This is a genomic window from Nonomuraea sp. NPDC003201 (assembly GCF_053590415.1).
In genome coordinates, this window is record NZ_JBSFTC010000026.1 from 1 (window position 1) to 57671 (window position 57671).

A 57671-nucleotide genomic window follows, 5' to 3' on the forward strand; every position below is an offset into this window, starting at 1 on the left:
GGCCACGAACTGTCCGGCGGCCAATGGCAGCGCATCGCCGTCGCCCGCGGCTTCCACCGCGACGCCGACCTGCTCATCTGCGACGAACCCACCGCAGCCCTCGACGCCCGCGCCGAACACGCCCTCTTCGAACGCATCCGCCACCACTCCGACGGCCGCACCGTCCTGCTCATCACCCACCGCCTGGCCAGCGTCCGCTACGCCGACCGGATCTACGTCCTCGACCACGGCAAGATCACCGAACAGGGCGACCACCACACCCTGATGTCCCTCAACGGCCTCTACGCCGACCTCTACACCCTCCAGGCCGCCGCCTACCGCTGACCCTCACTGCAGGGCGGCCGCGATGACCGTGCGGGCGATCGAGGTCACCGCGTCGGCCCGCGCCCCGGGGCGCTCCAGCACGACCCCCACCGCCACCTCGGGCGCGTCCGCGGGCGCGAAGGCGGTGACGAGCGCGTGGTCGTCCGTCCCCGGGATGATCTCCGACAGGACGGCCTCGGCGTCCTTCCTGGCGCCGGCCGCCGCCGACTTCCCGGTGCGCGGCGCCATCGTCATCATCGCCGCCAGGCTCTTGGCCAGCGCCGGCGACACGGCCTTGCGGTAGACGGAGGGGCCGGCGCGGTCGATGACCGAGCCGTCCGCCAGCCGTACCTCCTCCACCAGGTACGGCCGCATCAAGGTCCCGTTGTTGGCCACCGCGGCCGACAGCATGGCGACCATCAGCGGCGTCACCCGGCTGTCGTGGTGCCCGATGGCGGACAGGGCGGTCTGCGCCCGGTCCATGGCCAGCGGATAGCGGCTGGCCGTGGCGACGAGCGGAACCGTCAGGTTCGGCGCGTTGAAGCCGAACGCCTCCGCCTGGTCCCTGAGCAGGTCCTGCCCGAGCTGCAGCCCGATGCCGGCGAACGCGGTGTTGCAGGACACGTGGAACGCGTCCGTGAGCGTCGGCCGCTGCTTCCCGCACCCGCCGCCGCCCGCGTTCTGCAGGATCGTCGGCGTCCCGGGCAGCCGCAGCCGTGCGGGCGCGTTCACCAGCGAGGTCGGGGTGTACTCCCCGGACGCCAGCGCCGCGGCCGCCGTCACCAGCTTGAACGTCGACCCGGGCGGATAGAGCCGGTTCAGCGCCCGGTTCAGCAGGGGCCGCGACGGATCCTGCCGGAGCCCTCGCGAGGTCTCCAGAAGGCGGCCGGCGTCGAACGTGGTGAGGGCGTTCGGGTCGTAGGTCGGATAGGTGGCCAGTGCCAGGATCGCCCCCGTCGCGGGGTTGATGGCCACCACCGCTCCCGGGAGTCCCATCCTCTTGAGCTCCTGGTACGCGGCCCGCTGCACCCGTTCGCTGATCGTCAGCCGGACGTCGGCCCCCTGCACGACACCCTCCCTGACCAGCGAGCGCACCTTGACCTTCGGGTCCTCCCCTGACAGCACCTCGTCCCGCGCCTGCTCGATCCCGGTGGAGCGGTAGAGCGACATGTGACCGGTGACGGCCGCGTACAGCTCCCCGTCCGGGTAGACCCGCCGGTAGAGGTACGGGCCGCCGCCGGTCGGGCGGCTCACGGCGATCGGGGTGCCCTCGTAGGTGAGGATGTCGCCGCGCGGATGGTCGAACCTGGCGATCAGCGGCCGCACGTTCCTGTGGTCGGCGTTGAGCTCCCGCGAACCGAACGCCTGGACGACCGTCACGTGCGCCAGCACCACGAACAGCATCGCCGCGCACAACCTGGCGACACGGCGCAGCGGCTCGTCGATCCGCTCCGCCCTCGATCCGGCCATGGATCTTGGTTTAACAGCCGGACCGCAAAGACAGGGCTAGAGCTGGCTTCGGTAGTAGCCAATCTTGTTGTGGATGTACTTCTGCCGCTCGGCCAGCTTGTCGATCTGCTCCCTGACCTGCCGGTCGTGCTCTTCCAGCAGCCTGATCCGGTCGGGGATCGTGTGGTCGCCGGCGCGTACGAGCTCGGCGAAGCGGAGCATCTTGGCGATGGGCATGCCCGTGTCACGCAGGCAGCGCAGCGTGCCGAGCCAGCCGACGTCCTCCTGGCTGAACCTGCGCTGCCCGGCCGCGTTGCGCCCGACGCGCTCCAGCAGGCCGATCTTCTCGTAGTAGCGCAGGGTGTCGATGCTGAAGCCGGTCTCCTCGACAACTTCCGCCGGCGTGTAGACACTCACGTCTCCAGGATCCCACCTGGAGCGCGCTCCAGGTCAATCGGCTTGACATGGAGTGCGCTCCAGCTCCCAGAGTCGGCCCATGAACATCGCACTCGGCACGATTTCGTTCGGCACGACCGTCGACCTGGAGGACACGTTCGCCATCCTGGACCGGTTCCACGAGGCCGGCGGCACGATGCTCGACACGGCCAACAACTACCCGTTCTGGGTGGAGGGCCGGTCGGGCGATGAGAGCGAGCTGGCCATCGGCGCGTGGCTGGCCGCCCGCGGCAACCGCGATGAGATCTTCATCAGCACGAAGGGCGGCGCCCGCCCCACGGTCCCCGGCGACACCACCCTGGCCTCCGCCGAGGGCCTGTCCGCCTCCACCGTCGCCAGGGCCGCCGAGGGCAGCCTGCGGCGCCTCGGCGTGGACCACATCGACCTGTACTGGTCGCACATCGAAGACCGGTCCGTCCCGCTGGAGGAGACCCTGGGGGCGATGGACGAGCTCGCCCGGGCAGGCAAGATCCGCAGCGCTGGCGCGAGCAACATCGCGACCTGGCGCCTCGAACGGGCCAGGAACCTCTCGGCCGCCCACGGCTGGATCCCCTACACCTACCTCCAGCTCCGCCACACCTACCTGCGACCGCGCCCGCTCGCCAGGCTGGCGGAGTCCGGGCACAGGCTCGCCACGGACGAAACCCTCGACTATCTGGCCGCCGAGCCTGACGTGACGTTGTGGGCGTACAACACGCTGATGTTCGGCAGCTACACGCGCGCCGACCGGCCCATCCCCGAGATCTACGACCACCCGGGGACCACGCGGCGGCTCGCGGTGCTGCGGGAGGTCGCGGACGAGCTGGGCGCCACGGTCAACCAGGTGGTGCTGGCGTGGCTGCTGGCCGACGGCGTGGTCCCGATCGTGGGTGTCTCGACGCGGGCCCAGCTGGAGGAGGCCATCGCCGCCGCCGACCTCAAGCTCGACACGGACCTCCGCACCCGCCTCGACACCACCACCTGACACCCGGCGCCGGAAGGGCGAGCCTCGCGTCATGCGGCCCGGCGGCGGGTCAGGCGAGGTGGTCGGACAGGTAGCGGCGGACGAGGTGTTTGCATTCGGCGATCAGCACCGCATCCCCGCACGGATCCACGCGGAACGCCAGCTTGAGCACCGCGTCCGTCGCCTCCACCGCCACCAGCAGCGCGCGATCCAGCCCCGGCCCCACGGGTGCGTCCAGGAGTTCCAGGGTGAGGGCGCGCAGCCGGTCGGCCACCACCACGTTGTTCTCCTGCGTCCCGTCCAGCGCCGTCCTGCTCCCGCCGATCGCCGGGCCGCCGGGGCCGAGGAGGACCTCGCCGAAGTCCAGCACCGCGAACCCCGGCGTGGTGCGCTTCATGGCGACGAACTCGTCGATGGCCAGGTCCACCAGGTCCGTCCAGTGCCCGAGGTCGGCCTTGGGGATGCGGTCGGCGACACGGGCGAGGAACGCCTCGAGGTTGCGCCGCGCCAGCGCCCGCACCAACCCCTGCTTGTCGTGGAAGAACTGGTAGAAGGTGCCGATCGGGACTTCGGCGCGGCGGGCGACCTCCTTGGTGGTCATCGCCTCGTAGCCGACCTGATCGAGCAGGAGCGCGCACTCGTCGAGCATCCGCTCCACCCGCTCCACGCTCCGGCGCTGGGCGGGACGGCGGCGCAAGGTACTCGTCATGACCCCATCCTGACCTATTACTGACATTAAAGTTCCCATAGACGAAAGGAGCCCGGGATGTTCCTGTGGGGGACGGCCACTGCGGCGTACCAGATCGAGGGCGCGGTCAAGGAGGACGGCAGGGGCGTCTCCGTCTGGGACACCTTCGCCCACGAGCCGGGCCGCACCAGGGACGGGCATACCGGGGACGTCGCCTGCGACCACTATCACCGGTGGCGCGAGGACGTCGAGCTCATGTCCGGGCTCGGGGTGAACGCCTACCGCTTCTCCATAGCCTGGCCGCGCGTGCAGCCGCAGGGGGACGGCGAGGTCAACGTGGCAGGGCTCGACTTCTACGAGCGGCTGGTGGACGCGCTGCTGGAGAAGGGCATCCAGCCGGTGCCGACGCTGTTCCACTGGGATCTGCCGCAGGCGTTACAAGATCGCGGTGGGTGGATTAACCGCGATATTTCGGGAAATTTTGCCGAGTACGCCGCCACCGTCGCCGCCCGCCTGGCCGACCGCGTCCCCCTCTGGATCACCCTGAACGAGCCGTTCGTCCACATGGCCTACGGGTACGCCATGGGCATCCACGCCCCGGGCCAGGCCCTCCTCACCGACGCGCTCCCCGCCGCCCACCACCAGCTCCTGGCCCACGGCCTGGCCGTGCAGGCCCTGCGGGCGGCCGGCGCCGACCAGGTGGCCATCACCAACAACTGCACCCCGGTCTGGCCCGCGTCCCAGGAGGAAGCCGACCTGAAGGCGGCGGAGGCCTACGACATCCTCCACAACCGCCTCTTCAACGACCCCATACTTCTCGGCAAATATCCGGACCTGTCGACGTACACCCCGACCGTCGACTTCGTCCGGGACGGCGACCTCGACATCATCGCCGCCCCGCTGGACGGCCTGGGCATCAACTACTACAACCCCACCCGCATCGCCGCCCCCACCGACGACGGCCTCCCGTTCGCGGACGCGGGCGTCACCGGCTACCCCACCACCGCGTTCGGCTGGCCGGTCGTCCCCGACGGCCTGCGCGAGCTCCTGACCGGCCTCAGGTCCAGGTACGGCAGCGCGCTCCCGCCCATCCACATCACGGAGAACGGCTGCTCGACCGACGACACGCTCGAGGACCACTCCCGCATCGAGTTCCTGGAGGGCCACATCGCGGCGATGCGCCGGGCCATGGCCGAAGGCGTGGACGTACGGGGCTATTTCGTCTGGTCCCTGCTGGACAACTTCGAGTGGGCCGAGGGCTACCACCAGCGTTTCGGCCTCGTACACGTGGACTTCGAGACCCAGCGCCGCACCCCGAAGGCCTCCTACCGGTGGCTGCGGGAGCACATCCGGGCTCAGAACACCGACACGTGAACGTGGTCGTAGTGGTTGGCCGTGACCCCGCCGCGGTCCGACATCGGGTCCCAGCCGCCGCCTGACCGGATGTCGTAGTAGCGCTGCTTCCAGATGATGTACATGACGCCGATGCGGGCGCCGTTCTTGATCAGGTAGTCGGCCAGGGCGTCTCCGCGGGCCTCGTCGGACCCGCTGGCCATGGTGCCGCCACGCGACATCATGAAGTCGCAGGCCCGGCCCTTGCCGTGCTCGCCGGGGTCGCCGGGGCGCAGGCAGCCCACGCCGTACTTCATGGGGAAGTTCCGCATGATGTCGGCCCGCACGTCGATCATGCGCTGGGTCAGGCCCTCGGCGCCGCCGGGCTGCTGGAAGCCGTACCTGGCGAGCAGCTTGTCGATGTCTCGCTGCTTGCTCTGGAGGTTCTTGATCTCCTTGCGCAGCTTCTCGATCCTGTCGTTGGCGGCGATCTTCGCCTCTTTGGACTTGTCGATCAGCTTCTGGACGCCCAGCACGCGCCTGGTGCGCTCGTCGGCCATGTAGTTCATGTTGGCCGCCTGCCCCAGGATCACGGTCGGGTCGGCGTTGGGAGTGAGGAGCCGGAAGGTGTCGAGGGGCCCCACCATGTACGCGGTCTGGGCGATGTCCGCCACGGCCGCCTGCGCGTCCTTCAGCTGGGCCTGAAGGGTGCCGGAAGTGGTGGTCGCCCGTTTCACCTGGAGCTTGATCTCCTCCAGGCTCTGGATCTGGCCCCGGTAGCGCTTTTCGAGCAGCTCGGCCTGTTTGGTGAGTTTGCGCAGGTCACCAGGGCTGGGCTCGGCCACGGCAGGGGATGGCGCGGGAAGGCCGAGCAGCCCGGCGAGGACGGCGACAAGAACGGCGATCCGCCCGGTTCTCACACCCGCCCCCTCCCCTCATAGACGGTCCGAAACTATAGAAGATGATCTTGATGTCTGTCACCCGAACGGCCGAACTGCCGCACCATTGGCGACATTTATGGTGATTTGTCCGAATTAAGGCGAACCTAAAGATTGGGTCTTGTATAGATCGCTCCAACGGTCTGAGATGGCGATCGAACTCGTCTCTGCGAAGGGGCAGATCGTGTCTCGAACATTGACCCTCGCCACCGCCGTCATCCTCGGCTTAGGCACCTCCATCGTGGCCACGACCGCGCAGGCGTCCGTGGACCCGCTACCGCCCCGCGACCGCATCGAGCTCTACCAGCTCGACAGCGCCCCGGGCACCGCGCAGACACTCAGGGAAAAAGGCTTCGACGTCGTCCAGCAGCAGAACAAGGGCGACCAGGAACACATCGAACTCACCGCCGCGCAGACCGACCTGGACGCGCTGCGCAAGCTCGGCCACAAACCCGAGCCCGTACGCAACCCGCGGGGCCAGACCCAGCTCGAGGCCGCCAAGGCGCAGGCGGCCTCCGGCTACACCGTGTGGAAGTCCTATTCCGAGGCGGGCGGCATCGCCGACCAGCTCAAGGCCATCGCGAACGCCAACAAGGACATCGTCAAGCTCCAGTCCATCGGCAAGTCGCTGAAGGGCCAGGACATCCTGGCCGTCAAGGTCACCACGGGCGCCCGGCTGCTGCCCGACGGCATCAAGCCCTCGACGCTCTACTCCGCCACCCAGCACGCCCGCGAGTGGATCGCCACTGAGGTGGACATGCGGCTGCTGAAGTACCTGATCGCGAACAAGGCCGCGCTGAAGGACCTGCTCAACAAGAGCGAGCTGTGGTTCGTGCCGGTGGCCAACCCCGACGGGTACGACTTCACGTTCACCGAGGGCAACCGCCTGTGGCGCAAGAACCTGCGCGACGTCAACGGCGACGGCAAGATCACGATCGGCGACGGCGTCGACCCGAACCGGAACTTCCCGACGAACTTCCACTACGACGAGGAAGGCTCGTCGAGCATCCCGAGCAGCGACACCTACCGCGGCACGGCCCCGGCCAGCGAGCCGGAGACCAGGGCCATGGACGGCCTGCTCAGGCGCATCGGGTTCGAGATGCAGCTCAACTACCACTCCTACGGCCCGCTGCTGCTCTACCCGAGCGGCTTCCAGATCGCCACGGAGACGCCCGACAACCCGATCTACGAGGCCATCACCGGCAACGACGCCAAGCCGGCCGTCCCCGGCTTCGACCCCGACCTCGGGGCCGAGCTGTACACCACGAACGGCGACACCAACGACCATGCCCACCGCCAGTACGGCACGCTGTCGTGGACGCCGGAGCTGGACGAGGGCTGCGACGGCTGCGGGTTCGTCTTCCCCGACGACGAGGCGCTGGTGCAGGGCGAGTTCGAGAAGGGCCTGCCGTTCGCGCTCGACGTGGCCAAGTCCGCGGTCAACCCCGTCGAGCCGGTGAACCACCTGGGCAACACGACCCCGGACTTCGAGATCGACCCGTTCGAGGTCAGCTACGGCAAGGACCAGGTCGTCCAGGTCAACGCCAAGCGCAAGCTCGGCCCGGTCTTCCTGAACTACCAGGTCAACGGCGGCCGTACCAAGACCGTCCTGACGGGCGAATGGAAGGGCGGCGAGCGGTACGGCAGCGGCTACGACCGCTACTACCACCGGCTGCGCGGCAAGATCACCGGCACCAGGCCGGGCGACAAGGTGAAGGTCTGGTTCGCCTCGATCGGCAGGAAGAGCGCCGACTTCACCTACACCGTGGCGACCGACATCGGCGGCAAGGTGCTGATCCTGGCCACGGAGGACGTCACGGGCCTCAGCCCGGCGCAGGGCGTGACCGAGGCCAAGTACGCCGACGAGTACGCCGCGGCGCTCACGGCGGCCGGCTACACCTCGGACGTGTACGACATGGACAGGATGGGCCGCAAGGCCCCGCACCCGCTGGGCGTGCTCAGCCACTACAAGGCCGTGGTGTGGGAGACCGGCGACGACATCATCCCGAGGTCGCCCGGCCAGGTGGGCGGCACGACCTCCAAGGGCGGCGTGGACACCGAACTGGCGGTCCGCGACTACCTGAACGAGGGCGGCAAGCTGCTGCACGCCGGCAAGTACCCGTCGTTCGCGGCCAACAACAACGGCGCCTACTACTACCAGCCCGACCAGCCGGCGCAGTCGGAGTGCACGGTCCCGGACGACCCGCCGTGCATCGCGGTGTTCAACGACTTCCAGCAGTACTGGCTGGGCGCGTACGTCTTCTTCGACGACGCCGGCACCGACCACAACACGGGCCAGCCGTTCGGGCTGACGGGCAACGGCGGCACGTTCGACGGCTTCGGCGCGACGATCGGGCCGAGCCACACCAACTCGTTCGTGGCCACCTCGGCCATCCTGCCCGCGCAGCAGTTCCCGCTGTTCGCGAGCTCGGCGCAGGTCAAGTGGGCACGCCCGGGCGGCCCGTTCGACCCGCACTCCGGGGCCTGGGACGTCTACAGCGGCATCGCCGACGTCTCGTGGAAGCGGCTGACCAAGACGATCGACCTGACCGGCAAGAGCAGCGGCGAGCTGACGTTCTGGACGTCGTACGACACCGAGAGCACCTGGGACTACCTCGCGGTGGAGGCGCACACGGCCGGCGGCGACGACTGGACCATGCTCCCGGACGCCAACGGGCACACCACCCAGGAGACCGGCAGCAGCTGCGACCCGCCCAGCGGCGGTGAAGGCTGGCGGACGATCCACCCGTTCACCCAGCGCTACCAGGGCCCCAACTGCGAGTCCACCGGCACCTCCGGCGCCTGGAACGCCGCCACCGGCAACTCGGCCGGCTGGCAGCAGTGGAAGATCGACCTGACCCCGTACGCGGGCAAGCGGGTCGAGCTGTCGGTCTCCTACATCAGCGACTGGAGCACCCAGGGCGCGGGCGTCTTCCTGGACGACTTCGCGGTCACCCTGGACGGCGCGACGACCGAGCAGACCTCGTTCGAGTCGGACCTGGGCGGCTGGGCCGTCGGGGCGCCTCCCGAGGGCACCTCGCCGTCGATCAACAACTGGTTCAGGACGGACCAGGTCTTCGAGGAGGGTGCCGGAATCGTCACCAAGGACACCGTCTACCTGGGCTTCGGCGCTGAGAGCGTGACCGACCCGGCCAAGCGCGCCGACCTCGTCAAGAGATCCATGAAGCACCTGCTCGGTTAGAGCCGGAGAGGGGTGCGGCAGAGCGTGCCGCACCCCTCTTGCGTGTCCGGACAGAACATGGTTCGGTCACCTTGAGGAAGTCCGGAAACAAGCAAGCATTCGGTCAAACAGGAGGGTCACGACATGCGCCGGCACGACACGCTGTTCATCGGGGGCGAATGGGTGGCCCCCGCGGGCACCGCGACGATAGACATCGTCTCCCCGCACACCGAGGAGGTGGTCGGCCAGGTGCCTGACGGCACGGCCGCGGACATGGACCGCGCGGTCGCGGCCGCCAGGGAGGCGTTCGACCACGGGCCGTGGCCGCGGATGACGTTCGCCGAGCGGGCCGAGGTCATCGGCAGACTGGCCGCGATCTACAACGAGCGGCAGGGCGAGATGGCCCAGCTCATCACGGAGGAGATGGGTTCGCCGATCACGTTCTCGAACCTCGCCCAGGCGCCCCAGCCGCTGGGCATGCTCCAGTACTACGCCGAGCTGGGCAAGACGTTCGAGCAGGAGGAGCAGCGGCCGGGGCTGTTCGGCCCGATCACCGTGCGCAGGGAGCCGGTGGGCGTGGTGGCGGCCGTGGTGCCGTGGAACGTCCCCCAGTTCGTCACGATGACCAAGGTCGCGCCCGCGCTGCTGGCCGGGTGCACCATCGTGCTCAAGCCGGCGCCCGAGACGCCGCTGGACGCGTACCTGCTGGCCGAGTGGGCGATCGAGGCGGGCATCCCGGCCGGTGTGCTCAACATCGTGGCCGCGGGCCGCGACGTCGGCGAGCACCTGATCTCCCACCCCGGCGTGGACAAGGTGGCCTTCACCGGCTCGACGGCGGCCGGCCGGCGCATCGCCGCCATCTGCGGCGAGCAGCTCAAGCGGGTCAGCCTGGAGCTGGGCGGCAAGTCCGCCGCGATCGTCCTGGACGACGCCGACCTGGCCGCCAGCATGGGCTTCCTGTCCATCGCCTCGCTCATGAACAACGGCCAGGCCTGCGTGGCGCAGACCCGCATCCTGGCCTCGCGCAACCGCTACGACGAGGTCGTCGACGCCGTCGCGAACATGGTCAACTCCCAGCCCGTCGGCGACCCCGCCGACCCGGCGACCGGCATCGGCCCGCTGGTGGCCAAGCGGCAGCAGGACCGGGTGGAGGGCTACATCAGGATCGGCATGGACGAGGGCGCCAAGGTCGTCGTCGGCGGTCTCGACCGGCCCTACGACCGCGGCTGGTACGTCTCCCCCACCGTCTTCTCCGGCGTCACCAACGAGATGCGCATCGCCCGCGAGGAGATCTTCGGCCCGGTCCTGACCGTGATCCCGTACGAGGACGAGGCGGACGCCGTACGCATCGCCAACGACAGCGACTACGGCCTGGCCGGCTCGGTGTGGACGGCCGACGCCGAGCACGGCATGGACGTGGCCCGCCAGGTCCGAACCGGCACGTACGGCGTCAACTGCTTCATGCTGGAGACCAACGCGCCCTTCGGCGGCTACAAGGCCAGCGGCATCGGCCGCGAGCTGGGTCCCGAGGGCCTGAGCGGCTACCTGGAGTACAAGACGATCGCGCGGCTCGGCTAGCCCTCCGCGAGAAGGGCCTCGCGGCATGCCGCGAGGCCCTTCGTCGTGCCACGGGACCGTGCACCCAGCGCGCCCCCGCAACGCTAGGTACAGATCCCGCTACCGGAAGTATGTCCCACGGACACCGTGGCGACGGTTTCCTTCCCCAGAGACTTTCTCCCGGCGGTTTCTTTCTTTCCGTCCTAGATAGACGCGTTTAACTCACAAAAGGTTCGAGGAGATCCACTTGCCGATTCTGCGGATGAGTTCGGGGGGTGCGGCGGTCTCCGCGTGGCCGTAGCCGGGCTCGATCCAGAGCTCCTTGGGCTCGCGTGCGCCGGCGTAGAGCTGGTGCGCGTGATCGAGCGGGAAGAACGCGTCCTCGTCGCCGTGCACGATCAGCAGCGGGGTCGGCGAGATGAGCGCGGCGGCCTCGTGCGGCGGCATCGGGATCGGGTTCCAGTCGCCGCGGGCGATCCTCGTCCGCTTGACCACCCTCGCCGCCAGGCGCCCGAACGGCCGCTCGATGGCCCAGTGGACCTGCCGCATCGGCTTGGTGCCGCGGTAGTACCAGCGGGCCGGGCCGCTCACCGCCACCACGGCGTCCACGCCGCCGCGCAGGCCCGCGTGCCGTACGGCCACCGCCGCCCCCATGGAGAAGCCCACGACCGCGATCTTGGAGTAGCCGGCCACGCGGGCGTGCCGGACGGCGGCGTCCAGGTCGAGGATCTCCAGGTCGCCCACCGTGCTCTCACCGCCGGAGCGCCCGTGGCCGCGGAAGTCGAAGGCGACCACGCCGCCGTACCCGCTCAGCACGTGCACGATGCGCCGCGCGGTGCGATCCCGCCACGACCCGGTGAACCCGTGCGCCATCACAATGCCTGTGTTCATGGCCTCCACTCCGTGGAGGCGGGCTCGGTCGCTGGGGAGCCGTCGCCTTCCCTCGTCGCTCTGGCCGCTACGCTCCCGACGCTCCTCAGTCCAGGCGACGGCGCTCCCTCGCCGTGCGAAGGGGGTGTGGGCGGCGTTGAGGCGTACCCCGTCGTCGGTCCTGAGCATGACGGGAAAATGAGGCGCGTAGGGCATGGAGACGAGCTTATGTTCGCTCCGCGTCCACCCCGTGTTCGGCCGCCCAGACCGCGATCCGCGCCCGCGAGTCGAAGCCCAGTTTCTCCATGATGATGGCGACATGCCTGGCCACGGTGGCCTGGCTGACCACCAGTGCCTCGGCCACGCCACGGTTGCTCAGGCCGCGGGCCAGCATGGCGGCGATCTCCCGCTCCCGCTCGCTCAGCCCGTCCCGGTCGAGTACGCGCGGCGGCGGCACGGCCGACCCGGGATCGCCGTCGAGCACCAGCCCGGCCACCACCTCCGGCGGCATCCCCGTCCCCCTGGCCCACAGCAGCTCCACCGGGTCCGCCCCGAGCCGCGCGCGGGCGAGCGCCAGCAGATCCTCGATCCGACCGGACGCGCCGACCTGCCCGATGGACTCGCGCAGCGCGGTGGCGGCCGCGGCCGCGAGCACCGCCCCCTCCAGGTCTTCCCGCGCCTGCGCCAGGGCGGAGACGGCCATGAGCGCGCGGACGATGCCCCTGCGCTGGCCCGTCTGCCTGCTCAGCGCCAGGCTGTCGGCTATGTGCTCCCTGGCCGCGGCGTGGTCGTGCAGCCCGGCCGCCACCCGGCCGATCTGGGCCTGGCAGCGGGCCAGCTCGATCCGGTTGTCCAGGTCCTCCAGCAGCGGCAGCGCGGCGGCGTGGTGTGACCTGGCCGCCTCCAGGTCGCCCGCGGCCTCGGCCACCGCACCCAGGTGGGTCAGCGCCCTGGCCAGCGACCAGTGGTGCCCGGCCTCCGCGGCCAGCGCGAGCGCCTCCTCGCCGTAGCGCCGGGCCTCGTCCGGCCGGCCGTGGAAGAGCGCCAGGTTGAGCTGGGCGATCCTGGCCGTGACCAGGTTGAACAGGTCGTCGTGAGCGCCGGCCGCCGCCTCCAGCTCCGCGGCGTAACGCCGCGCCCGCTCGCTCTGCCCAGTGCGGAAGAGCACGGTCAGCGCCACGCCGTACGTGATGCCCAGCCAGTGGGTGTACGGGTGCCGCTTCTGCTCCTCCAGCCCCCGCACGACCAGCTCTTCCGCCCGGCCCAGCTCGTCGGCGAGCTCCAGCCCGTACGCCAGCCCGCACCTGGCCACCGCGACCAGGTCGGCAGGGGCCCCGGACAGGTCGAGCGCGAGCAGCCGCTCGTGCCAGCCGACGCTCTCGCCCAGGTCGCCCCGGACGGCCATGACGGCCATCGCGGCGCGGGCCAGGCGCAGCCCGAGCACGGGGTCCCGCGACTCCACCGCCCAGTCGACCGCGTTCCTGGAGTCGTCGAGGAGTGCGCGGCCCCTGGTGAAGTGGGCGAACCGCTCCTGCCACGGCATCCTGCGGTCGAGCGAGCCGGCCTCGTGGCAGTGCTCCATCTCCTCGCAGACCGCCTTCAGGTGCCTGTCGCGCAGGTGCGCGGCCTCGCCGGCCTCGGCCAGGCGCTCGGCGGCGTACTGCTTGATGGTCTCCAGCAGGCGGTAGCGGCCGGGGGCGTGGTGGCGCACCAGCGACTTCCCGGCCAGGCCGTCGAGCAGGCCGGGCAGCTCGGCCCTGCGCAGGATGCCGCCGTCGGCGCAGACCCGCTCGGCCAGGTCGAGGTCGAACGGCCCGGCGAACACCGAGAGCCGGCGCAGCAGCACCCGCTCCTTGGGCGGGAGGAGCTCGTGGCTCCACTCGACGATGGCCAGGAGCGTGCGCTGCCTGGCCGGAGCCGTGCGATCGCCGGCGGTGAGCAGGCCGAGCCGCTCGCCGCCGCGACCGGCCAGGCGGTCGGCGATGTGGCCGGGGCTCAACCGGCTCGTACGGGCCGCCGCCAGCTCCAGCGCGAGCGGCAGGCCGTCGAGCGCGTGGCACAGGCGTACGACGTCGTCCATGACGCCCGCCACCCCGCTCGCGCCCGCCGCGAGCGCCCGCTCGACGAACAGCAGCACGGACTCGGCCTCGGGATGCCGCTCGTCGGGCAGCTCCAGCGGCGGCACCCGCCAGACCAGCTCGCCCGGGATGCGCAGCGGCTCCCGGCTGGTGAGCAGGAACCGCAGCTCGGGGCACTCGGCGGTCAGGCCGGCCACCAGCTCGGCGCAGCGCTCGACCAGGTGCTCGCAGTTGTCCAGCACGATCAGCGCTCTGGCCGTGCGCAGGCGCGTGCGCAGGCCGTCCAGCAGCCGCCCGGGCACCTCGTCGCGGACGCCGAGCACCTCGGCCATCTCGTTGACGATCAGCTCGGGGTTGCCGATGCGGGCCAGCTCGACCAGCCACACGCCGTCGGGGAAGCGTCTCAGCTCCTGCGCCGCCACGCGCAGGCCGAGCCGGGTCTTGCCGATGCCGCCCACGCCGCTGAGCGTGACCACGCGTTCTTCGTGGACGAGCACCGCCAGCTCGGCCACGTCGCGGACGCGACCGACGAAGCGGTTGGGCTCGGCGGGGAGATTGTGCGGAACTTGCGCGATCATGTGGGGCCCAGGTGGTCGCGGGGGGATCACATCCGATGCCAAGTCTCCCCTGGTTCAGGGGCTGATGGGGTCACTTTCCGTGCAGAGTTAGCGACTGGTTGGATATGAATGCGGGACGCCGAGCTCGGCGACGCTCATCACGATCCGTACGCGTGATTCGTCCGCGGCGGCGAGCGCCCTCGGCAGCTCGGAGATCATCACGCGGGCGCCGCTCGCGTGGATCCGGTCCCTGAAGGCGCACGCGTCGAGGTCGCACGGCAACGGCCAGGCGACGCCGCCCGCGGCGATCACCGCGTCGGCCGCCACCAGCAGGTCGGCTCCCACGGGCAGGCAGATGAGCACGGCGTCACCCGCGCGCACACCTCGGCGCCGCAGCTGGACGGCCGCGACTGCAGACCTCTCGTCCAGTTGCTCCTCGGTGAGCCTCAGGCCGGTGCCCGAGTCCACCATGACGATGCGCTCATCCATGTGGCCCACGGTAGGGAGGGCCTCTCATGCATACATGGGGCGGAATATGCAGATCCCTATGCAGAACCGCGCGCCACGTTCACCGCGCCACGTTCACCGCGCGACGGTCGGGTGCTCGGCGGTCGGGTGCTCGGCGGCCCAGACCGCGATCTGGGCCCGCGACGTGTAGCCCAGCTTCTCCATGATGTTCGCGATGTGCCGGGCGACCGTGGCGGGACTGATCACCAGCTCCGTCGCGATGGCGCGATTGGACAGCCCCCTGGTGAGCAGGCCCGCGACCTCCTGCTCGCGGGCCGTCAGCAGCGAGTGTCTGACCGGCTTGGTCGCCACCGGCGCCTTCTGCGCGATGCGCTCGCCCTCCAGCACGTGGCGGGCGGCGTCGTCGGGGCTCATGGCCCGGCCCCGTGACCAGATCGAGGTGGCGCGGCCGTCGCCCAGCTTGGTGCGGGCCCGGCCGAGCAGCTCCTCGATCCTGAGCGTGGGAGACTTCTGCCCGATCGACTCGCGCAGCCTGACCGCCGCGCCCGCCGCCAGCACGGCGCCCTCCAGGTCGCCCTCGCACTCCGCCAGCATCGACAGCCCGACCAGGCACAGGGCCACCCCGTGGCGTTGCCCGGTCTCCCTGCCCAGGGCGAGGCTGGCGCCCAGCCACTCCCGCGCGTCGGCGAACTCGTGCAGCATCGCCGTCACCCTGCCGACCCTGGCCAGTGCGCGCGACAGGTCGAGGTCGCTGCCCAGCTCGCGCAGCCACGGGACGACCATCTCGTAGTGGGCCTTGGCGGTCACCAGGTCGCCGCGGAACTCGGCCACCGCGCCGAGCTGGGTGGCGGTCCTGGCCATGATCCACCGGTGGCCGTGCTCGCGGGCCCGGGCGAGCGCCTCCTCGCCGTGCCGCTGCGCCTCGCGCAGCCGCCCGCGGGTCAGCGCCACGGCCGACAGCCCGGCCAGCCCCGCCGCCTGGTTCCACGCGTCTCCCGATCGCAGGGCCAGCGCCAGGCCCTCCTCCGCGTGGTGCACCGCGTCCTCGGGCCTGCCCATGCGCAGCAGCACGACGACGATGAGGCTGTGGATGACGCAGCGCGCGAACGTGTCGTCGGTGGTGAGCGCGGCCAGGCTCTCCTCGGCCAGCGCCAGGGAGCGGCTCAGCTCGTCCCTGGCCTCCAGGCCGTAGGCGAGGTATCCCCTGGCCTGCGCGATCTGCTCGACGGGCACCTCGGTCAGGTCGAGCGACAGCAGCCGCTCGATCCAGGTGACGATCTCCGTCAGGTTTCCGCAGAGCGGCAGCAGCCCGCTGCTGGCGGCGCAGAGGCGCAGGCCCAGCGGCACGTTGCCGGACTCCACGGACCAGTCGAGCGCCATCCGCTGGTCGTCGACGAGGCGCTTGCTCATGGTCAGCGCCTCGAGGCGGCGCGCCCACGGCACGCCCGGCTCGACCATCTCGGTGGTGAAGTGGCGCTCCTGCAGCTCGCAGACCACGTGCAGGTGGCGCTCGCGCAGGACCTCGCGCTCGCCGGCCTTCTGGAGGCACCCCACCGCGTAGCGCTTGATGGTCTCCAGCAGCCAGTAGCGCCTGCGGCTCTCGTCGCACAGCACGAGGGACTTGTCGACCAGCCCGCCGAGCAGATCGACGATCTCCGACTCCGAGATGGGCCGCTCGGCGCAGACGCGCTCGGCCAGGTCGAGGTCGAAGTCCCCGGCGAACACCGACAGCCTGCGCAGCAGCACCTGCTCCTTCGCCGACAGCAGGTCGTAGCTCCACTCGACGGCCGCGACCAGCGTGCGCTGCCTGGCGGGAGCGGTGCGGCCGCCGGTGGTGAGCAGCGAGAACCGGTCGTCGATGCGGTCGGCGATCTGGCCAGGGCTGAGCAGGCTCGTGCGGGCCGCGGCCAGCTCCAGCGCCAGCGGCAGCCCGTCGAGCGCCCGGCACAGCCGCACCACGTCGGGCAGGCTGCCGGGGCCCAGCCTGGTGCCGGCGGCCGTCGCCCGGTCCAGGAAGAGCTGCACGGACTCCGCCTCGGGACCGCCCTGCGCGGGCTCATGCTCGGGACCGCCTTCCCTGGGAGCGCTCTCGTCGGGGAGGTCGAGCGGCGGGACCCGCCAGATCAGCTCGCCAGCGATGCGCAGCGGCTCCCTGCTGGTGGCCAGGACGCTCAGGCGCGGGCAGGCCGCGATCAGGTCCGCGGCGACCTCCGCGCACCTGTCGATGAGATGCTCGCAGTTGTCGAGCAGCAGCAGGCAGTGCAGGTCGCGCAGCCGGTCGAGGACGGTGCCGAACACCGGGCGGCCTGCCTCCTCCCGCACGCCGAGCACCCGGCCGATCTCCTGCTCGACCAGCTCGGGGCGGCGCAGCCTGGCCAGCTCGACCAGCCAGACGCCGTCGGGGTACGCCGGCACCAGACCGGCCGCGACCCGCAGGGCCAGGCGGGTCTTGCCGATGCCGCCCACCCCGCACAACGTGACCACGCGCGTCTCGCGGAACAGCCCGCGCAATTCGTCGAGATCGCGCTCGCGACCAACGAACCGGTTGGGCTCCGCCGGAAGATTGTGCCTGGGGGGCTCTGGCATGTGGTCACCCTGTGTCGCTGAAGGATCACACTCTCCCACAGTGTCGCACTTTTCACAGCCCAAGCGAGCTCACGATCGCCCTTTCGTCGACGACACGCAGGACGGGGTCGCCGAGCAGCCGTCTGGCCAGGTCGTACGGCGCGACGACCATGGTGGCCCGGCGCTCCTGGGCCAGCACGCGGCAGCCCACCAGGCTCGGCTCGTGGGCGATGACGACGTGCGCCCCCACCGTCATCGCCAGATCGATCACCCGCAGCCCCCGGAACGGCTCGCTCACCGCGCTGATCACCACGTCCTCCTTGCCGATCACCAGCCGGCCGGCCAGCCTGCGCAGGTCGCTCGCCAGCGTGTGGTGATCGAACACCCGCCCGCCGTCGACGGTGAGCGCCGGCCCCGCCAGCGGGCCGTACTCGAGGGCGCGCTCGCCGATGAGCGCGGTGAACGGCTTCGCCCCCGGCACGGACTGGAAGGAGAAGACCTGGTCGACCTTCACCGCGGCGGGGTCGTAGCGGCGCTGGGTGATCATGAAGCGCGCCGTCCCCGAGGCCGCGAGCACCGCCACCCCGCCCGCCCAGGCCACGGAGTGGACCGCCAGGGGCAACGACGTGCCGAGCGGGACGTCGACGATCACCTCGTCACCGAAACGCAGGCCCTGGCGCTGCAGACCCGCCGCGGCGCGGGTGACGCGCCTGGTGAAAGCGGAGTACGACAGCACCTCGCCGGTCCTGACTTCGCTGACCGCCGGTTGGTCCCCCTGGGTCGGCGCGGCGGCCATAACCAGCTCTGTCCAGGTCATGCCGATAATCTAAGGACGGCGGCCCGGCTTGCCATGCGCACAATTGTGCAACCGGCTATGTACGTCGGGCTTAACGTCAGCTTGACATCGAGGATCGCGCTTGACATCGGGAATCCCTCGCGTCACGCCTGCCACCTGGGGGACAACCGTATCCACACCCGTCCCCCTCGCGTCGCGCCCGCTCCCGGGGGACCCCATATCCACAACCGCCCCTCTCCTCACGTCGCGCCTGTCATCAGAGGGGATCAACTAGACTTATAAGGCCGCGACTTCGCGCGGCCGCCCCCACGACACAGAGCGAGACGTCATCATGCCTTTGAACAGCCGCGACGACCTGCGGAACATCGCGATCATCGCGCACGTCGACCATGGCAAGACCACGCTTGTCGATGCCATGCTCTGGCAGTCCGGGGCCTTCCGCGCCAACCAGGACGTCGACGACCGCGTCATGGACTCCAACGACCTCGAGCGCGAGAAGGGCATCACCATTCTCGCGAAGAACACCGCGGTCAAGCACGGCGGCATGACCATCAACATCATCGACACTCCCGGCCACGCCGACTTCGGCGGCGAGGTCGAGCGCGGCCTGTCGATGGTCGACGGCGTGGTGCTGCTGGTCGACGCCTCCGAGGGGCCGCTGCCGCAGACCCGCTTCGTGCTGCGCAAGGCGCTGGCCGCGAAGATGCCGGTCATCCTGTGCATCAACAAGGTCGACCGCCCCGACGCCCGCATCAAGGACGTCGTGGACGAGGTCTACGAGCTGTTCATGGACCTCGACGCCACGGAGGAGCAGATCGACTTCCCGATCGTCTACGCCTCCGCCAAGGCCGGCCGGGCCTCCATGGAGCGCCCCGAAGACGGCGGCATGCCCGACTCGACGGACCTCGAGCCGCTGTTCGACATCATCAAGTCGACCATCCCCGCGCCGACGTACGACCCGAGCGCGCCGCTCCAGGCCCACGTCACCAACCTCGACGCCTCCTCCTACCTCGGCCGCATCGCGCTGTGCCGCATCCACCAGGGCGTCATGCGCAAGGGCCAGCAGGTGGCCTGGTGCCGCACCGACGGCACGATCCAGCGCGTCAAGATCACCGAGCTGCTCATGACCGAGGCCCTGGAGCGCAAGCCGGCCGAGGAGGCGGGCCCCGGCGACATCATCGCCATCGCCGGCATCCCCGACATCATGATCGGCGAGACGCTGGCCGACCCCGAGGACCCGCGCCCGCTGCCGCTGATCACGGTGGACGAGCCGGCCATCTCGATGACCATCGGCACCAACACCTCTCCCCTGGTCGGCAAGGTCAAGGGGTCCAAGGTCACCGCCCGCATGGTGAAGGACCGCCTCGAAAAGGAGCTGGTCGGCAACGTGTCGCTGCGCGTGCTGCCCACCGACCGGCCCGACGCCTGGGAGGTGCAGGGCCGCGGCGAGCTGGCGCTGGCCATCCTGGTCGAGCAGATGCGCCGCGAGGGCTACGAGCTGACCGTCGGCAAGCCGCAGGTCGTCACCAAGACCATCGACGGCAAGGTGCACGAGCCGGTCGAGCGCCTGACGGTCGACTGCCCCGAGGAATACCTCGGCGCGGTCACCCAGCTCCTGGCCGTGCGCAAGGGCCGCATGGAGCACATGACCAACCACGGCACCGGCTGGATCCGGATGGAGTTCGTGGTCCCGGCGCGCGGCCTGATCGGCTTCCGCACCGAGTTCCTCACCGAGACGCGCGGCACCGGCCTGGTGCACCACGTGTTCGACTCGTACGAGCCCTGGTTCGGCGAGCTGCGCACCCGCAACAACGGCTCCCTGGTGGCCGACAGGTCCGGCCCGGTGACCGCGTTCGCGATGCTCAACCTGCAGGAGCGCGGCACGCTGTTCGTCTCGCCGACGACCGAGGTCTACGAAGGCATGATCGTCGGCGAGAACTCCCGGTCCGACGACATGGACGTGAACATCACCAAGGAGAAGAAGCTCACCAACATGCGCTCCTCCACCAGCGAGGAGACGGAAAAGGTGATCCCGCCGCGCGTCCTTTCGCTGGAGCAGGCGCTGGAGTTCATCCGCGAGGACGAGTGCGTGGAGATCACTCCGGAGCACGTGCGCATTCGCAAGGTCGTGCTCGACGCCGCCACGCGCGGTCGCGCCGCGGCCCGCGCCAAGCGCGCCTGAGCTTTTCCGTCGCTTTTTTCGGTGTAAGCCCGGCCGGTAAGGCTTCCGGCTTCGCCATGGGCGATGAATGAGCCCGCCGGTCAAGAAAAGGGGTCATGGTGAAAAGCTGTAATCACACCGTGACCCCGTGACATAGAACATTTTGCCATTCCGGAGAATCATCCAATTTGTGGGAACGCTCCGGATGGCAACTGCGTTCGGGCTGGCTCTGGTGTCGTTGGGGGCGATCGTTTGGTGCACCGTCGTAGCCAGACCGGTGGCGGGCCCCGCGCTGCCCAAGAGCACCGCGGCGCCCAACCCGTGGGTGGCGGCCGCCGCCCGCGCCGACCCTCTCGTGGGCTGGGCCCGCAAGGCCACCACCGAGGTGACGCTCACCAGGGCGACTGAGCGCGACCTGGACCCGGTGCCCAAGGGGCGGATCGATCCCCGCCAGCGACAGGTCAAGGTGACCGTCGTCCACCGGCTCCAGATGGCGCCCAAGGACCCGCTCACCGAGGCGCTGCGCCAGGGCAGCGGGTTCCCCGGCACGCTTCAGCAGGTCACCGACGCCGCGTTCGGCGCGATCAAGGTGGGCGGGCCCGGGCTGGCGCCCACGACGCGCCTGGCGCCGATCCTGACCTCCGATTCCACCGGGACCACGGCCAGGTTCGTCGTGACGCTGCTGCGGCAGGTCAGGGCGGACGAGCTGCTGAAGCTCGACTTCACCGCGCCCAGCGCGGTCCCGCTGATCGTCACCTCGCGCTCGATCGCCGTGCTGCCCGGTGAGTGGACGGTGCTGCGGCTGGCGGGGATCACGCCGGAGCGGGAGCAGGAGGAGCGGCTGGAGTTCACCATCGGGGCTTACCCGGTGAGCATGACGCTGGCGCCGGACTCGTTCGGGTTCGCCGACACGGTCGTGGAGGACGACTTCTCGTGGGCCACCGCGCTCGGCGTGCTCACCGCGATCGCTCTCGTCGCCTTCCTGCTGCGCTCGCTCGGGCGCGGGTGGTGGGCGCGGCTGGCCAACAGGGAGCTGTTCGTCGGGCTCGTCCTGGCGGCGCCCACGCTGCTGATCCCGCTGTTCGCCGAGGACTGGTCGGCGGTCGCGTACGTGATCCTCTTCGTCGCGGTGCCCGCGTTCGCGCTGCGGCACGCGGGACGGGTGCTGCCCACCAGCCCGCCGTGGAACACGCGCGACCTGCTGGTCGTGACCGGGCTGGGCGTGGTGGTCGGGCTCGGCATGCTGGCCTGGTCGTGGCTGCACGGGCAGCTGCCGGGGCAGACGCTGCTGGCCGGAGGCGCGGTGGCGGCCGTGGCCGCGGCCGGGTCCGCGGTGGCGTTCAGCGTGGACCTGGGGGTCAGGCCGGTGATCGTACGGCTGGCCGCGCTGTCGGCCGAGGCCGCGATCGGGCTGCTCGCGCTGGCGCTGTGGCTGCGGGCGCTGCTGACCGGGGTGTACCCGCCGGACAGCGTCCGGCTGGTGCTGGCGCTGAGCTGGGCGATGATCCCGGTCGCCGCCATCGCCGTGGCCACCAAGCAGTGGACGCGTGGCGCGGTGGCCGGCGCGGTGATCGTGAGCCTGCTGGTCCAGGGCTGGCCGACCGAATGGCTGGACTCGGGGTCGTGGAGCCTGGCGGTGTCACAACCCGAACCCCGGATCGGCAGCCTGGTGCTCACCCCGCTCGTGCGCGGGGTGCTCGGGCTGCTGCTGCTGGGGTTCCTGATGCTGGTGCTGCGGCTGCGGCGGCTCGGCGACGAGCTCTCCGCGATCGACAACCCGGTCGCCGAGTCGACCATGATCGCCGTACTGATGGTGCTGTACATCACGCCCGGCGGCAGCACGACCCTGGCGGACATCGACGTGCCGCTGCCGCTGCTGGCGATCACCTCGATCGTCGCCTGGGCGAGCGCGCGCTGGCTGCTCTCCGGGCCGCGCCCCGTACTCGCCGAGCCCGCCTCGCAGGAGGAGCACCGCCGGCTCGTCAGGGCCGCCCTGCACAAGCGGCTGCTGCTGGTGGCCGAGCAGGAGCTGTACCGCGTCGGACGGGGCAGCATCGGCTCGGGCGAGATGTCGATGACGGACTTCGACGAGCGGCGGGACGCCCTGGAGGAGGCGCTGCGGCAGCACGGCCGGCACCCGGAGACCGCCTTCGCCACGGCCGCCGGCTGCACGCCCTGGCACAACGGCGTGCACGCCTTCGCCGCGAGCCTGCTGCTGAGCCTGCCTTTCGCGATCGTGTACGGGTGGCCGGACGGGGCCGACCTGACCAGCTTCATCTTCGACGCGCGCTACCTGATCACGCTGCCGGCCTTCGGCTTCCTGTTCGGCTACTTCTACCCGCGCCTGCGCGGCACCCAGCCGATGACCAAGGCCCTCCACCTGATCGCCGCGGCCCTGCTCACGGAGCTGTCGGGCTACCTGTCCACCCTGGTGGAGCCGGACATCGGGGCCTTCGACAAGGTGCAGGTGGTGGGGATCGTGGTGGGTCAGGTGACCATGGTCTGCGTCGGGCTGGGGCTGTACTGGGAGTGGCGCCTCATGCACCTGGCCGGGGAACCGTGGGCCCGGGTCCGCAACCTCCGCAGCATCCGCAGCCTGGCGGCCCCGACCCTGGCCATCGTCGTCGCGGCCGGCACCACCGCCGCCACCTCCGCGGCCGGCCAAACCGTCGACCGCATCCTCAAGGGCGACCAGATCACCACCACCGCCCCCCGCTAACCGCATGACTCCGGGCCCACACCCCGCCGACCCAGCGACCGGCGGGGTGGGCGGGCCGGGGGCGGAAGGGTCAGCGGCGGGGGAGTTCGCTGCCGCGGACGTGGGTGCAGAGCCAGTCGACCAGCGGGCCGTACGCGCGCCACGTACGTGACACGCGCTCGCGCACCTCCGAAGTGTGCACCCACGGCTCCGGCTCCCAGCGCACCCCCGCGTAGAGCGACTTGTGCCGCAGCAGCTCGATCCGCGGATGGTCCTCCGAGAAGCCCCGCGGCTTCGTCTTGAGGCGCTCCCCGCCCAGCTCGTAACCGGCGGACACCAGCTCCCCCGTCATCGACTCCAGGGGCTTGCCGGTCAGGTCCTCGTCCACCGCGGCCCGGTAGCGGGCGACCTGGTCGGGCGCCTGGGTGTAGAAGCCCCCGGCCGTGTAGATCCCGGCCGCGCTCAGCTCCACGTAGAGCCCGATCCCCGGCTGGAGGTCCACGAACGCGCCCTGATGGGTCTTGTACGGCGATTTGTCCTTGGAGAAGCGCACATCACGATAGGGCCGGAAGAGCTGCGCCGCCCCGAACTCGGCGGCCAGCTCGTCCGTGAGCGCGAGCATCGGCTCCCGCACCGCCTCCTCGTAGAGGTGCTTGTGCCGCGTGAAGTAGGTCTTCGAGTTGTCCGCCTCGAGCCCCTCGTAGAACAGGAAAGCCTCATCAGGGAAGCCGCTGAAACCCATGCTCCCAAGGGTGCCACGCCGCACCGACACCTCGGGTCACCGCTCGGTGTACGTCCGGCCCGGCGACGGCGTCCTGCCGTAGAGCTCCGAAACCGTGACGAACGTGAAGCCCTTCCGGTCAAGGATGTCGAGTATGGCGGGCACGGCCTCCACCGTCGTGCGGTGGATGTCGTGCATGAGGACGATCGATCCGGACTTGGCCTCACTGGCCCGCCGGGCCACGGCCGCGGGGACCCGGTGCAGCCAGTCGAGGGTGTCGACGCTCCAGAGGATCTCCGCCAGCCCTTCGCGGCGCGCCTCGGCGGCGACGGCGGCGTTGGTCGACCCGTACGGCGGCCGCATGAGGTGCATCCGCACCCCGGTCAGCTTGAACACGAGGTCGTTGGTGCGCCGGAGCTGCCGCTGCACGTCGTCGTGCGACAGCCCGGCGAGGGCGGGATGGCTCCAGGAATGGTTGCCGAGCTCGTGGCCGTCCTCGACGATGCGCCGGACGAGCCGGCCGCCCTTGTCGGCCGCCACCATCTGCCCGATGACGAAGAACGTGGCCTTGACGTCACGCTTGCGCAGCATGTCGAGCAGCCGCCCGGTGTACTCGCCGGGCCCGTCGTCGAAGGTCAGGGCCACGCACTTGAGCCTCGCGCAGTCGAACTTGCGGCTGCGCGGCCAGCCGGACCCGTACTGCATCGACACCAGCCGCTTGGCGAGCACCGCCGGATCGACGACGGCTGCCTTGTACGGCACGATCGGCGCCTCGGTCTGATGGCGGTTCGCCACCGAGCAGGTGACGCAGACTGCCAGAGCGAGCAGGGCCAGCGGCAAAGCCCATACGCGCATGGTTCCCCCCGAAGCGCCGCGCGCGGGGGCCTATGGATAGTCCTGGACCGGTTTCCCCCGCAATTCCCTGGCCAGGTCGTCCCACCAGAGTGGGATATCGGCCTGCAGTTCCTTGTAGCGGCGCGCCACGCGCATGGCACATCCGACCGGATCCGTACCCAGATGCCGACGTTTCACCGGTCCTTCCTGCCAACGGTAAAAACCATCTCTATACCGAACGACCAGGCCTATCCATACCGAGATAGTCGCTCCGTCCCCTACCTCGTACGCGCTGGTGACGCCCAGAGCGCGAAGCTCCGACTGGAGCTTCTCCGTCGCCGCGAGGGCCTCACTCACACGCCACCCCCTGCCCACATTCCGCCACACCAGGGATGTACCCAACAACGGACATCAGCCGTCCAAAGCATGAGGTAATCGTCAACGACCGCTGGGTGAAGCCGGTGGTCTGCTCCGAGGATCCCGTCCGGCTGTGGGGAGGCCGGTCATCGGACCCGGCCGGCAGGAGGCCACGACCCGGTCACCGGGCGCGCGTCACAGAGCACCGCCATCGCACGCCTCCTGTCACGTCAGCCTCACCGAGCGCAAACATTACTGGCTGTTACCAAGGTTTTCCATGCCGTCCCCGGAAGGAGAAGCAGCGGTTATTGATCCTGGGTGTCGCGTGGCTCCGCGACGACCATCACGAACCTGAGGTCCTCGGTGCCCCGGTTGGCGTAGCGATGGGGCCGGTCGGCCGTGAACAGCACCGCGTCGTCCTTGCCGATCACGTGGCTCTTGCCGTACACGGTGAGTGTCAGCTCCCCGTCGAGGACGGTCAGCATCTCGCGGGTGCCCGGCGGGTGGGCGTCGCCGTCGTGGTGCTCGCCGGGCGGCATCCGCCAGTCCCACAGCTCCAGGATCATCGGCACGTCGGCGCCGACCAGCAGCCGCGCCCGCACGTCCCCCTGGTCGAACGTGACCACGTCGGCCTTGCTCACGATCCGCACCGTCGGCACGTCGGCGACCTCGACGAGCCGGGCCACGGTGACGCCCAGGGCGGAGGCGATCCGGGTGAGGGTGGAGACGCTCGGGTTCGTCCTGCCCTGCTCCACCTGGACCAGCATGCCCCTGCTCACCCCCGACCTGGCGGCGAGGGCGTCGAGCGTCAGCCCCCGGTGCGCCCGCTGGGCCCGGACGTTGCTGGCGATGGCCTGGTTGATCAGGTCGGGATCTTCCACGCAGTGCAGTCTAGTGAATCCGATTTGCAATGGAATGTACTCTGTGTGTTGTACTGACAGTGCAACCTGTTGAACCAAGGGGGGAATACCGGTGACGGTGATCCTGGCGACCGCCTGCGCGGTGGTGTACGGCACGGCCGACTTCTTCGGCGGCCTGGCCACCCGCCGATCCCAGGTGCTGTCGGTCGTCGTGCTGTCGCAGATCGCGGGCCTGGTGCTGATCCTCGCCCTGCTGCCGGTGCTGCCCGGCACGGCCGGCGCCGCCGCCCTGTCGTGGGGCCTGGCGGCGGGCCTGGCGGGCGCGGCCGGGCTGGTGCTGTTCTACCGGGCGCTGGCCACGGGCGTCATGTCGGTGGTCGCCCCGACGACCGCGGTCACCTCGGCGGCGCTGCCGGTGGTGTTCGGGCTGGCGACGGGCGAGCGGCCGGCGTTCTGGGCGCTGGTGGGCATCGCGCTGGCGCTCTGCTCGGTGCTGCTGGTCAGCCAGGACAGGTCCACGGACCGGCAGGGCTCCCTGGCCTCGGTGCTGACCGCGCTGGCGGCCGGGGCCGGGTTCGGCGGGTTCTTCATCCTGCTGGCCATGGCGCCGGACGATGCCGGGCTGTGGCCGCTGGTCGGCGCCAGAGTGTCGTCGATCACGACGGTGGCGCTGCTGGCCCTGGTCACGCGGCGCGCGCTCAGGCCCGGCCCGGGCTCCCTGCACATCATCGTGGCGGCGGGCGTGCTCGACATGGCGGCCAATGTCCTCTACCTGCTGGCCCAGCAGGACGGCCTGCTCAGCCTGGTCGCCGTGCTGGTGTCGCTGTACCCCGCGAGCACCCTGCTGCTGGCCAGACAGGTGCTGGGAGAGCGGCTGCGGGCCATCCAGGTGGCCGGTGTGGCCTGCGCGCTCGGGGCGGTGGCGCTGATAGCCGTTGCGCAGCACCTCTAGCGCTTGCTACGTTTCGCCCGTGCGCCCTGACCGGGCACCTTCGGACGGCGAGTCGCTACGGCACATCGCGGTGCCGCACGACTCGGACGAGACCTTCGTGAGGCTCGCCACCCCGCGCGTGCGTTCCGCCCTCGACGAGGGCAGGCACGTGCTGGTGATCACGTGCGCGGACAAGCTCGCCCTGCTGCACGACGCCCTCGGCCGCGACGCCGGGCGCATCGACAGCAGGGTCTCGACCGGCTGGTACGGCCACCCGTACCGCACCCTGGCCGCCTATCACGAGTACACCCGCGACCGCCGCACCCTCGTCATCGGCGAGCCCGACTGGGAGGGCAGGAGCGAGCGCGACATCAGGGAGCTGATCCGCTACGAGTCGGTGGTCAACGCCGCGCTCCGCCCGGCGGCGGCGATCATGATGTGCCTGTACGACGTGCGCCGCGCCCCCAGGACCGCGTTCGACTTCGGCCCGGTCAGCCACCCGTTCCTGCTGGGCGCGGACGGCGAGGCGGCCAGCACCCGCTTCGTCAAGCCCCACGAGCTGGTCCTGAACGGCGACCGCGCGCCTCTGCCCGCACCGGCCGACGGCGCCGAGAGCATCCCCTTCACGGCCCGGGAGCTGAAGCGGCTGCGCCAGAGCGTGGGCGACTACGCCAGAGCGGCCGGCATGGACCGCAACCTGATCACCTCGCTCGTGATCAGCGTGTCCGAGATCGCCGCGAACAGCATCGAGCACGGCGCCGGGCACGGCATGATCACGATGTGGGTGAGCGACGGGGAGCTGGTCTGCGAGGTCGCCGACCCGGGCGGCGCCCTGGACGACCCGTTACCCGGCTACATACCACCTGAGCCCGAATCCCCTCGGGGATACGGGCTCTGGATCAGCCGGCAGCTCTGCGATCTCGTGCAGCTGCGCAATGAAGGCGGCGTCTTACGCGTCCGCCTTCATCTCATGATGGGGTCGTAGGGGTCTTCACGCGGCGCGCTGGGCGGGGAGCCGTACGGCGCCTTCCTCGCGGGCGTACTCCTCGAGCATGCCGCGCAGCTGGCGGCGGCCCCGGTGGAGGCGGGACATGACCGTGCCGATGGGCGTGCCCATGCGGTCGGCGATCTCCTTGTACGCGAACCCCTCCACGTCGGCCAGGTAGACGGCCACGCGGAAGTCCTCGGGCAGCGAACGCAGGGCGTTCATCACGACGCTGTCGGGCAGCCGGTCGAGCGCCTCGGTCTCGGCCGAGCGCAGGCCCGTCGAGCTGTGCGACTCGGCGGCGTGCAGCTGCCAGTCCTCGATGTCCTCGGCGGCCGACAACTTGGGCGAACGCTGCTTCTTGCGGTAGTCGTTGATGAAGTTGTTGGTGAGGATCCGGTGCAGCCACGCCTTGAGGTTGGTGCCCTCCCGGAACTGGTGGTACGAGGTGTACGCCTTGGCCACCGTCTCCTGCACCAGGTCCTCCGCGTCTGCGGCGTTACGGGTGAGGCGCATGGCGGAGGCGAACAGCTGCGACGTCACGGGCACGACATCGCGCTCGAACCAGTCCTGACGCTGCTCATCGGTCATAGTGATCAATTTATTCCCCCTTGCGCTATCCCCCGTTTCGGCACAAGCCGCCTGCGGGCGGTTTCCATCATGGCAAGTCCCAGGTAAGGGACGCGTTAGAGGTTCCGCCTTGGTCAGAGGGGGTTTCCGTCCATCTGCTCGCGGCGTGTGTCGTCACGTCCACGGCCGGACAAGTCTCAGTATCATAACACTACCCACCCAAATTCGCAGTAATAGTGGCAAGAGTCACATGGGATAGCGTATGGGCATGAGCTTTGTGGACCGTCACGACCTTGCTTCGCGCCACTGGGTGACAGACGCCATACGCAAGGTCGAGGCCGATGCCAACCGTAGCTGCGACACACATCTGCACGTCTTTCCGCTTCCCTCGCGCTGGGGTGTAAACCTCTACTTGAAAGACGAGTCGGTACACCCAACGGGTTCACTCAAACATCGACTTGCTCGGTCCTTGTTCCTCTACGGCCTGGCGAACGGCTGGATCGGGCCCGCCACGACGATCGTGGAGGCGTCGAGCGGATCCACGGCCGTCAGCGAGGCGTACTTCGCCCGGCTGCTGGACCTGCCGTTCATCGCGGTCATGCCGGCGTCCACGTCGCCGGAGAAGTGTCACCTCATCGAGTTCTACGGCGGGAAGTGTCACCTCGTGACCGACCCTCGCGCGATCTATGACGAATCTCACCGTCTGGCCGCCGAAACCGGCGGCCATTTCATGGACCAGTTCACCTACGCGGAGCGGGCGACCGACTGGCGCGGGAACAACAACATCGCCGAGTCCATCTATTCCCAGATGTCCATGGAGCCCCACCCGGAACCCTCCTGGATCGTGGTGGGCGCCGGCACCGGCGGCACGTCGTCGACCATCGGCCGCTACATCCGCTACCGCCGCCACCCCACCCGCCTGGCCGTCGTCGACCCGGAGGGCTCGGCCTTCTACCCGAGCTGGGTCTCCGGCGACACCTCGGTCACCGCGCGGGGCTCCCGCATCGAGGGCATCGGCCGCCCGCGCGTGGAGCCCTCGTTCCAGCCGTCCGTCATCGACCGCATGATCGCCGTCCCCGACGCCCGCTCGATCGCCGCCATGCACTGGACGCGCGAGGTCACGGGCCTGGACGTCGGCGGCTCCACGGGCACGAACATGGCGGCCTGCGTGGACCTCATCCAGGAGATGCGCTCGGCGGGCGAGCAGGGCAGCATCGTCACCCTGGTCTGCGACAGCGGCGACCGCTACCGGGGCACCTACGGCAACCCGGGATGGCTGGCCGACCAGGGCCTGGACGTCGAACCCCACCTGGACGAGCTCCGCGCGTTCCTGCCGGACTGAGCGGGCTCAGGCCTTGGCCGGGTCCACCTCGAAGAGCTTGGCCACGTCGTCCAGGATCGCGTGCGCCCCCTGCATGCCCACCGCGGTCATCCAGGTCAGGTCAGAGACATCGTGCTTGTCGCCCTTGAGCTTGCCCCAGAGCGGGTTGTTCACGAACTTCTCTTTGGGCCCCTCCGCCGACGGATCCTGATATGTCGAGACGAAGATGTGGTCGGCGTCCAGGTCCGCGATCCGCTCCTGGCTGATGTCCACCGCGATGGCGTCCTGCTCGGTCGGCTGCCCCTCGGGCCGCGGGAACCCGACATCCTTCAACACCAGCCCGGAATAGGACTTCTCAACATAAAGCCTGACTGTCGGCTCGCCGGCGAACCGCACGACCGAGATCGTCGGCAGCTCGCCGTCCTTCGCCTTGATGGCCGCGCCGATCTTGGCCGCTCGTCCCTCATACTCCTTGATCCTGGTGTCGGCGAGCTGTTCCTTGCCCAGGGCCTGTCCCATGAGCCGAATGTTCTCCTTCCAGATGGCCCCGGTGGTCTCACTGAAGACGGTCGGCGCGATCTTGGACAGCTTGTCGTACAGGGCCTCGTGCCGGACCTTCGCCGAGACGATCAGATCGGGCTTCAGCGCCATGATCTTCTCCAGGCTCGGCTGCTCCAGCGAGCCGACCGGGGTGGCCTCCTTGCCGTACTGCTCGGCGACGGCTCCCAGGTAGGCGGGCAGCTTGTCGTCGAGCGACCGGTACGTGGTGTACCCCACCACCGGCGTCTCCAGCGTGAGCACCGCGTCGACGAAGCTCTGGTCGAGCGCCACCACCCGCTTCGGCTGGGCCGGGATCACGGTCTCGCCCATCGCGTGTTTGACGGTCCTGAACGGGGCACCGGAGGCAGGAGCCGCCGCGCTCCCCCCGGAAGCGCCGGAGGAACCACAGGCCGCGAGCCCCGCCACAAGGAGAGCCCCGACCAGCATGCGCAACGGTCTCATAAGATCCCTTTCCCGAATCCCAAAGTAAGGTAACCCTAAATTAGGTTAGCCCTGCCTAAGCTGGCATACTTCACCGTGATCGGGCAAATGTTGAGGAGGACGTGGGTGAGTGCGACCGCTGTGGCCCCGCGCCTCCATGGCATCCGGCACAGGCGGCTCACCGTTCTCCTCGCGCTGCTGGCCGCCGTGCTGGTCGCGATCGTGCTGAGCATCACGGTCGGCTCCAAGTCCGTGCCGCTCGCCGACGCCTGGCACGCCCTCGCGGCCCCCACCGGGACCGAGAACGACATCGTCATCCGCTCGCTGCGCCTGCCCAGGACCGCCTTGGGCGTTCTCGCCGGGATCGCGCTCGGCGTGGCGGGCGCGCTCATGCAGGGCCACACCCGCAACCCGCTCGCCGACCCGGGGCTGCTCGGCGTCACGCAGGGGGCGGCGTTCGCGATGGTGTCCTCGATCATCCTGCTCGGCGCCTCCAGCCTGCTCGCCTACATCTGGTTCGGCCTGGCGGGCGCCCTGGTCGCCAGCGTCGGGGTGTTCGCGCTGGGCATGGTGGGCGGCAGGGGCGGCCCGACCCCGGTCACGCTGGCGCTGGCGGGCACCGCCGTGAGCGCCCTGCTGTACGCGCTGACCTCGGCCATCGTGCTGCTCGACGAGCAGGCGATGGACGTCTTCCGCTTCTGGCAGGCCGGCTCGATCGCGGCCAGGGGCTCGGACGTGGTCTGGCAGGTGCTGCCGTTCATCCTCGTGGGCCTGGTGCTCGCGATGGTCAACGCGCCGGGCCTGAACGCGCTCTCCCTCGGCGAGGACGTGGCCAGGAGCCTCGGCCAGAACATCTCCACGACCCGCACCGTCGGCGTCGCCGCGGTCACCCTGCTGTCGGGCGCGGCCGTCGCGGCCTGCGGCTCGCTGGCGTTCGTGGGCCTGATCGTGCCCCACCTCGCCCGCCCGCTGTCGGGCACCGACCACCGGTGGCTGCTGCCGTTCTCGGGGCTGATCGGCGCGGCGCTGCTGCTGCTCGCCGACGTGATCGGCCGTGTGGTGGCCCCGCCGGGAGAGCTGGAGGTGGGCGTGGTGCTCGCGCTGCTCGGCGCGCCGTTCTTCGTCGCGCTCGTCAGGCGCAGGAAGCCAGTGCGACTGTGATGACCGCTCTTTCCCTCCGCGTCGGCGCCGTGTCCTGGCGGGTACGGCTGCGCGGCGTCGCCGTCTCCCTGATCGGCCTGGTCCTGATCGTCCTGCTCATGGCCATGAACATGCGCATCGGCGAGATCCGGATGACGCTGCCGGAGGTGATCTCCGGCACGTTCGACGTCAACAGCGCCGCCCACTTCGTCATCATGGAGCTGCGTCTGCCGCGCGCCCTCACCGGCGCCCTCGTCGGCGCGGCGCTCGCGCTGTCCGGCGCGATCATCCAGTCCATCGCGCGCAACCCGCTCGCCAGCCCCGAGATCCTCGGCGTCACCACCGGCGCCTCGGTCACGGTCGTGGCCGGCGTCGTGGCCAGCGGCAGCGCGTACGGCGGCGCCAGCGGACTGCTGGCCACCGCCGGCATCCCCGCGCTGGCCCTGCTCGGCGGCCTGGTCGGCGCGGCCGTCGTGTACGGGCTGGCGTGGCGGCGCGGTCTGGACGGCTACCGGCTGGTCCTGGTCGGCATCGGCGTGGCCGCCGTGTTCACGAACATCAAGTTCTGGCTCCTGACCGTCGGCGACGTCAACGACACCGGCCGCGCCATGGTCTGGATCAGCGGCTCGCTCAACGGCCGCGGCTGGGAGCACGTGCTGCCCACCGCGCTGGCCCTGGCGGTGCTGGTGCCGCTGACCCTGCTCGGCACCCGCTCCCTCGACGCGCTGCGCTTCGGCGACGACACGGTGACCGCGCTCGGCGTCCGCACCAACGTGTCCCGCGCCCTGATGATCCTGGCGGCCGTGCTGCTGGCCGCCGTGGCCACCGCCTCCGCCGGCCCGATCGCGTTCGTGGCCCTGGCCTCGCCGCAGATCGCGCTCAGGCTCACCCGCTCCGCCCAGCCGCCGCTGCTGTGCTCGGCGGTCGTGGGCGCCGTGCTCACCACCGCAGCCGACCTGATCGCCAGGACCGCGTTCTCCCCGCTGGAGCTGCCGGTCGGCATCGTCACGGCCGTGCTGGGCGCCCCTTACCTGATCCACCTGATCTGGAGGTCACGCAAATGAGGCTGCAGGCCGCCGGCGTCAAACTCGGATACGGCGAACGCCTGGTCGTCGACGGGCTCGACCTCGGCATCGAGGCGGGCACGGTGACCACGATCATCGGTCCGAACGGCTGCGGCAAGTCGACGCTGCTGCGCGCGCTCGGCCGCCTGCTCAAGCCGCAGGGCGGCGAGGTGCTGCTGGACGGCAAGCGCATCGACAAGATCCCCACCCGCGAGGTGGCCAAGATCCTCGGCGTGCTCCCCCAGGCGCCGAGCGCCCCCGAAGGGCTGACCGTGGCCGACCTGGTGGCCAGGGGCAGGCATCCGCACCAGACGTGGTACCGGCAGTGGTCCTCGGACGACGAGGGCGCCGTCGCGGCCGCCCTGGACATGACGGGCCTGGCCGACCTGGCGGAACGGCCGCTGGACGAGCTGTCGGGCGGGCAGCGGCAGCGGGCGTGGATCTCCATGGCCCTGGCCCAGGGCACGGACCTGCTGCTGCTCGACGAGCCGACCACGTTCCTGGACCTGGCGCACCAGGTGGAGGTGCTGGAGCTCGTACGGCACCTGCACCAGGAGGCGGGCCGCACGGTCGTCATGGTCCTGCACGACCTCAACCTGGCCGCCCGTTACGCCGACCGGCTGGTGGCCATGCGCGCCGGGCGGGTGGTCGCCGCGGGCACCCCGCACGAGGTGCTGACCGAGGACCTGCTGGGTGAGGTGTTCGAGCTGGACGCCAAGGTCATCGAGGATCCGGTGGCGGGGACGCCCCTCGTGGTTCCGATCCGGCCGCGCTCGCACCCCGCGGAGCCGCGAGCCTAACCCGCCACTACGGCGATCACGCCTCGGCCAGCGCCCGCCTGACCTCCTCGTCGTCAGGGGCCAGCTCCGCGGCCCTGAGCAGGTCGTCCCTGGCCTTGTCCGCCAGCCCCGCGGCCCGGTAGAGCACGGACCTGTTGAACAGCAGCTCGGCCGTCTCCGCCAGCTTCAGCGCGTGGGTCAGGTCGGCCAGCGCCGCGTCGTGGTCGCCGCTCTCGAAGGCCAGCTCGGCCCGGCCCGCCCAGGCCGCCACCAGCTCGGGGTCGGCCTCCAGCGCCCCGTCGAACGCGGTCCGCGCTTCCGGGCGCCGGCCCTCGGCCAGCTCCACCTGCCCGAGCACGCACAGCAGGTGGGGGTCGCGGGGCGTCAGCCCCAGCCCGCGCACCACGTCCTCCCTGGCTCCCGCGTAGTCCCCCATCACCACATCGATACCGCTGCGGTTCACGTACGCGGGCGCGAACTCGGGGTCCAGCTCCAGCGTGTGGTCCAGGTCGGCGCGGGCCCCGTCGAGGTCGCCCGCCGCGAACCGGACCTCGGCCCGGTTGTAGTACGCCTCGGGGAAGGGCGGGCTGAGCCGCATGACCGCCTCGTAGTCGACCAGCGCCTCCTGCGTCCGGCCGAGCCGGTGCAGCAGGTTGCCGCGTTCGAGGTAGTAGTCGGGGTAGCCGGGATCGGCCTCGACGGCCCGCGTGTAGCCGGCCAGCGCCTCCTCCGTCCGGCCCGCCATGGCCAGAAGCTGCGCCCTGTTGGCGTGCAGCACGAGCCGGTGGATCGGGTGCTCGCCGGCCAGGTCCGTCTCGGCCAGGTCGATGGCCTCCTGGACGAGCTCCATCGCCGCCTCGTGACGGCCCCTGCGCACCTCGACCAGGGCCTTGCCGTTGAGGTCGAACCCGAGGTGGAAGGCCCGCTCGCGGTGGTCCGGCAGCAGCGACGTGATCGTGATCGCCTCGTTGATCCAGGCCAGGGCCTGTTCGGGGTCGCGCCGGGCGGGGTCGTGGTGGCGTACGAGGATCATGGCGGTGGCGTACGCGACGGTGGCGCGGTGCTTGGGGTCGGTGCTCACGCGCCTGGCCCGGTCGTAGAGCTCGCGGGCCTCGTCCTCGCGCTCGATGGCCTCCAGCGCGCCGGCGACGCGCTGCAGGAGGTGCTGCCAGCCCTCCGGGTCGTCCTCGTACGCCATCCCGCGCAGCACGGCCAGGCCCGACTCGGCCATGGCGTGATGGAAGCCCTCGTCGCGGTAGCGGTCGAAGTCCGCGCACAGCGGTCCGGTGCTCGGGACCGGCGGGCCCTCGTCGATGCGCAGCAGCCCCGGGTCGAGCCTGCGCCGCAGCACGGCCACCAGCTCGGTGTCGGTGTGGTCGGCCGTGCCCAGGTTCGTCACGGTGAGCGCGAGCGGGCCCGCGTCGCGCAGGTGGTCGCGGACGAACTCGGCCAGCCCGTTCGCGATCCTGAGGCTGCGCCGGGCGCCGGGCACGAGAATGCGCTGCCCCGTGGGCAGGCGGCCGGCCAGCGAGCTCCTGCGCTCGGGGACGGACTCGCGCAGCCGCGGCGCGGCGGTGCGGATCTCGATGTCGTGCGCGGCGACCAGCTCCGGCCGGCGCTCCAGCGCCCGCGGGACGAGGTGGCCGAGGAGCCCGGCCGCGAAAGTGTAGGGGCCGCCGATCCGGCGGTCGGCGTCAAGGGAGATCGTGTCCACGAACGGCCTTTCCGTGCTGGCCGGCGCCCCACGAGACGCCGGCCGGGCGGCTCAGGCGCTGTGCCTCGGCGCGGCCGCGGCGGTCGGCTTCACGGTTCCTGGCCGATGAACGACGATCTTCTTCATGGCGCCCCTTTGCGCGGTACGAGCGATCATTGATGACCGCTACATGTCAGCACAGGGAAAAGCCCTCGAACAATTGTTTATCTGGTAATGGCTATTACCTCGTCAATTACCGCGCGCCCGAATCGTGTTCGCCTCACTCCCCCAGGATCGCGTCCACGAACACCTCGGGGTCGAACGGCGCCAGGTCGTCGGGCCCCTCGCCGAGCCCCGCGAGCTTGACCGGCACCCCCAGCTCCCGCTGCACGGAGATCACGATGCCGCCCTTGGCGGTGCCGTCGAGCTTGGTCAGCGCGATGCCGGTGATGTTGACCACCTCGGCGAACACCTGGGCCTGGCGCATGCCGTTCTGGCCCGTGGTGGCGTCGAGGACGAGCAGCACCTCGTCGACCGTGGCCTTCTTCTCGATGACCCGCTTGACCTTGCCCAGCTCGTCCATGAGGCCGGTCTTGGTGTGAAGGCGGCCCGCGGTGTCGACGATGACCACGTCGACCTTCTCCTCGATCCCCTTGGCGACGGCGTCGAACGCCACGGAGGCCGGGTCGCCGCCCTCGGGACCGCGAACGACGTCGGCCCCCACCCGCTCGCCCCACGTCTGGAGCTGGTCGGCGGCGGCCGCGCGGAACGTGTCGGCCGCGCCGAGCACGACCTTCTTGCCGTCGCCGACGAGCGAGCGGGCGAGCTTGCCGGTGGTGGTGGTCTTGCCGGTGCCGTTGACGCCCACGATGAGGGCCACCGCGGGCCGCTCGCCGTGCTTCTGGACGTGCAGCGTGCGGTCGAGGTCGGGGTTGACCTGGGCCAGCAGCTCCTCGCGCAGCAGGCCGCGCAGCTCCTCGGGGGTGCGGCTGCCCAGCACCTTGACCTTGGTGCGCAGGTCGTCGACGATCACCCGGGTCGGCGCGACGCCGACGTCGGCGGTGATCAGCTTCTCCTCGACCTCGTCCCACACGTCGTCGTCGAGGCGGTCGCGGGAGAGCAGCTCCAGCAGGCCGCGCCCGAGGGCGCTCTGCGAGCGTGCCAGCCGCGAGCGCAGCCGCACCATCCGGCCCGCGGACGGCGGCGGCACCTCGATCTCGGGCGTGACGACGGCCGGCTCGGCGGGCTTGACCGGGGGCGGCAGCGTGGTGGTCGCGCCTTCGCCCTCCTCACCCGCCACTCCCGCGGGCTTCTCCTCCTGCTCGGGGAGCACGGGCGTCTCTGGCGGTTTGACCGGCGGGGCCGCCTTGCGACCCGGCTTGAAGTACAGCAGAAGGCCGCCGGCCGCCAGCAGGGCGACGACGGCCACGATCACTATGACGCCGAGGTAACCATCCACAAGATGTCAGTTTTCCAGATCGACCGGCATGGTCATGCCCAAGGCACCACCGATCAGGCCCAACTCACGCCCTCAGACCGGCTGTCCGGCGCGCCGCCACCACTCCGTGAGCAGCCGGTGTCAGGCCGGCTCGCGTTCGCGGAGCCGCTGGCTGACGACCTGCGTCACGCCGTCCCCGCGCATCGAGACGCCGTAGAGCGCGTCGGCGATCTCCATCGTGCGCTTGTTGTGAGTGATGACGATCAGCTGCGAGCTCTGCCGCAGCTCCTCGAACAGCGTCAGCAGCCGCTGCGTGTTCGTGTCGTCGAGCGCCGCCTCGACCTCGTCCATCACGTAGAACGGCGAGGGCCGCGCCTTGAAGATGGAGATCAGGAACGCCACCGCGGTCAGCGAGCGCTCCCCGCCCGACAGCAGCGACAGCCGCTTGACCTTCTTGCCCGGCGGCCTCGCCTCGACCTCGATGCCGGTGGTCAGCATGTCGGCCGGCTCGGTCAGCACCAGCCGTCCATCGCCGCCCGGGAACACCCTGGTGAAGATCTGCTCGAACTCCCGGGCCACGTCCTCGTACGCCGAGGCGAACATCTGCTCCACCCGGTCGTCGACCTCCTTGACCACGAGCAGCAGGTCGCGCCTGGTCTTCTTGAGGTCCTCCAGCTGCGAGGTGAGGAACGCGTGCCGCTCCTCCAGCGCCGCGAACTCCTCCAGGGCGAGGGGGTTGACCTTGCCGAGCTGGTTCATCTGCCGCTCGGCGGCCCTGGCCCGCTTCTCCTGCTCCTCGCGCACGTACGGCACGGGCGGGTCGCCGGGGACCGGGACCTCGGGCCCGTACTCGGAGATCAGGGCCTCGATCTCGACCCCGAACTCCTCCAGCGCCCGCTGCTCCATCTGCTCCAGCCGCAGCCGCTGCTCGGTGCGGGCGACCTCGCTGCCGTGCACCCGGTTGACCAGCTTGTCCAGCTCCTGGCCGAGCTCGCGGACGCGCAGGCGCACCTGCTTGAGCTCGGCGTCGACGGCGACCCTGGCGAGGTCGGCCTCGTCGCGCTCCCTCGACGCGAGCCGGACGGAGGACTCGAGCTCCCTGAGCACCTGCTTGGCGCCCTTGCTGACGGCCTCGGCCACGGCGGCCTGCCGACGGCGCATGGCGCGCTGGGCCGCGGCCTGGGCGCGGTCCTGGCGCTCGCGCTGGGCGGCCCGGACGAGCCCGTCGGCGCGGCCCTCGATGCCCTTGACCCGCTCCTCGGCGGTGCGGACCTGGAGCCGGGTGTCCATCTCGCGCTGCCGGGCGACCTCGCAGGCGCCGGCCAGGTCGTCGCGGAGGTCGGTGGTGGGCTCGGACTCCAGCTCCTGGGCGTATTCGGCCTCGGCCAGGCGGATCTCCAGCTCGGCCACCTCCTCCAGCCCCTCGGCGCGGGCCTCCTCCGCCTTGGTGACGCTCACGGCCAGGCGCTCGGCCTCGTCGTGGGCGGCGTTGGCGGCGGCCTCGAGCTGGGCCAGGCGCTTGGCGGCGGCGGCGTTGCGCTGGTCGGCCTCCCGCTGGCGGCCCCTGACCTGGTCGAGGGTCCCCTGGACGGCGCTCACGCCCGCCTGCGCGGTGCTGACGGCGGTCTGGGCCTCGTTGGCCTTCGCCTGGGCGGCCTCCAGCGCCGCCTGGGCCGCCTGCTCCTGCTCGGCCGCCTGGTCGAGGGCGACGGCCGTCTCCTCGGCCCGGCCCTCGGCCTCCTCCAGGTCCCTGACGGCCTCGTCGAACGCGGCCCGTACCTGCAGCACGGAGGTGCCGCCCTCGGAGCCGCCGCTGGCCAGGTACGCGCTCACCAGGTCGCCCGCCCTGGTGACCGCCCTGAGCTCGGGGTGGCTCTCGACGACCGCGCGGGCGGCTTCGAGGTCGGCCACGAGCACGACGTCCGCGAGGACGTGGTCGAGGGCGGGCCGCAGGTGGTCGGGGACCGTGACGAGGTCGGCGGCCCACTGGCCGCCCTCGGGAGCCGCAGTACGGGTGCGCCGGGCCCTGTCGTCGTCCGCCCCCACCAGGAGGGTCGCCTGGCCCGAACCCTGGGTGCGCAGCAGGTCAAGGGCCTCGACGGCCGTGTCGAGGGACTTGACCGCGATGGCCTCGGCGACCGGGCCCAGCACGGCCGCCACCGCCGGCTCCGCGCCGGGCGTGACCTGCATCGAGGCGGCCAGCGGCCCCAGCACCCCGGCCAGGTCGGCGTCCAGCAGGGCCGCGCCGCCGTCGCCCTTGGCGAGCCCCAGCTCCAGGGCGTCGCGGCGGGCGATCAGCGCCGCCACGGACCGCTGGGCCTCCTGGTCGGCGGCGCGCGCGGTGGTCATCCCGGACTTGGCGGCCTGCAGAGCGGCGCGCGGCGCGTCGAGGCCCGCCTTGGCCTCCTCGGCCGCCGCCCGCGCCTCGTCGGCGACCGCCCTGGCCTCCTCCACCAGCGCCTGCGCCGTGGCCAGCTCCTCGGCGAGCGCGGGATCGACCGCGGGCTCCTCCAGCCGCTGCGCCTCCAGGTCCTCCCTGGCCCGCCGCTCGCGCCCGGCCGCGTCGGCCACGGACTGCTGGAGCCGCCCGATCTCCTCCTCGGCGGCCCGCGTCCGGCTCCGTACGGAATCGACCTGGCCGCGCAGCTTGGCCAGCCCCTCGCGGCGGTCGGCGGCGGCCCGGGCGGCCAGGGCGAGGCGGTGCTCCTCGGCGCTCAGCTCGGCCTCGGCCTCGGCCCGCCGCTGGACGGCCTCCTCCAGCAGCTCCTGAGCCTGCTCCAGCTCGGCGCTGAGGATCAGCTCCCGCTCGCGCACCTCGGCGGCCTCGCGCTCGAGGTCTTCGGGGTCTCGGCCGCGGCGCTCGATGGCGGCGGCGTCGAGCGCGTGCCGGTGGCGCTCGGCGGCGAGCTGCGCCAGGCCGGTGATGCGCTCGCGCAGCGACGAGAGCCGGAAGTACGTCTCCTGCGCGGCGCTCAGCCGCGGCTGGGTCTCGGCCTCGGCCGTCTCCAGGGCCGCCTCGCGCTGCTGGCCCTCGGCCAGCTCGGCCTCGACCTGGTTGCGCCTGGCCGTGATCGCGGCCTCGTCGGCGGCCTCGCGCTGCAGCGTCGTACGCAGGATGCACACGTCGTCGGCCAGCAGCCGCAGCCGGGCGTCGCGCAGGTCGGCCTGGATGACGGCGGCCTTGCGGGCGATCTCCGCCTGCCGGCCCAGCGGCTTGAGCTGGCGGCGCAGCTCGGTGGTGAGGTCCTGCACGCGGGTCAGGTTGGCCTGCATGGAGTCGAGCTTGCGCAGCGCCTTTTCCTTGCGCTTGCGGTGCTTGAGGACGCCCGCGGCCTCTTCGATGAACGCCCGCCGGTCCTCGGGCCCCGCGTGCAGGACGGCGTCGAGCTGGCCCTGGCCGACGATCACGTGCATCTCGCGGCCGATGCCGGAGTCGGACAGCAACTCCTGGATGTCGAGCAGGCGGCAGGTGTCGCCGTTGATCGCGTATTCGCTCTGCCCCGACCTGAACATCAGCCGGCTGATCGTGACCTCGGTGTAGTCGATCGGCAGCGCGCCGTCGGTGTTGTCGATGGTCAGCGTCACCTCGGCGCGCCCGAGCGGCGGCCTGGAGGAGGTGCCGGCGAAGATGACGTCCTCCATCTTGCCGCCGCGCAGCGACTTGGCGCTGTGCTCGCCCATGACCCAGGCGAGGGCGTCGACGACGTTGGACTTTCCCGAGCCGTTGGGGCCGACGACGCAGGTGATGCCCGGTTCGAGACGGAGGGCGGTCGCTGAGGCGAAAGACTTGAAGCCGCGCAGGGTGAGGGTCTTCAAATACAAGCGCGACCCCCTTCTCCCTGATGCGGACTTCGGAAAGCCTACTGGTCCTCACTGCCCCACGCGGGCCGGTACAGTCCATGACTGCCCGGCCCGCGTAAAGGAAGCTTTCCGAATATGCGCAAATAACAAGGGACGCCTCTCCGAGACGTCCCTGGGGTCTTGCGCTCCGATCACTCTCAGGTGAGTGCCGGCTCGCGCTCTTGCATGCGGCTTAGTGCCTCATCGCGGGTTTGCGCCGCAAGAGCGTCATTGGTGGCCTGAAGTCGGATGAGTTCTGCCTCCAGATCCCGGATACGCTGCTGCAGGCGGCGCATCTCCGAGACCATCCGAGGGTCAGGACCGCCGACGTGGCCGAGTAGAGCCTTCGCCATGGTAAAGGGTCCTCCACGCTGAGTGACCAGACTGGTTCGCGCACTTCTTATTCCGCGGGAGGGGTGCGCGTGGTACCTAACAAGAGTCGCACCGGCAGTGTGGGCGGTCAAGTCGAACGAACCGCTGAGCCCTACTGATGGGCACTCCCGACATACAACTATACCCTATTTGGGCGGTTTAACGGAAGTCGCTACCGCTCCACAAATCCACCCAAACTACCTCGGGGTTCACTCCAACGTTCCACTACTCCATCGACCCTGCCCGGCGTGTCGCAACCTCTGAGCAGCGCCAGCAGCTTGACGCACGCCTCGCGCGGGCCCTCCACGACCACCTCCACCCGTCCGTCGTCGGTGTTGCGCGCCCATCCCACGAGCCCCAGCTCCAGTGCGCGCGCCCGGGTCCACCAGCGGAACCCCACCCCTTGGACCCTGCCCCGTACCCAGGCCGTCAGCCGTGAATTGTCATTGTTTTCCTGCATTTCATCTCCCGTCAGGCCACAAGGGATTCCATCCGGTGTGCGTGCCCGGCCGCCGCCTCGTCGAACGCCAGCACGGCCGCGGTCTCGGCCGCCTTCACCCAGGCCAGGCCCATGATCGACGGGCTCAGCCCGGTGACGGGGACGAAGCTCACGTCGGGCCGGCGGTGGTGGGCCGCCGTCGGCGTGCAGAACAGCATGCCACCCCGGTCGAGCGCCACCTGGGTCAGGCCCTCCTGGCTGGTCGTCACGGTGCCGGCCCGGGGAATCGGACGTCCGGAAGGGGTTACGGACGGTGCGATCCGCTCACGATAGGCGCGCGGGGCGGGGCCGTCCAGGCCGATCAGGGGGACGTTCACCAGCTCTTCCGCGGCGATGCCGGGGCGGGCGGCCAGCGGATGGCGGGTGGAGACGCCCAGTTGGTAGGAGACCTCGTTCAGCCCCTCGCCGGTCGCCAGGTCCGGCTCGTTCACCGGGAGTAGCGTGAACGAGAGATCCACCTGCCCGGCCCGCAGCTTGCCGAAAGGGTCCGAGAGCGGGATCTCGACCAGCTCCACCTCGCATTCCGGATACCGGCGCTCGAAGGCCCGCACGCTGCCGGTGACGGCCTCCGTGGGCGTGGCCAGGAAACCGACCCTGAGCCGGCCGGTCACCTCGCGGGCGGCGGTCTTGGCCCGGCGCACCGCGTTCGCCAGGCCGTCGTAGGAGGGGCGCAGGTCGGCCAGGAAGCGCTCGCCCAGCGGCGTGAGGCGCACCCTGCGGCTGGTGCGCTCGAAGAGCCTGCCGCCGATCCTGGTCTCCAGCGAGCGCATGAGCTGGCTCACCCTGCCGGGCGACAGGTAGAGGCGCTCGGCCGTACGCGCGAAGTGCAGCTCCTCGCTGAGCACCACGAAGCACTCCAGCTCCCTGAACTCCATCCCCATCACCTCGGATCGCTTAGCCTGCCTAAACCAAGCCTTCGGACTTCGTCATTGTTCCCGTCCGCCGCCGAACCCGAGGCTGAGGGGCATGACCACTACTGATGTCTCCCCCGCCATCCGGGCGCGCTGGCTCGCCGTGTCGTCGGTGGCGGTGGGCACCTTCACCGTCGTGACCAGCGAGATGCTGCCCGTCGGCCTGCTGACCTCGATCGCCGCCACCCTTGGGGTGTCCGACGGGACGGCCGGGCTGATGATGTCGGCTCCTGGGCTGGTCGCGGCCGTGTCCGCACCGGTGCTGGCGTTCACCGCCCGCCGGCTGGACCGGCGGGTGATCTTGATCGTGCTCATGGCGCTGCTGGGGGTGGCCAACCTGGTGGGCGCGTTCGCGCCGGGCTATCCCGTCATCCTGGCCGCCCGGGTGCTGACGGGGGTGAGCATCGGCGGGTTCTGGGCGTTCGCGGCCGGCCTCGGGACGCGGCTGGTGCCGGAACGGTCCGTCGGGCGGGCCACGTCGATCATCCTGGCCGGGGTGTCCGTGGCGTCGGTGCTGGGGGTGCCCGCGGCGACGTTCGTGTCGTCGTTCGCGGGGTGGCGCAGCGCGTTCGTCGCGATGGGGGTGGTGGCGCTGGCCCTGACCGCCGTCCTGTACGCGACCCTGCCGTCCCTTCCGGGCGAGCCCCCTGCCCGGACCGCGGGATCCCGGCGCGGATGGCTCTCGGGGCCGCTCAGGACCGTCCTCGTCCTGACCGTGCTCGTCGTGTCCGGCCACTTCGCGGCCTACACCTACGTCCGGCCGTTCCTGGAGCAGGTCTCGCACGCCGGCCCCACCCTCGTCAGCACGCTCCTGCTCCTGTACGGCGCCGCGGGCGTGGCGGGCAACTTCGCCGCCGGGGCATGGGCGGCCAGAAACCCCAAGCCGGTCCTGATCGCTCTGGCCGCCCTCATCGCGCTCGCCACGGCGGCCCTGGCCTCGATCGGCCTGCCGCTGGTCGTGCTGCTGGTGTGGGGCTTCGGTTACGGAGGCGTCGGGGTGACCCTGCAGCTGTGGATCATGCGCGCGGGCGGCGGGGAGCTCGGCACGGCGCTCTTCGTCGGCGCCTTCAACGTCTCCATCGCGCTCGGCGCGTTCGCCGGCGGCCGGGTCGTGGACGGCGTCTCGATCTCCGCGGTGATGTGGCTGGGCTCCGGGCTCGCCGTTCTCACCGCGGCCGTCGCTGGCATCTGGGGCAGGAGTAGGACGAGCGGTTCATGAACGGCTCGCGCCTGATCGCGGTGCCGCAGCGGGAGCAGGGCAGGTCGCGCCGGCCGTAGACCTCCAGCGAGCGCTCGAAGTAGCCGCTCTCGCCGTTGACGTTGACGTACAGGCTGTCGAACGAGGTGCCGCCCTGCTGCAGCGCGGAGGACATGACGGCGCGGACCCCGGCCAGCAGCTCGGCGATCCTGGGACGCGGGAGCGTCTGCGTCTGCCGGGCCCAGTGCAGGCGGGCGATCCACAGGGCCTCGTCGGCGTAGATGTTGCCGACGCCGCTGATCAGCGACTGGTCGAGCAGCGCGCGCTTGATCTCCGTGTGCCTGGCCCTGAGCCGGCGGGCGAACTCCGCGTCGTCGAACACCGGCTCGAACGGGTCGGGGGCGATGTGGGCGATCGGCTCGGGGACGCCCTCGGCCAGGCCGGTCAGCATGACGTGACCGAACGTCCGCTGGTCGACGAAGCGCAGGTCGGGGCCGCCGTCCTCGAAGCGGAGGCGTACCCGCAGGTGCTTCTCCGGCGGCGAGTCGGGCTCGACGACCAGCAGCTGGCCGCTCATCCCCAGGTGGGCCAGGAGGGCCTCCTCGGCGCCCGACAGCGGGAGCCACAGGTATTTGCCGCGCCGCTCGGCGGACAGCACCGCGCGGCCCTTCAGGCGCGCGGCGAACTCGTCGGCTCCTGGCGCGTGCCGCCTGATGGCGCGGGGGTGCAGCACCTCCGCCGAGGCGATCTCGCGCCCGGTGACCCACTGCGCGAGGCCGCGCCTGACGACCTCGACCTCCGGTAGCTCAGGCACCTCAGACCCTTTCGTGTGGCTCGCCCCGGGCGGGCGTTCAGCCCGCGGGCTGGCTCTCGCGCTGCTCGCGCCGGGCCCTGATCCGGGTCCAGGCCGCCTCGGCCGCCTGCTGCTCGGCCTCCTTCTTGCTGCGCCCGGTGCCCGAACCGTACGACTCGCCGCCGACCCGCACCATCGCCGTGAACGACTTGGCGTGGTCGGGGCCGCTCTCCTCGACGTGGTACTCGGGCACGCCGAGCGCCTCGGAGGCCGTCAGCTCCTGCAGGGAGGTCTTCCAGTCGAGCCCGGCGCCGAGCGAGGCCGAACGGACGATCAGCGGGTCGAACAGCAGGTGCACCACCCGGAACGCCTCGTCGAGCCCCTTGTCGACGTAGATCGCGCCGATCAGCGCCTCGAGGGTGTCGGCCAGGATGGACGACTTGTCGCGCCCGCCGGTGCCCTCCTCGCCCCTGCCGAGCCGAAGGAACCGGCCCAGGCCCAGGTTGCGGGCCACGTCGGCCAGCGCGCGCATGTTGACCACCGCGGCGCGCAGCTTCGCCAGCTGGCCCTCGGGGAGGTCGGGGTGGTTGCGGTAGAGGGTGTCGGTGACCACCAGGCCCAGCACCGAGTCGCCCAGGAACTCCAGGCGCTCGTTGGTGGGCAGGCCGCCGTTCTCGTAGGCGTAGGAGCGGTGCGTCAGCGCCCGCTCCAGGATGTCGGAGTCGAGGCCGACCGCCAGGACCCGCTGCAGCTCGTCTCGGGCGACCTCTACGGCCACCGGCTTAGGACCTGTGCCCACGTGCTTTCCTCCTCGGACATCTTCGCATGGTGTGGCGACTGCGGAAGATGCCCGAAAACGTGGTGGGCGTCGGGGTAACGCGTAGCCCCGGCGTCCACCACGGCCGCGGGCGAACCGCCGCCGCACGCATCTGAGACGGTAACGCCGACCGAGGCACCATCGCACCCGGTCGGCATCACGTCAACTGCTGACGGATCAGGCGGAAGGCTCGATGACCTGACGCCGGTTGTAGGTGCCGCAGGTGGGGCACGCGATGTGCGGCTGCTTGGGCGAACGGCACTGCGGGCAGCTCACCAGGGCGACAGCAGTCGTCTTCCACTGGGAGCGACGGTGGCGGGTGTTACTCCGCGACATCTTTCGCTTCGGGACGGCCACGTCACTTCTCCTGATCGTTATCTTTGTCGGTAATCAGACCTTGCAACGACGCCCAGCGGGCATCGATCTTGTCGTGCCGGTGATCCTCGCCGGCCTCGGCCAGCTTGATCCCACACTCCGTGCAGAGCCCTTCGCAGTCCTCACGGCAGACGGGGCTCAACGGCAGTGCGAGCACCACCGCGTCGCGGAACGTCGGCTCGAGGTCGAGCAGCTCACCGTCGAGCAGCGAATCCTCGTCCGAGGCGTCCTCGTCGGAGTAGAAGAACAGCTCCTGCAGGTCAACCTCGATGTCCGAGGTGACGGGGTCGAGACAGCGGGCGCACTCCCCGGCGAGCGGGGCCTGCGCCGTGCCCGACACGAGCACGCCTTCCATCACTGCTTCGAGCCGGAGGTCCAGCTCGACTTCGGCGTCTTTGGGGACACCGATCATGTCGACGCCGAGATCCGCCGGTGCCGGGAGGGTCAGAGTCATCTGCCGCATCGTGCCCGGCCGCTTTCCCAGGTCATGGGTTGAGATCACCCACGGGGAGCGGGGGTCGAGGTGCTGAGTCATCCTGCTCTCGCTAGGCATGGCGAGACGATCGCCGTCGTACAAGGCCGAAATGAAAGGATAGCAGGTCGCGCTCAGCCCCTGAGCCGCTCGATGAGCAGCTTGTGCACGAGATCGGGCACGAGGCCCGAGACGTCCCCACCATACCTGGCGATCTCCTTCACCCTGCTGGAGGACAGGAACGAGTATTCGGGGTTCGTGGGCATGAACAGCGTCTCGACCCCCGACAGGCGGTAGTTGAGCTGCGCCATCTGCAACTCGTAGTCGAAGTCGCTGACCACCCTGATGCCTTTGACGATGGCGGGGATGTCGTTCTGCCTGCAGAAGTCGACCAGCAGTCCGTGGAATTTCCGCACCTTGACGTTCGGATATTCCTTGGTCACGGTCTGCAGGACCTCAATTCGTTCGTCCACCGTGAACAGGCTGCTTTTCTCGACGTTGATGAGGACTGCCACGGTCACCTCGTCATAGAGCCGGGCGGACCGGCCGATGATGTCGAGGTGGCCATTGGTGATGGGGTCGAACGACCCCGGGCAGACTACGCGGCGCAAGACGCCTCCCAGGTCTACGGGTTCCCGGCGGCGCGACCGTACCAAACGGATGCTTCGCCATAACGACGGACCCTCTCCTCAACGTAGCCTTCCGGCCACATCAGTGCCTTTCCCCTGCTTTCCCTCTCGAATGCCACCAAAGCCTCATCCAGCAACCAGCCGTTGTCGCGCAGCGACTCCAGCGTCCGCCGGACCTCCTCGTCGGACACGGCGTAGGGCGGGTCGGCGAAGACGATGTCGTACGGCTCGGCGGGCGGGTTGCCGAGCAGGCGCTCGACCTTGTCCGCGATCACCCTGGCGCCGTCGAGGCCCAGCGACTGGACGTTCGCCTTGATCGTCCTGACGGCCTTGGGGTCGGACTCCACCAGCACGGCCTCCTTGGCGCCCCTGGACAGCGCCTCCAGGCCGATCGCGCCGGACCCGGCGTACAGGTCGAGCAGGCGGGCGCCGGTGAGGCCGTACAGGGAGTCGAGCGTCAAGAAGATCCCTTCTCTGGCCCTGTCGCTGGTCGGTCTCGTCCCCCGCCCCGGCGGCACCGCCAACCGCCTGCCACCTGCGCTGCCTGCGATGATCCGCGTCATGTGACCCATTGTTCCGCATGTTCGCGCAGGTCAAGAGTGGACAAGTGTCTGCCTCGAGTGCGCAAGGGTGATTCACATCGGCGCGACGGGCCCGCATGATGAGTTCTGCGGCCTTCAAGGTGACCCACATGAAGGCCGACCGGCGTGATCGTGAGCCCTTCCGCACGCCGGTTCCCTCGGCACCTGACCCGAGGGTGGGCCCAGCCGGGGACGGCATTCGGGGGGAGGCCGTCCCCGCGGCTGGGCTTTTCCACTGCCGGCAGGCTGCCCATCGCGCCACCGAAGCCCCACACGCCGCCGCACCACACCGGCACCCAGGACCGCGCGGGCGAAGCGCCACACGCCGCTCACCGCCAACGGCCCCGTCCCGCCGCACGCATTGCGCCGAGCACCACCGCACACCATCCCGCCGCACCGGCGCCCAAATCCTCAGCGCGCCGCCGGACGGCCGCAACCGCCACACCGGCGCGCCACCAAGGACCGCGTGGGCGCGCCGCGCAGGTGCCCGAAGCCCCCTGCGCGCCGCCGGATGACCGTAAGGGCCGCGCGCCCCGGACGACCGTAAGCGCCCCACGTCCCGGACGCCGTGAGCGCTACACGCTGCCCCCGCCCGACGGCCATAGGGGTCAGGTCTTCTCCAAGTACTCCGCGCGTTCGTCCGCCAGCAGCCGGGCGATCTCCGCCCGCAACCCCTCGTACGACGTCAGGTCCGGGTCCTCCTCCAGGAGGGCGGCGGCCTCGTCGCGGGCCGTGGCGATCACGTCCTCGTCCCGCAGGAGCTGCAGCAGCTTCAGCGACGACCGCTTGCCCGACTGCGCCGCCCCCAGGACGTCGCCCTCCCGCCGTTGCTCCAGGTCCACGCGCGACAGCTCGAAGCCGTCCAGGGTGGTGGCGACCGCGTCGAGGCGGGCGCGGGCGGGCGTGCCCTCGGAGAAGTCGGAGACCAGGAGGCACAGCCCCGGGAGGCCGCCGCGGCCGACGCGGCCGCGGAGCTGGTGGAGCTGGGAGACGCCGAAGCGGTCGGCGTCCATGATGATCATGACGGAGGAGTTGGGGACGTCGACCCCGACCTCGATGACGGTGGTGGCCACCAGGACGTCGAGCTCGCCCCGCGTGAAGGAGCGCATGATCGCGTCCTTCTCCTCCGGCGGGAGCTTGCCGTGGAGCGTGCCGACCCGCAGGTCGTGGAAGGGGCCGCTCTTCAGGAGCTCGGCCACGTCAAGGACCGCCAGCGGCGGCCGGCGGTCGTCGTCACCGCTCGCCGCGGCCGCCAGGTCGCCCTCGTCGCCCTCCAGGTCGCCGATGCGCGGGCACACGATGTACGCCTGCCGCCCCAGCGCCACCTCCTCCCGCACCCGCTGCCAGGTGCGTTCGAGGTAGTGGGGCTTCTCGGCGGCCGGGACGACGTGCGTGGTGATGGGGGCGCGGCCCGACGGGAGCTGGGACAGCGTCGAGATCTCCAGGTCGCCGAAGACGGTCATGGCGACCGTGCGCGGGATCGGCGTGGCCGTCATGACCAGCACGTGCGGACGGCCGCCGGCCGCCTTCTCGCGCAGGGCGTCGCGCTGCTCCACCCCGAACCGGTGCTGCTCGTCCACCACGACCAGCCCCAGGTCGGCGAACTGCACGTGCTCCTGCAGCAGCGCGTGCGTGCCCACGACGATCCCCGCCGTGCCCGAGGCCGCGTCCAGCAGGGCCGCGCGGCGGGCCGCGGCGCCCATGGAGCCGGTCAGCAGCGTGACCGACGTGCCCCCGAACATGCCCCCCTGCGCCAGATCCCCGAGCATGCCGGTGATCGAGCGATGGTGCTGCTGGGCCAGCACCTCCGTGGGGGCCAGCAGCGCCGCCTGGCCGCCCGCGTCGACCACCTGGAGCATCGCCCGCAACGCCACCACCGTCTTGCCCGCGCCGACCTCGCCCTGCAGCAGCCGGTGCATCGGGTGCTCGAGCGCGAGGTCGGCGGCGATCTCCTCGCCGACCTGCGCCTGCCCCTCCGTCAGCGAGAACGGCAGCCGCCCGTCGAAGTCGCTCAGCAGGCCGTCGCCGCGCCTGGGCCTGGGTTTGGCGGGCAGCGCGGTGGCGGCCCGGCGCCGCCGCAGCAGCACGGCCTGCAGCACGAACGCCTCGTCGAACTTCAGCCGCTTGCGCGCCCGCCCCACCTCGGCGAAGTCCTTCGGCCGGTGGATGCCCGCCAGCGCCTCGCCCAGATCCTGCAGCCCGTGGCGGGCCCGCAACTCGGCGGGCAGCGGGTCGTCGAGCGGGCCCAGCGTGTCGAGCACGACGCCGACCGCGCGCCTGATCGCCCACGGCGTGACGTCCTTGCCCGCGGGATAGATCGGCACCGGCGCCGCCGCGAACTCCTCCGCGTTCGCCTCGCCCTCCTCGAACAGCTCGAACTCCGGGTGCGCGAGCTGCCAGCGCGGCTTCGACCGCGCCCCGAACAGCCCCACCTTGCCCGCGAACATGCCCCGCTGCCCGGGCTTGAGCCGCGACTCGGCCACGTGGGAGCCCTTGCCGAAGAACGACAGGTAGAGCCTGTTGCCGTTGCCGTCGACGACCTCGACCTCCAGCCAGGTGCCGCCGCGGTTGCGCATGGGCTTGCGCATGAGCCTGGTCACCTCGCCGACCACGGTGACGTGCTCGTCGACCTCCAGCGCGTCGAGCGTGGTCAGCTCGCCGCGCTCGGCGTAACGCCGGGGATAGTGGCGCAGCAGGTCGCCGACCGTCTCCAGGTCGAGCACGCTGTGCAGCAACTTGGCGGTCTTCGGGTCGAGCGCCTTCGTCAGAGGCTCGTCGAAACGGCTCACGGCATTAAGTTCTACCGCGTCGGCCCGACAGGAATCCCGTTCATCGGTGTCACTCCACGCCGATCAGGAGCGGATAGCCGCCCTGCTCGCCGTCGTACACGACCAGATCCACGTCGGGCCGCGTACCGCGCAGCTGCTCCTCCAGCCGCGCGGCGAGACCCGGCGGCGCCTGCGCGCCCGTGACCAAGGTCACCAGCTCGCCGCCGCCGGCCACCATCCGGTCCACGACCACGGTGGCCACGCGGTCGAGCGAGCCGCCGATCACCGCGACGTCCCCGTCGATCATGCCGAGCACGTCCCCGGGGCGGCACAGGCCCGCGCTGGTCATCGCCTCGCGGTCCGCCACCGTCACGTGTCCGTACCGCGTGTGCCCGGCCGCGTCCGTCATCGCCACCACGTCGTCGTCGAAGCGGCGCAGCGGATCGTGTACGGCCAGCGCCGCCAGCCCCTGCACGGTCGCCTTCGTCGGCAGCACGCTGACCACGGCCCCGTCCTCGCGGGCGATCTCCGCGGCCGCGGCGGCGACCGACCTGACGCCCTCGTCGTTCGGCAGGACCGCGACCTCGCTGCCCGCCTGCCTGATCGCGGCCAGCATGGCAGGCAGGGTGGGCCGGGTGCCTGGCTCGCGGCGTACCACGACCGCGCCGCACTCCTCGAACAGCGCCGCGATCCCGTCCCCCGCGGCCACCGCCACCACGCCCCGGCCCGCGCTGCCGCGGTGGATGCGTTCGGCCAGGTACGTGATCCTGATCCGGTGCGGCCGCCCGGCCCGCACCCCGGCCTCCACGGCGGGACCGGCCTCGGCCACGTGGACGTGCACGTTCCACAGCCCGCCGCCGCCGACCACGACCAGCGAGTCGCCCATGGCGTCGAGCTCCTCGCGCAGCACGGCCACCGCGGCGTCGTCGGCGTCCAGCAGGTACATCACCTCGTACCCCGCCCCCACCTCGGCCATCGGCGCGACGCGCGAGGTCGGCGCGGGCACGTCGTAGTGATCGCTGTAGGAGTCGGTGATCACGGAGGCCAGGGTCTCCAGCACGATCGCCGCGCCCGCGCCGCCCGCGTCCACGACGCCGCTGCGGGCCAGCACGTCCAGCTGGGACGGCGTACGGCGCAGCGCGGCGCGGGCCTCACCCGCCGCCTGCCGCGCCACCGCCCGCAGATCGCCCCCGTCCACGTCCTGTACGGCTCGCGCGGCCGACTCCAGCACGCTCAGCACCGTGCCCTCCACCGGCCTGGCCACCGCCTCCCTGGCCAGCACGGCGGCCCTGAGCAGCCCGGCCCGCAGGTCGGAGCCGTCCTTCAGCACCTCGGCGAGGCCGCGTAACGCCTGGCTGACGATCACGCCGGAGTTGCCGCGGGCCCCGACGAGCGCGCCGTACGAGAGCGTCTGCCACACCACGGCCCCGTCAACGTCGTCGGGCAGCGACTCGACGGCCTCGGCCGCGGACAGCATGGTCAGGTGCAGGTTGGTGCCGGTGTCGCCGTCGGCCACGGGGAACACGTTCAGCGCGTCGATCTCGGTCCTGGCCCGGCCGAGCGCGTCGGCGGCCAGGCGGGCCCAGCGGCGCACCGCCGGCGGGTCGAGGATCTTCATCTGCACCCTCCCGGCTCCCGGCGTGGCCCGGATGCGCTACGGTTGTCGATGGAGAATATCGCCGCCGGACCGCCGGTCCAGCGTTCCAGTTCGCGCCCATCGGTGTGGATCGGATATTCTCGTCTGGCTGGCCGGTTGTCCCGGCATGCCCTCCGCCCGGAAAGCATCCGCGGACAGGGCTACATCGACTGTTTTAAGGAGCGAACCGTGGCTTCCGTCTGCGATGTCTGCCGCAAGGGCCCGACCTTCGGCAACAACGTGTCCCACTCCCACCGCCGTACCCGTCGTCGTTGGAACCCCAACATCCAGACGGTCCGCGCGGTCGTCGGCGGCACGCCGAAGAAGCTCAACGTGTGCACCTCGTGCATCAAGGCGGGCAAGGTCACCCGCTAGGTCCCACACTTTCGCGTAAGCCCGTAGCTCCCGAGGGAGCCGCGGGCTTACGTGTTTTCCGGCCCCTGAGGCCCGGGCGTCAGCGCCAGCGCCAGGCGTGGTCCACCGGGCCGATGCCGCTTCCCAGGGGGAAACCGCGCGCGATCGCGCCCGTCACGTACTCCTTCGCCTTCCCCACCGCCTCCGGCACGTCGTCGCCCAGCGCGAGCCGGGAGGCGATCGCCGAGGCCAGCGTGCAGCCCGTGCCGTGGGTGTGGCGGTTGTCGAGGCGCTCGGCGGCGAAGCGGTATTCGGCCGTGCCGTCCGTGAGCAGGTCCACGGGCGCGCCCGGCAGATGGCCGCCCTTGATCAGCGCCCACCTGGGCCCGAGCTCCAGAACGGCCTCGGCCGCCGCCCGCAGCCCGCCCTCGTCCTCCACCTTGACGGAGGTGAGCTGCTCCACCTCCCACAGGTTCGGCGTCACCACGGTGGCCACGGGCAGCAGCCGCGTCCGCAGCGTGTCGACGGCCTCGGGCGCGAGCAGCGAGTCGCCGTGCTTCGACACCCCCACGGGGTCCACGATCACCGGCGCGGCGTACGAGCCGAGCGCGTCGGCCACGACCTCGACCAGCGCTGGGGAGGCCAGCATGCCGGTCTTCACCGCCTGGGCGCCGATGTCGCCCAGGACCGAGTCGAGCTGCGCGCGTACGGCCTCGGGCGGCAGCTCCCAGTAGCCCTGGACGCCCAGGGAGTTCTGAGCCGTCACCGCGGCGATGACGCTCATGCCGTGGACGCCCATGGCCAGCATGGTCTTCAGGTCGGCCTGGATGCCCGCGCCGCCCCCGGAGTCGGAGCCGGCGACGGTCAGCACGCGTGGAGGGGTCGAAACCGTCATGTCCCCATCCAACCACTCAGCTGATGGCGCAGTCCCCGCTGACCAGCCCGCAGTTGGCGGCCTTCTGGCCCTCGCCCGTGGCGGTGAACGAGACGTCCACCGCGTCACCGGCCGACAGCGACGCCGACAGGTCGAGGATCAGCAGATCGCCGTCCTGCGTCCATTGGGCGCCGGTCACGGCCATGACCTTGCCCTCGACCGGGACGGAGACCGTCGGGTTCTCCAGCGTCTCCCGAGAGGTGTTCGAGAGCGTCATGTCGGCCTGGTAGCTGAGCAGGCGCTGCTTGATGGTCTGCTTGATGTTCATCGCGCCACCCTGGCCGGACCCGAACGTGTTCGTGCTGGTCGGGAGCGGGGTGCTGCCGCCGCTGGTCCCCCCGCCGGTGTCGGAGTCGTCCAGCGTCGAAGGCTCCTCGGTCGGCGCCTCGGTGGCGAGCTCCTCGACGGGCGGCGTCGGCTCCTTCGTCGGCTTCGCGGACGTCTTCACCTTGGTCTTGGTGGGCGTCGGCGTCGCGGAGGCGGTGCGGCGCGGGGGTGTACGGGCGCTGTACGAGGCCGTCGGCCCCGGGGTCCGGGACGCCGTCGGCTCGTCCGCAGACTCCTCCTCGGACGGCTCCTCCTCCGGCGTGGTCTCCTCTTCTGTCGGCTGGGAGGCCGCGGGACCCGGCTGGTTGTTCGTCGCCTGGACGGCGGCGCAGGTCGCGCCCGCGCACTTGTCGGGCGTCCCCGACGAGCTCATGAACTTGACGCCCGCCACGGTGCCGCCGAGCACGACGGCGACCGCCGCGACCGACAGCAGCGCGACCTTGCCCTTGCCGCCACCCGACGACGGGGGCGCGGTGAGCACGTCGTCACCGCCGCCGCGTCCGCCCTTACGGCGCCCGCGGCGGCCCTTGGGCTCGTCCGGCCCGTCGAGGCCGGGGTCGGCCGCCCAGTCGGAGGCGAGGAAGCCGGTCTCGGCGTTCGCCCAGGCGGGCGCCTGCACGGCCGTGGGCTCCCCGGCCACCTTGACGTCCCCGGGCTCGGGCGGGCCGGCCGACATGGGCACCGCGCCGGTACGGTCACGGGTCCCATCGAACGGCCCATCGAACGGCCCGTCGAAGGGCCCGGGCCGGTCGCCGGGAGGTGGTCCGCCGAAGGCGCCACCCGGCACGTCGGGGCCGTCGAAGAAGGCCGTGCGCTCCATGGGCCCGTCAAAGGGGCCAGACGCCTCAAAGGGGCCTCGACCGCCCGGGCCCGGCCCTCCAGGGCTGGGCGGAGCGTCCGGGCCGCCGAAGAAGGACGTACGCTCGGCGGGCCCCTCCATGGGAGCCGCCGCGTCGAAAGGGCCCCGCCCGGCGGGTGCGCCCGGATTGTCGGGGCCGTCGAAAAAGGCCGTGCGCTCCATGGGCCCGTCAAAGGGACCGGGAGCGTCAAAAGGGCGGTCGCCCGGCGGGCCCCACTCCGGCGGCCGGGCGAAGGCGCCCGTCGTCTCGAACGGCCCGGCCTCCCCAGGACCCGGCTGCGGGAAGCCATGCACGGGGTCGTTGGCCGGGGGGAAGCCGCCGTCGGAGTTGTTGGGCAGCGCGAAGGCACCGGTGGTCTCGAACGGCTCGGACTGCGGTCCGCGCGGAAGCGGTCCGTCAGTGCGCCGCGGCATGGGAGCCCACTGGCCCGTCACCTCGGGTTCGTCCGGCAGCGAAGGCCAGCCGGGCGCCTCGGCCTGCTCGTCAGGACCCCAGAATGCGCTGTTGTTCCCCCGTTCATCCCCGTCGTCGGATCCACCTGTGCCGTGGCGGCCCATGGCTGCCCTTTCTCGCGGTTACAGTGGCCGCCAATCTTCATAACACCTTTGCGACACCGTTGTCACAGCAATCCCCGGAGTCCCACCACAAATCCGGAAATTGTCACTCAAATCAGGACAAGTCATCACCGAAAGTGATCCCACCCGCGCCGGCCGATCTCGCGCCCATGAACCAGCACACCTTCACCCTCGGCCACCCGGCCCACGACCTGCCACGACGGCGGCAAACTCACCTCTGCGGGGAAGACCGCCGCGAGCGCGTGATCCTCACCACCCGTGAGCACCCACTCCAGCGGATCGACCCCGAGTTCCTTGGCTGCGACCGCCACCGGCTCCCCCACGGCGAAGGCCCGCGGATCCAGCTCGATGCGCACGCCGCTGGCCTCGGCGACGTGGCCGAGGTCCTGCAGCAGCCCGTCGCTGACGTCCAGCATCGCGCTCGCGCCCAGCTCGGCCGCCCCCGGCCCCATCGCGTACGGCGGGCTGGGCCGCCGATGCGCGACCACGACCTCCTCCAGGACGGGGTTCTCCGGCACGCCCGCCTCCAGCAGCGCCCACCCGGCGGCGGCGTACCCCAGCCGCCCGGTCACCGCCACGACCTGCCCGGGCCGGGCGCCGGAGCGCGTCACGGGAGCCCGCCCGCCCAGGTCGCCCAGCGCGGTCACCCCGATGACCACCAGGTCGCACCGCGTGATGTCGCCCCCGGCGACGCTCGCCCCGACCACCGCGCACTCGTCGCGGAACCCGTCCGTCAGCTCGTCGAGCCATGTCAGCGGCAGGTCGGCGGGCATGCCCAGCCCGACCACGAGGGACGTCGGCACGGCGCCCATGGCTGCCACGTCGGCGAGGTTCTGGGCGGCGGCCTTACGACCCACGTCGTAACCGCTGGACCAATCCCGCCGAAAATGTCTACCCTCGATCAGCAAATCCGTTGAGACCACGACCCGGCCGTCAGGCGCGCTGACCACGGCGGCGTCGTCCCCCGGACCGAGCATTACCGCCGCACCCTGGGGCAGACGACTGGTAATCCGATTTATCACTCCGAATTCGCCGAGATCTCCGACTGTGATGACGCACCTCCTGACGCACACAGGGTACGGTGGCCCTTCGGCGTGATCCAATCGCCCGGGAGGACGTGATGGTGCAGGCCTACATCCTTATCCAGACCGAGGTCGGCAAGGCCGCTGCCGTGGCTCGCGAGATTTCCGGGATTCCCGGGGTCACTCAAGCGGAAGACGTGACGGGGCCCTACGACGTGATCGTGCGCGCGGAGGCCAACAACGTCGACGAGCTGGGCAAGCTCGTGGTGGCACAGATTCAGGCGGTGGAAGGGATCACGCGTACTCTTACGTGTCCGATCGTCCACATTTAAAGGTAGTCGTCGCATGCGTGCCGCCGCCGCCCTGCTCGTTCTCCTCGCGCTCGCCGGTTGCGGCGGCACCGTACAGGTCGAGCCGCCCAAGCCGACGGGCGAGGCGGTGACGGCCTGCGGCAAGCTGGCGACGCTGCTGCCCCAGACGCTCGACGGCGACCGGCGTGGCGCGTCCACGCCCGAGTCGCCGTACGTGGCCGTCTGGGGCGACGGGGTCATCGCGCTGCGCTGTGGCGTGCCCAGGCCGGCCAGGATGGCACCCACCGACCAGCTCCAGGAGATCGGCGGGGTGGGCTGGTTCGCCGACCCCGACAGGCCCACGTTGTTCACCGCGGTCACGGACGCGGCCTACGTGGAGGTCACGGTCGGCGGCGAGCACGTGGCCGCCGAGGTGCTGGCGGACCTGTCGAAGCCGATCGCCCAGGTCTCGCCCCCGTCCCAGTGATCGCGCGATCTCAACGCAGGCCCGCCGAGCGCGACAGCGCGAGCTGGATGAGCCGGTCGACCAGCGCCGGGTAGTCCAGCCCCGAGGCGGCCCAGAGCTGCGGCGCCACCGACAGCGACGTGAACCCGGGCATGGTGTTGATCTCGTTGAAGATCAGGTGGCCCTCGGGCGTGTAGAAGAAGTCGACCCGCGCGAGCCCCTCGCAGTCGAGCGCCTCGAACGCGCGCACCGCCATGGCCCGCAACTGCTCGGCCGCCTCCTCGGGGAGGTCGGCGGGCACGGTGAGCGACATCTGGTCCGGGTAGTACTTCGCCGCGAAGTCGAAGAACTCCTGCCCGCCCTCGACCTTCACCTCGCCGGGCCGCGACGCGACCGCGGGCTCGTCGCCGAGCGACTCCAGCACCGCGCACTCGATCTCGCGGCCCACGATGGCGGCCTCGATGAGCACCTTGGGGTCGTGCTGCCTGGCGACCTCCACGGCCGCCTCCAGCTCGCCCAGGTCGTGGGCCTTGGAGATGCCCTGCGAGGACCCGGCCCTGGCGGGCTTGACGAACACCGGCCAGCCGAGCCCCTCCGCCTCCTTCAGCACGCGGTCGCGGTCGAGCCGCCAGTCGCGGTCGCGTACGACGACGTGCCGGCCGATCGGCAGCCTGGCGGCGGCCATGACGGTCTTCATGTGGGCCTTGTCCATGCCCACCGCGCTGGCCAGCACGCCCGAGCCGACATAGCGCACCCCGGCCATCTCGAGCAGCCCCTGGATGGTGCCGTCCTCGGCGAACGGGCCGTGCATCACGGGGAACACCACGTCCACCGAGCCGAGCTCCACGGGGATGCTGCCGGGGTCGTACGCCACCAGCGAACTCCCACCGGACGGCAGCGCCAGCGCCGCGCCCGAGGTGTCGACGACCGGCAGCTCGCCCGACTCGATGGCGAACCGCTGGTCCGAAGCCGCCAGCACCCACCTGCCGTCCTGGGCGATCCCGATGGGGATCACCTCGTACTTGCTCCTGTCGATCGCATCCAGCACACTGCCCGCGCCCATCAGGGACACGGCGTGCTCCGAATTGCGGCCTCCGAAAACAACGGCGACGCGTGGCTTGCTCATGGTGTCCGAATCTACCGGGGTGTCCGGGTCACAGCGAGCCGAGCACGCCGTAATCAGGACTTTCTCCCATCCTTACACGCCGTACCGCTCCGGTTTGGGCGATCGGGACATG

Annotated in this window: 50 protein-coding genes (1 of these 50 running past the window's edge); 17 read left to right on the forward strand and 33 right to left on the reverse strand. The window is 70.9% G+C overall.

The features are described 5' to 3' along the window. Nucleotides 1-324: ATP-binding cassette domain-containing protein (locus ACWDX9_RS13065; RefSeq protein WP_449952712.1), on the forward strand; the 324-nt coding region annotated here is incomplete at its 5' end. 3 nt (nt 325-327) lie between these two features. Here the strand turns inward: ACWDX9_RS13065 and ACWDX9_RS13070 are convergent. Further along, nucleotides 328-1773 carry a penicillin-binding transpeptidase domain-containing protein gene (locus ACWDX9_RS13070; RefSeq protein WP_449952715.1) on the reverse strand — a complete coding sequence of 482 codons (1446 nt, stop codon included), beginning with the start codon at nt 1771-1773 and terminating at the stop codon, nt 328-330. Between the two features lie 36 nt (nt 1774-1809). Further along, nucleotides 1810-2169 carry a MerR family transcriptional regulator gene (locus tag ACWDX9_RS13075; protein ID WP_350729790.1) on the reverse strand — a complete coding sequence of 120 codons (360 nt, stop codon included), beginning with the start codon at nt 2167-2169 and terminating at the stop codon, nt 1810-1812. A 79-nt stretch (nt 2170-2248) separates the two neighbouring features. On the opposite strand from ACWDX9_RS13075, the gene ACWDX9_RS13080 reads away from it, so the two are divergent. After that, nucleotides 2249-3172: an aldo/keto reductase gene (locus ACWDX9_RS13080; RefSeq protein WP_449952718.1), complete on the forward strand. Its 924-nt coding sequence runs from the start codon at nt 2249-2251 to the stop codon at nt 3170-3172. Between the two features lie 49 nt (nt 3173-3221). Here the strand turns inward: ACWDX9_RS13080 and ACWDX9_RS13085 are convergent, their stop codons facing one another. Next, complete coding sequence (locus ACWDX9_RS13085) at nt 3222-3860, reverse strand: TetR family transcriptional regulator (protein ID WP_449952721.1); 639 nt, start codon at nt 3858-3860, stop codon at nt 3222-3224. Between the two features lie 57 nt (nt 3861-3917). On the opposite strand from ACWDX9_RS13085, the gene ACWDX9_RS13090 reads away from it, so the two are divergent. Beyond that, nucleotides 3918-5213: a GH1 family beta-glucosidase gene (locus ACWDX9_RS13090; RefSeq protein ID WP_449952724.1), complete on the forward strand. Its 1296-nt coding sequence runs from the start codon at nt 3918-3920 to the stop codon at nt 5211-5213. Here the strand turns inward: ACWDX9_RS13090 and ACWDX9_RS13095 are convergent. Beyond that, nucleotides 5195-6091 carry a coiled-coil domain-containing protein gene (locus ACWDX9_RS13095; protein ID WP_449952727.1) on the reverse strand — a complete coding sequence of 299 codons (897 nt, stop codon included), beginning with the start codon at nt 6089-6091 and terminating at the stop codon, nt 5195-5197. The genes ACWDX9_RS13090 and ACWDX9_RS13095 overlap by 19 nt on opposite strands. Nucleotides 6092-6293: 202 nt before the next feature. Between ACWDX9_RS13095 and ACWDX9_RS13100 the strand changes: the two genes are divergently transcribed. Together ACWDX9_RS13100 and ACWDX9_RS13105 are read left to right on the forward strand one after the other, a co-directional pair. Next, nucleotides 6294-9311 (forward strand): M14 family zinc carboxypeptidase, encoded by a 3018-nt coding sequence (locus tag ACWDX9_RS13100; RefSeq protein ID WP_449952730.1) that lies wholly within the window; start codon nt 6294-6296, stop codon nt 9309-9311. 123 nt (nt 9312-9434) lie between these two features. After that, nucleotides 9435-10868 carry an aldehyde dehydrogenase gene (locus ACWDX9_RS13105; RefSeq protein WP_449952733.1) on the forward strand — a complete coding sequence of 478 codons (1434 nt, stop codon included), beginning with the start codon at nt 9435-9437 and terminating at the stop codon, nt 10866-10868. Nucleotides 10869-11069: 201 nt separating this feature from the next. Here ACWDX9_RS13105 and ACWDX9_RS13110 read toward each other — a convergent pair whose 3' ends face one another. The 5 genes from ACWDX9_RS13110 to ACWDX9_RS13130 all read right to left on the reverse strand — a co-directional run bounded on the left by ACWDX9_RS13110 (nt 11070) and on the right by ACWDX9_RS13130 (nt 18202). Then, entirely contained in the window at nt 11070-11738 is a 669-nt protein-coding gene (locus tag ACWDX9_RS13110; protein WP_449952736.1) for an alpha/beta hydrolase, read from the reverse strand. A gap of 205 nt (nt 11739-11943) precedes the next feature. Continuing rightward, complete coding sequence (locus tag ACWDX9_RS13115) at nt 11944-14373, reverse strand: ATP-binding protein (protein ID WP_449952739.1); 2430 nt, start codon at nt 14371-14373, stop codon at nt 11944-11946. Nucleotides 14374-14460: 87 nt separating this feature from the next. After that, complete coding sequence (locus tag ACWDX9_RS13120; protein WP_449952742.1) at nt 14461-14841, reverse strand: AMP-binding protein; 381 nt, start codon at nt 14839-14841, stop codon at nt 14461-14463. A 93-nt stretch (nt 14842-14934) separates the two neighbouring features. After that, nucleotides 14935-17406 (reverse strand): LuxR C-terminal-related transcriptional regulator, encoded by a 2472-nt coding sequence (locus ACWDX9_RS13125; protein WP_449952745.1) that lies wholly within the window; start codon nt 17404-17406, stop codon nt 14935-14937. A gap of 52 nt (nt 17407-17458) precedes the next feature. Then, nucleotides 17459-18202: an AMP-binding protein gene (locus ACWDX9_RS13130; RefSeq protein WP_449952748.1), complete on the reverse strand. Its 744-nt coding sequence runs from the start codon at nt 18200-18202 to the stop codon at nt 17459-17461. 310 nt (nt 18203-18512) lie between these two features. On the opposite strand from ACWDX9_RS13130, the gene typA reads away from it, so the two are divergent. Both typA and ACWDX9_RS13140 read left to right on the forward strand, forming a co-directional pair. Then, entirely contained in the window at nt 18513-20363 is a 1851-nt protein-coding gene (gene typA, locus ACWDX9_RS13135) for a translational GTPase TypA (RefSeq protein ID WP_357743434.1), read from the forward strand. Between the two features lie 184 nt (nt 20364-20547). Continuing rightward, a complete protein-coding gene (locus ACWDX9_RS13140) occupies nt 20548-23061 on the forward strand; it encodes a hypothetical protein (protein ID WP_449952751.1) in 2514 nt (837 codons plus the stop codon). Nucleotides 23062-23131: 70 nt separating this feature from the next. Here the strand turns inward: ACWDX9_RS13140 and ACWDX9_RS13145 are convergent, their stop codons facing one another. From ACWDX9_RS13145 to ACWDX9_RS13155, 3 genes are all read right to left on the reverse strand, one after another. Continuing rightward, the gene (locus tag ACWDX9_RS13145) at nt 23132-23782 is read right to left on the reverse strand and encodes a DUF2461 domain-containing protein (protein WP_449952754.1); all 651 of its coding nucleotides are present in this window, start codon (nt 23780-23782) and stop codon (nt 23132-23134) included. Nucleotides 23783-23818: 36 nt separating this feature from the next. Then, nucleotides 23819-24616, reverse strand: coding sequence for a polysaccharide deacetylase family protein (locus tag ACWDX9_RS13150; RefSeq protein ID WP_449952757.1), 798 nt, complete (start codon nt 24614-24616; stop codon nt 23819-23821). 641 nt (nt 24617-25257) lie between these two features. Continuing rightward, nucleotides 25258-25833, reverse strand: coding sequence for a helix-turn-helix domain-containing protein (locus tag ACWDX9_RS13155; protein ID WP_350729761.1), 576 nt, complete (start codon nt 25831-25833; stop codon nt 25258-25260). Nucleotides 25834-25924: 91 nt separating this feature from the next. On the opposite strand from ACWDX9_RS13155, the gene ACWDX9_RS13160 reads away from it, so the two are divergent. Next, entirely contained in the window at nt 25925-26764 is an 840-nt protein-coding gene (locus ACWDX9_RS13160; RefSeq protein ID WP_350729759.1) for a DMT family transporter, read from the forward strand. 19 nt (nt 26765-26783) lie between these two features. Next, nucleotides 26784-27728, forward strand: coding sequence for an anti-sigma factor RsbA family regulatory protein (locus ACWDX9_RS13165; protein WP_449952760.1), 945 nt, complete (start codon nt 26784-26786; stop codon nt 27726-27728). Between the two features lie 6 nt (nt 27729-27734). On the opposite strand, the gene ACWDX9_RS13170 is transcribed toward ACWDX9_RS13165, so the two are convergent. Further along, nucleotides 27735-28319, reverse strand: coding sequence for a sigma-70 family RNA polymerase sigma factor (locus tag ACWDX9_RS13170; protein ID WP_185068057.1), 585 nt, complete (start codon nt 28317-28319; stop codon nt 27735-27737). Between the two features lie 247 nt (nt 28320-28566). Between ACWDX9_RS13170 and ACWDX9_RS13175 the strand changes: the two genes are divergently transcribed. Beyond that, entirely contained in the window at nt 28567-29640 is a 1074-nt protein-coding gene (locus tag ACWDX9_RS13175; RefSeq protein ID WP_449952763.1) for a PLP-dependent cysteine synthase family protein, read from the forward strand. 6 nt (nt 29641-29646) lie between these two features. Here ACWDX9_RS13175 and ACWDX9_RS13180 read toward each other — a convergent pair whose 3' ends face one another. Next, nucleotides 29647-30489: an ABC transporter substrate-binding protein gene (locus tag ACWDX9_RS13180; protein ID WP_449952766.1), complete on the reverse strand. Its 843-nt coding sequence runs from the start codon at nt 30487-30489 to the stop codon at nt 29647-29649. A 237-nt stretch (nt 30490-30726) separates the two neighbouring features. On the opposite strand from ACWDX9_RS13180, the gene ACWDX9_RS13185 reads away from it, so the two are divergent. From ACWDX9_RS13185 to ACWDX9_RS13195, 3 genes are read left to right on the forward strand one after another with little or no spacing between them, the layout of a single operon-like run. After that, the gene (locus ACWDX9_RS13185; protein ID WP_449952768.1) at nt 30727-31761 is read left to right on the forward strand and encodes a FecCD family ABC transporter permease; all 1035 of its coding nucleotides are present in this window, start codon (nt 30727-30729) and stop codon (nt 31759-31761) included. Then, entirely contained in the window at nt 31761-32804 is a 1044-nt protein-coding gene (locus tag ACWDX9_RS13190; RefSeq protein ID WP_449952770.1) for a FecCD family ABC transporter permease, read from the forward strand. Before ACWDX9_RS13185 ends, ACWDX9_RS13190 begins: the two co-directional genes overlap by 1 nt. Beyond that, the gene (locus ACWDX9_RS13195; protein WP_355208939.1) at nt 32801-33604 is read left to right on the forward strand and encodes an ABC transporter ATP-binding protein; all 804 of its coding nucleotides are present in this window, start codon (nt 32801-32803) and stop codon (nt 33602-33604) included. The genes ACWDX9_RS13190 and ACWDX9_RS13195 overlap by 4 nt, the downstream gene beginning before the upstream one ends. A gap of 16 nt (nt 33605-33620) precedes the next feature. Here the strand turns inward: ACWDX9_RS13195 and ACWDX9_RS13200 are convergent, their stop codons facing one another. The 6 genes from ACWDX9_RS13200 to ACWDX9_RS13225 all read right to left on the reverse strand — a co-directional run bounded on the left by ACWDX9_RS13200 (nt 33621) and on the right by ACWDX9_RS13225 (nt 42300). Next, nucleotides 33621-35297, reverse strand: coding sequence for a tetratricopeptide repeat protein (locus ACWDX9_RS13200; RefSeq protein ID WP_449952773.1), 1677 nt, complete (start codon nt 35295-35297; stop codon nt 33621-33623). A 259-nt stretch (nt 35298-35556) separates the two neighbouring features. Then, nucleotides 35557-36735, reverse strand: coding sequence for a signal recognition particle-docking protein FtsY (gene ftsY / locus ACWDX9_RS13205; RefSeq protein WP_355208933.1), 1179 nt, complete (start codon nt 36733-36735; stop codon nt 35557-35559). A gap of 120 nt (nt 36736-36855) precedes the next feature. Beyond that, complete coding sequence (smc, locus tag ACWDX9_RS13210) at nt 36856-40536, reverse strand: chromosome segregation protein SMC (RefSeq protein WP_449952776.1); 3681 nt, start codon at nt 40534-40536, stop codon at nt 36856-36858. A 176-nt stretch (nt 40537-40712) separates the two neighbouring features. Further along, entirely contained in the window at nt 40713-40907 is a 195-nt protein-coding gene (locus ACWDX9_RS13215) for a hypothetical protein (protein WP_090938435.1), read from the reverse strand. A 191-nt stretch (nt 40908-41098) separates the two neighbouring features. Beyond that, entirely contained in the window at nt 41099-41386 is a 288-nt protein-coding gene (locus ACWDX9_RS13220; RefSeq protein ID WP_449952778.1) for an acylphosphatase, read from the reverse strand. 11 nt (nt 41387-41397) lie between these two features. After that, on the reverse strand, nt 41398-42300 hold the full coding sequence (locus ACWDX9_RS13225; protein ID WP_449952781.1) for a LysR family transcriptional regulator: 903 nt from the start codon (nt 42298-42300) through the stop codon (nt 41398-41400). Nucleotides 42301-42391: 91 nt separating this feature from the next. Here ACWDX9_RS13225 and ACWDX9_RS13230 point away from each other — a divergent pair, with 91 nt between their 5' ends. Further along, nucleotides 42392-43555, forward strand: a complete 1164-nt coding sequence (locus ACWDX9_RS13230) for an MFS transporter (protein WP_449952783.1) — start codon at nt 42392-42394, stop codon at nt 43553-43555. Here the strand turns inward: ACWDX9_RS13230 and mutM are convergent. The 8 genes from mutM to ACWDX9_RS13270 all read right to left on the reverse strand — a co-directional run bounded on the left by mutM (nt 43503) and on the right by ACWDX9_RS13270 (nt 51587). Further along, complete coding sequence (mutM, locus tag ACWDX9_RS13235) at nt 43503-44348, reverse strand: bifunctional DNA-formamidopyrimidine glycosylase/DNA-(apurinic or apyrimidinic site) lyase (RefSeq protein WP_449952786.1); 846 nt, start codon at nt 44346-44348, stop codon at nt 43503-43505. The two genes, ACWDX9_RS13230 and mutM, sit on opposite strands and share 53 nt — an antisense overlap. 37 nt (nt 44349-44385) lie before the next feature. Next, nucleotides 44386-45126 carry a ribonuclease III gene (rnc, locus tag ACWDX9_RS13240; protein WP_449952789.1) on the reverse strand — a complete coding sequence of 247 codons (741 nt, stop codon included), beginning with the start codon at nt 45124-45126 and terminating at the stop codon, nt 44386-44388. Between the two features lie 195 nt (nt 45127-45321). Beyond that, nucleotides 45322-45501 (reverse strand): 50S ribosomal protein L32, encoded by a 180-nt coding sequence (gene rpmF / locus ACWDX9_RS13245; protein WP_139632166.1) that lies wholly within the window; start codon nt 45499-45501, stop codon nt 45322-45324. A gap of 1 nt (nt 45502) precedes the next feature. Beyond that, on the reverse strand, nt 45503-46072 hold the full coding sequence (locus tag ACWDX9_RS13250; RefSeq protein ID WP_449952838.1) for a YceD family protein: 570 nt from the start codon (nt 46070-46072) through the stop codon (nt 45503-45505). A gap of 53 nt (nt 46073-46125) precedes the next feature. Next, on the reverse strand, nt 46126-46602 hold the full coding sequence (gene coaD / locus ACWDX9_RS13255) for a pantetheine-phosphate adenylyltransferase (protein ID WP_364262584.1): 477 nt from the start codon (nt 46600-46602) through the stop codon (nt 46126-46128). 14 nt (nt 46603-46616) lie between these two features. Beyond that, a complete protein-coding gene (gene rsmD, locus ACWDX9_RS13260; protein ID WP_449952792.1) occupies nt 46617-47183 on the reverse strand; it encodes a 16S rRNA (guanine(966)-N(2))-methyltransferase RsmD in 567 nt (188 codons plus the stop codon). Nucleotides 47184-47809: 626 nt separating this feature from the next. After that, a complete protein-coding gene (gene recG / locus ACWDX9_RS13265) occupies nt 47810-49990 on the reverse strand; it encodes an ATP-dependent DNA helicase RecG (protein ID WP_449952795.1) in 2181 nt (726 codons plus the stop codon). 49 nt (nt 49991-50039) lie between these two features. After that, nucleotides 50040-51587 carry a DAK2 domain-containing protein gene (locus ACWDX9_RS13270; protein ID WP_449952798.1) on the reverse strand — a complete coding sequence of 516 codons (1548 nt, stop codon included), beginning with the start codon at nt 51585-51587 and terminating at the stop codon, nt 50040-50042. Nucleotides 51588-51794: 207 nt separating this feature from the next. Between ACWDX9_RS13270 and rpmB the strand changes: the two genes are divergently transcribed. Continuing rightward, nucleotides 51795-51980 (forward strand): 50S ribosomal protein L28, encoded by a 186-nt coding sequence (gene rpmB, locus ACWDX9_RS13275; protein ID WP_043618345.1) that lies wholly within the window; start codon nt 51795-51797, stop codon nt 51978-51980. 79 nt (nt 51981-52059) lie between these two features. On the opposite strand, the gene thiD is transcribed toward rpmB, so the two are convergent. From thiD to ACWDX9_RS13290, 3 genes are all read right to left on the reverse strand, one after another. Beyond that, on the reverse strand, nt 52060-52854 hold the full coding sequence (gene thiD / locus ACWDX9_RS13280; RefSeq protein WP_449952800.1) for a bifunctional hydroxymethylpyrimidine kinase/phosphomethylpyrimidine kinase: 795 nt from the start codon (nt 52852-52854) through the stop codon (nt 52060-52062). A 16-nt stretch (nt 52855-52870) separates the two neighbouring features. Next, a complete protein-coding gene (locus tag ACWDX9_RS13285; protein ID WP_449952803.1) occupies nt 52871-54493 on the reverse strand; it encodes a hypothetical protein in 1623 nt (540 codons plus the stop codon). A 269-nt stretch (nt 54494-54762) separates the two neighbouring features. Then, nucleotides 54763-55728 carry a thiamine-phosphate kinase gene (locus ACWDX9_RS13290; RefSeq protein ID WP_449952806.1) on the reverse strand — a complete coding sequence of 322 codons (966 nt, stop codon included), beginning with the start codon at nt 55726-55728 and terminating at the stop codon, nt 54763-54765. A 47-nt stretch (nt 55729-55775) separates the two neighbouring features. Between ACWDX9_RS13290 and ACWDX9_RS13295 the strand changes: the two genes are divergently transcribed. Continuing rightward, complete coding sequence (locus ACWDX9_RS13295) at nt 55776-56009, forward strand: Lrp/AsnC family transcriptional regulator (RefSeq protein WP_106249262.1); 234 nt, start codon at nt 55776-55778, stop codon at nt 56007-56009. 13 nt (nt 56010-56022) lie between these two features. Next, complete coding sequence (locus tag ACWDX9_RS13300) at nt 56023-56454, forward strand: DUF3515 family protein (RefSeq protein WP_449952809.1); 432 nt, start codon at nt 56023-56025, stop codon at nt 56452-56454. Between the two features lie 10 nt (nt 56455-56464). Here ACWDX9_RS13300 and ACWDX9_RS13305 read toward each other — a convergent pair whose 3' ends face one another. Next, nucleotides 56465-57559, reverse strand: a complete 1095-nt coding sequence (locus ACWDX9_RS13305; protein ID WP_449952812.1) for a D-alanine--D-alanine ligase family protein — start codon at nt 57557-57559, stop codon at nt 56465-56467. 72 nt (nt 57560-57631) lie between these two features. Beyond that, on the reverse strand, nt 57632-57671 hold the end of the coding sequence (locus ACWDX9_RS13310; protein WP_350729715.1) for an NAD(P)H-dependent glycerol-3-phosphate dehydrogenase. It continues 971 nt past the right edge of the window; the window shows 40 of its 1011 coding nt (coding positions 972-1011); the start codon falls outside the window, past its right edge; it ends in the stop codon at nt 57632-57634.

Excerpts from the sequence above, each read along its gene's own strand:
- ACWDX9_RS13070 (WP_449952715.1), bottom strand. The coding sequence starts at position 1,773 with ATGGCCGGATCGAGGGCGGAGCGGATCGACGAGCCGCTGCGCCGTGTC.
- ACWDX9_RS13080 (WP_449952718.1), top strand. The coding sequence starts at position 2,249 with ATGAACATCGCACTCGGCACGATTTCGTTCGGCACGACCGTCGACCTG.
- ACWDX9_RS13085 (WP_449952721.1), bottom strand. The coding sequence starts at position 3,860 with ATGACGAGTACCTTGCGCCGCCGTCCCGCCCAGCGCCGGAGCGTGGAG.
- ACWDX9_RS13090 (WP_449952724.1), top strand. The coding sequence starts at position 3,918 with ATGTTCCTGTGGGGGACGGCCACTGCGGCGTACCAGATCGAGGGCGCG.
- ACWDX9_RS13105 (WP_449952733.1), top strand. The coding sequence starts at position 9,435 with ATGCGCCGGCACGACACGCTGTTCATCGGGGGCGAATGGGTGGCCCCC.
- ACWDX9_RS13110 (WP_449952736.1), bottom strand. The coding sequence starts at position 11,738 with ATGAACACAGGCATTGTGATGGCGCACGGGTTCACCGGGTCGTGGCGG.
- ACWDX9_RS13115 (WP_449952739.1), bottom strand. The coding sequence starts at position 14,373 with ATGATCGCGCAAGTTCCGCACAATCTCCCCGCCGAGCCCAACCGCTTC.
- ACWDX9_RS13120 (WP_449952742.1), bottom strand. The coding sequence starts at position 14,841 with ATGGATGAGCGCATCGTCATGGTGGACTCGGGCACCGGCCTGAGGCTC.
- ACWDX9_RS13125 (WP_449952745.1), bottom strand. The coding sequence starts at position 17,406 with ATGCCAGAGCCCCCCAGGCACAATCTTCCGGCGGAGCCCAACCGGTTC.
- ACWDX9_RS13130 (WP_449952748.1), bottom strand. The coding sequence starts at position 18,202 with ATGACCTGGACAGAGCTGGTTATGGCCGCCGCGCCGACCCAGGGGGAC.
- typA (WP_357743434.1), top strand. The coding sequence starts at position 18,513 with ATGCCTTTGAACAGCCGCGACGACCTGCGGAACATCGCGATCATCGCG.
- ACWDX9_RS13140 (WP_449952751.1), top strand. The coding sequence starts at position 20,548 with ATGGCAACTGCGTTCGGGCTGGCTCTGGTGTCGTTGGGGGCGATCGTT.
- ACWDX9_RS13145 (WP_449952754.1), bottom strand. The coding sequence starts at position 23,782 with ATGGGTTTCAGCGGCTTCCCTGATGAGGCTTTCCTGTTCTACGAGGGG.
- ACWDX9_RS13150 (WP_449952757.1), bottom strand. The coding sequence starts at position 24,616 with ATGCGCGTATGGGCTTTGCCGCTGGCCCTGCTCGCTCTGGCAGTCTGC.
- ACWDX9_RS13170 (WP_185068057.1), bottom strand. The coding sequence starts at position 28,319 with ATGACCGATGAGCAGCGTCAGGACTGGTTCGAGCGCGATGTCGTGCCC.
- ACWDX9_RS13175 (WP_449952763.1), top strand. The coding sequence starts at position 28,567 with ATGAGCTTTGTGGACCGTCACGACCTTGCTTCGCGCCACTGGGTGACA.
- ACWDX9_RS13180 (WP_449952766.1), bottom strand. The coding sequence starts at position 30,489 with ATGGGCGAGACCGTGATCCCGGCCCAGCCGAAGCGGGTGGTGGCGCTC.
- ACWDX9_RS13190 (WP_449952770.1), top strand. The coding sequence starts at position 31,761 with ATGACCGCTCTTTCCCTCCGCGTCGGCGCCGTGTCCTGGCGGGTACGG.
- ACWDX9_RS13195 (WP_355208939.1), top strand. The coding sequence starts at position 32,801 with ATGAGGCTGCAGGCCGCCGGCGTCAAACTCGGATACGGCGAACGCCTG.
- ACWDX9_RS13215 (WP_090938435.1), bottom strand. The coding sequence starts at position 40,907 with ATGGCGAAGGCTCTACTCGGCCACGTCGGCGGTCCTGACCCTCGGATG.
- ACWDX9_RS13220 (WP_449952778.1), bottom strand. The coding sequence starts at position 41,386 with ATGCAGGAAAACAATGACAATTCACGGCTGACGGCCTGGGTACGGGGC.
- ACWDX9_RS13225 (WP_449952781.1), bottom strand. The coding sequence starts at position 42,300 with ATGGAGTTCAGGGAGCTGGAGTGCTTCGTGGTGCTCAGCGAGGAGCTG.
- ACWDX9_RS13230 (WP_449952783.1), top strand. The coding sequence starts at position 42,392 with ATGACCACTACTGATGTCTCCCCCGCCATCCGGGCGCGCTGGCTCGCC.
- ACWDX9_RS13250 (WP_449952838.1), bottom strand. The coding sequence starts at position 46,072 with ATGCCTAGCGAGAGCAGGATGACTCAGCACCTCGACCCCCGCTCCCCG.
- rsmD (WP_449952792.1), bottom strand. The coding sequence starts at position 47,183 with ATGACGCGGATCATCGCAGGCAGCGCAGGTGGCAGGCGGTTGGCGGTG.
- ACWDX9_RS13270 (WP_449952798.1), bottom strand. The coding sequence starts at position 51,587 with ATGAAGATCCTCGACCCGCCGGCGGTGCGCCGCTGGGCCCGCCTGGCC.
- thiD (WP_449952800.1), bottom strand. The coding sequence starts at position 52,854 with ATGACGGTTTCGACCCCTCCACGCGTGCTGACCGTCGCCGGCTCCGAC.
- ACWDX9_RS13285 (WP_449952803.1), bottom strand. The coding sequence starts at position 54,493 with ATGCCGCGGCGCACTGACGGACCGCTTCCGCGCGGACCGCAGTCCGAG.
- ACWDX9_RS13295 (WP_106249262.1), top strand. The coding sequence starts at position 55,776 with ATGGTGCAGGCCTACATCCTTATCCAGACCGAGGTCGGCAAGGCCGCT.
- ACWDX9_RS13300 (WP_449952809.1), top strand. The coding sequence starts at position 56,023 with ATGCGTGCCGCCGCCGCCCTGCTCGTTCTCCTCGCGCTCGCCGGTTGC.
- ACWDX9_RS13305 (WP_449952812.1), bottom strand. The coding sequence starts at position 57,559 with ATGAGCAAGCCACGCGTCGCCGTTGTTTTCGGAGGCCGCAATTCGGAG.